56 protein-coding genes and 2 pseudogenes (1 of these 58 running past the window's edge) are annotated in these 57671 nt (G+C 40.0%); 49 read left to right on the top strand and 9 right to left on the bottom strand.

From position 1 onward, the window contains the following. The first annotated feature begins 40 nt into the window (after positions 1-40). The 15 genes from O3640_RS02960 (at position 41) to purH (ending at position 17439) form a co-directional block, all read left to right on the top strand. Positions 41-2020: a DHH family phosphoesterase gene (locus O3640_RS02960; RefSeq protein ID WP_371586626.1), complete on the top strand. Its 1980-nt coding sequence runs from the start codon at positions 41-43 to the stop codon at positions 2018-2020. Next, complete coding sequence (gene rplI, locus O3640_RS02955) at positions 2017-2469, top strand: 50S ribosomal protein L9 (protein WP_011999581.1); 453 nt, start codon at positions 2017-2019, stop codon at positions 2467-2469. The genes O3640_RS02960 and rplI overlap by 4 nt, the downstream gene beginning before the upstream one ends. Before the next feature lie 26 nt (positions 2470-2495). Further along, positions 2496-3851 carry a replicative DNA helicase gene (dnaB, locus tag O3640_RS02950; protein WP_045772601.1) on the top strand — a complete coding sequence of 452 codons (1356 nt, stop codon included), beginning with the start codon at positions 2496-2498 and terminating at the stop codon, positions 3849-3851. A gap of 1 nt (position 3852) precedes the next feature. Continuing rightward, complete coding sequence (locus tag O3640_RS02945; protein ID WP_011999582.1) at positions 3853-4143, top strand: Veg family protein; 291 nt, start codon at positions 3853-3855, stop codon at positions 4141-4143. A gap of 124 nt (positions 4144-4267) precedes the next feature. Beyond that, positions 4268-5455: a pyridoxal phosphate-dependent aminotransferase gene (locus O3640_RS02940; RefSeq protein WP_195321795.1), complete on the top strand. Its 1188-nt coding sequence runs from the start codon at positions 4268-4270 to the stop codon at positions 5453-5455. After that, entirely contained in the window at positions 5433-6215 is a 783-nt protein-coding gene (recO, locus tag O3640_RS02935; RefSeq protein WP_045772603.1) for a DNA repair protein RecO, read from the top strand. Before O3640_RS02940 ends, recO begins: the two co-directional genes overlap by 23 nt. Then, positions 6212-7213: a phosphate acyltransferase PlsX gene (gene plsX, locus O3640_RS02930; RefSeq protein WP_045772604.1), complete on the top strand. Its 1002-nt coding sequence runs from the start codon at positions 6212-6214 to the stop codon at positions 7211-7213. Before recO ends, plsX begins: the two co-directional genes overlap by 4 nt. Then, a complete protein-coding gene (locus O3640_RS02925) occupies positions 7210-7449 on the top strand; it encodes an acyl carrier protein (protein WP_008808067.1) in 240 nt (79 codons plus the stop codon). The genes plsX and O3640_RS02925 overlap by 4 nt, the downstream gene beginning before the upstream one ends. A 152-nt stretch (positions 7450-7601) precedes the next feature. Further along, positions 7602-8309 carry a phosphoribosylaminoimidazolesuccinocarboxamide synthase gene (gene purC, locus O3640_RS02920; protein WP_011999586.1) on the top strand — a complete coding sequence of 236 codons (708 nt, stop codon included), beginning with the start codon at positions 7602-7604 and terminating at the stop codon, positions 8307-8309. Positions 8310-8327: 18 nt separating this feature from the next. Beyond that, positions 8328-12071: a phosphoribosylformylglycinamidine synthase gene (locus O3640_RS02915; RefSeq protein WP_195321793.1), complete on the top strand. Its 3744-nt coding sequence runs from the start codon at positions 8328-8330 to the stop codon at positions 12069-12071. An 83-nt stretch (positions 12072-12154) separates the two neighbouring features. Further along, complete coding sequence (gene purF, locus O3640_RS02910) at positions 12155-13597, top strand: amidophosphoribosyltransferase (RefSeq protein WP_195321791.1); 1443 nt, start codon at positions 12155-12157, stop codon at positions 13595-13597. 42 nt (positions 13598-13639) lie between these two features. Further along, the gene (gene purM / locus O3640_RS02905) at positions 13640-14662 is read left to right on the top strand and encodes a phosphoribosylformylglycinamidine cyclo-ligase (RefSeq protein ID WP_195321789.1); all 1023 of its coding nucleotides are present in this window, start codon (positions 13640-13642) and stop codon (positions 14660-14662) included. Next, positions 14659-15210: a phosphoribosylglycinamide formyltransferase gene (gene purN / locus O3640_RS02900; protein WP_045772608.1), complete on the top strand. Its 552-nt coding sequence runs from the start codon at positions 14659-14661 to the stop codon at positions 15208-15210. Before purM ends, purN begins: the two co-directional genes overlap by 4 nt. Before the next feature lie 42 nt (positions 15211-15252). After that, a complete protein-coding gene (locus O3640_RS02895; RefSeq protein ID WP_045772609.1) occupies positions 15253-15873 on the top strand; it encodes a hypothetical protein in 621 nt (206 codons plus the stop codon). A gap of 18 nt (positions 15874-15891) precedes the next feature. Further along, on the top strand, positions 15892-17439 hold the full coding sequence (gene purH / locus O3640_RS02890) for a bifunctional phosphoribosylaminoimidazolecarboxamide formyltransferase/IMP cyclohydrolase (RefSeq protein ID WP_195321787.1): 1548 nt from the start codon (positions 15892-15894) through the stop codon (positions 17437-17439). 328 nt (positions 17440-17767) lie between these two features. Here the strand turns inward: purH and O3640_RS02885 are convergent, their stop codons facing one another. Beyond that, the gene (locus O3640_RS02885) at positions 17768-18484 is read right to left on the bottom strand and encodes a GntR family transcriptional regulator (protein WP_008808077.1); all 717 of its coding nucleotides are present in this window, start codon (positions 18482-18484) and stop codon (positions 17768-17770) included. 105 nt (positions 18485-18589) lie between these two features. Between O3640_RS02885 and O3640_RS02880 the strand changes: the two genes are divergently transcribed. The 7 genes and pseudogenes from O3640_RS02880 (at position 18590) to O3640_RS02850 (ending at position 25629) form a co-directional block, all read left to right on the top strand. Next, positions 18590-20416: a beta-galactosidase gene (locus tag O3640_RS02880; RefSeq protein WP_080983248.1), complete on the top strand. Its 1827-nt coding sequence runs from the start codon at positions 18590-18592 to the stop codon at positions 20414-20416. Then, the gene (locus tag O3640_RS02875; RefSeq protein WP_008808079.1) at positions 20413-20889 is read left to right on the top strand and encodes a PTS system mannose/fructose/N-acetylgalactosamine-transporter subunit IIB; all 477 of its coding nucleotides are present in this window, start codon (positions 20413-20415) and stop codon (positions 20887-20889) included. Before O3640_RS02880 ends, O3640_RS02875 begins: the two co-directional genes overlap by 4 nt. A gap of 26 nt (positions 20890-20915) precedes the next feature. Further along, on the top strand, positions 20916-21830 hold the full coding sequence (locus O3640_RS02870) for a PTS mannose/fructose/sorbose/N-acetylgalactosamine transporter subunit IIC (protein WP_008808080.1): 915 nt from the start codon (positions 20916-20918) through the stop codon (positions 21828-21830). Further along, positions 21817-22637: pseudogene (locus O3640_RS02865) on the top strand (PTS system mannose/fructose/sorbose family transporter subunit IID). Before O3640_RS02870 ends, O3640_RS02865 begins: the two are co-directional and overlap by 14 nt. Positions 22638-22648: 11 nt before the next feature. Beyond that, complete coding sequence (locus tag O3640_RS02860; RefSeq protein ID WP_045772611.1) at positions 22649-23056, top strand: PTS sugar transporter subunit IIA; 408 nt, start codon at positions 22649-22651, stop codon at positions 23054-23056. 150 nt (positions 23057-23206) lie between these two features. Next, entirely contained in the window at positions 23207-24370 is a 1164-nt protein-coding gene (locus O3640_RS02855; protein WP_045772612.1) for an SIS domain-containing protein, read from the top strand. A 224-nt stretch (positions 24371-24594) separates the two neighbouring features. Beyond that, positions 24595-25629 carry an aldose epimerase family protein gene (locus tag O3640_RS02850; RefSeq protein ID WP_195321785.1) on the top strand — a complete coding sequence of 345 codons (1035 nt, stop codon included), beginning with the start codon at positions 24595-24597 and terminating at the stop codon, positions 25627-25629. Positions 25630-25724: 95 nt separating this feature from the next. Here O3640_RS02850 and O3640_RS02845 read toward each other — a convergent pair whose 3' ends face one another. From O3640_RS02845 to O3640_RS02835, 3 genes are read right to left on the bottom strand one after another with little or no spacing between them, the layout of a single operon-like run. Beyond that, complete coding sequence (locus O3640_RS02845) at positions 25725-26738, bottom strand: DUF4097 family beta strand repeat-containing protein (protein WP_045772614.1); 1014 nt, start codon at positions 26736-26738, stop codon at positions 25725-25727. Continuing rightward, positions 26731-27315, bottom strand: coding sequence for a DUF1700 domain-containing protein (locus O3640_RS02840; RefSeq protein WP_045772615.1), 585 nt, complete (start codon positions 27313-27315; stop codon positions 26731-26733). Before O3640_RS02840 ends, O3640_RS02845 begins: the two co-directional genes overlap by 8 nt. Further along, a complete protein-coding gene (locus O3640_RS02835; protein ID WP_011999603.1) occupies positions 27302-27631 on the bottom strand; it encodes a PadR family transcriptional regulator in 330 nt (109 codons plus the stop codon). The genes O3640_RS02840 and O3640_RS02835 overlap by 14 nt, the downstream gene beginning before the upstream one ends. A 209-nt stretch (positions 27632-27840) precedes the next feature. On the opposite strand from O3640_RS02835, the gene O3640_RS02830 reads away from it, so the two are divergent. The 26 genes and pseudogenes from O3640_RS02830 to O3640_RS02705 all read left to right on the top strand — a co-directional run bounded on the left by O3640_RS02830 (position 27841) and on the right by O3640_RS02705 (position 52793). Then, positions 27841-27972 (top strand): teichoic acid D-Ala incorporation-associated protein DltX, encoded by a 132-nt coding sequence (locus O3640_RS02830; protein WP_011999604.1) that lies wholly within the window; start codon positions 27841-27843, stop codon positions 27970-27972. A gap of 45 nt (positions 27973-28017) precedes the next feature. Continuing rightward, the gene (dltA, locus tag O3640_RS02825) at positions 28018-29541 is read left to right on the top strand and encodes a D-alanine--poly(phosphoribitol) ligase subunit DltA (protein WP_229050015.1); all 1524 of its coding nucleotides are present in this window, start codon (positions 28018-28020) and stop codon (positions 29539-29541) included. Next, positions 29538-30785, top strand: coding sequence for a D-alanyl-lipoteichoic acid biosynthesis protein DltB (gene dltB / locus O3640_RS02820; RefSeq protein WP_227955460.1), 1248 nt, complete (start codon positions 29538-29540; stop codon positions 30783-30785). The genes dltA and dltB overlap by 4 nt, the downstream gene beginning before the upstream one ends. Before the next feature lie 20 nt (positions 30786-30805). Beyond that, positions 30806-31045 carry a D-alanine--poly(phosphoribitol) ligase subunit DltC gene (gene dltC, locus O3640_RS02815; RefSeq protein ID WP_005591431.1) on the top strand — a complete coding sequence of 80 codons (240 nt, stop codon included), beginning with the start codon at positions 30806-30808 and terminating at the stop codon, positions 31043-31045. Further along, complete coding sequence (gene dltD, locus O3640_RS02810; RefSeq protein ID WP_045772618.1) at positions 31038-32306, top strand: D-alanyl-lipoteichoic acid biosynthesis protein DltD; 1269 nt, start codon at positions 31038-31040, stop codon at positions 32304-32306. Before dltC ends, dltD begins: the two co-directional genes overlap by 8 nt. Before the next feature lie 109 nt (positions 32307-32415). Continuing rightward, positions 32416-32901: a GNAT family N-acetyltransferase gene (locus tag O3640_RS02805; RefSeq protein ID WP_045772619.1), complete on the top strand. Its 486-nt coding sequence runs from the start codon at positions 32416-32418 to the stop codon at positions 32899-32901. A gap of 632 nt (positions 32902-33533) precedes the next feature. Then, entirely contained in the window at positions 33534-33827 is a 294-nt protein-coding gene (locus tag O3640_RS02800; protein ID WP_008808099.1) for a WXG100 family type VII secretion target, read from the top strand. A gap of 69 nt (positions 33828-33896) precedes the next feature. Beyond that, a complete protein-coding gene (gene esaA / locus O3640_RS02795; RefSeq protein WP_371586615.1) occupies positions 33897-37262 on the top strand; it encodes a type VII secretion protein EsaA in 3366 nt (1121 codons plus the stop codon). A 9-nt stretch (positions 37263-37271) separates the two neighbouring features. Beyond that, entirely contained in the window at positions 37272-37769 is a 498-nt protein-coding gene (locus O3640_RS02790; protein WP_008808101.1) for a type VII secretion EssA family protein, read from the top strand. Beyond that, positions 37769-38023, top strand: coding sequence for an EsaB/YukD family protein (locus O3640_RS02785; protein WP_008808102.1), 255 nt, complete (start codon positions 37769-37771; stop codon positions 38021-38023). The genes O3640_RS02790 and O3640_RS02785 overlap by 1 nt, the downstream gene beginning before the upstream one ends. A 21-nt stretch (positions 38024-38044) precedes the next feature. Further along, complete coding sequence (gene essB, locus O3640_RS02780) at positions 38045-39205, top strand: type VII secretion protein EssB (protein WP_008808103.1); 1161 nt, start codon at positions 38045-38047, stop codon at positions 39203-39205. Continuing rightward, positions 39183-43649: a type VII secretion protein EssC gene (gene essC / locus O3640_RS02775; protein ID WP_195321752.1), complete on the top strand. Its 4467-nt coding sequence runs from the start codon at positions 39183-39185 to the stop codon at positions 43647-43649. The genes essB and essC overlap by 23 nt, the downstream gene beginning before the upstream one ends. 19 nt (positions 43650-43668) lie before the next feature. Beyond that, positions 43669-44088: a hypothetical protein gene (locus O3640_RS02770; protein ID WP_008808105.1), complete on the top strand. Its 420-nt coding sequence runs from the start codon at positions 43669-43671 to the stop codon at positions 44086-44088. A gap of 9 nt (positions 44089-44097) precedes the next feature. Further along, positions 44098-44394: a hypothetical protein gene (locus O3640_RS02765; RefSeq protein ID WP_061597396.1), complete on the top strand. Its 297-nt coding sequence runs from the start codon at positions 44098-44100 to the stop codon at positions 44392-44394. After that, entirely contained in the window at positions 44394-45134 is a 741-nt protein-coding gene (locus tag O3640_RS02760) for a DUF4176 domain-containing protein (RefSeq protein WP_008808107.1), read from the top strand. Before O3640_RS02765 ends, O3640_RS02760 begins: the two co-directional genes overlap by 1 nt. Next, positions 45134-47791 (top strand): T7SS effector LXG polymorphic toxin, encoded by a 2658-nt coding sequence (locus O3640_RS02755; RefSeq protein WP_268723050.1) that lies wholly within the window; start codon positions 45134-45136, stop codon positions 47789-47791. Before O3640_RS02760 ends, O3640_RS02755 begins: the two co-directional genes overlap by 1 nt. Positions 47792-47807: 16 nt before the next feature. After that, entirely contained in the window at positions 47808-48437 is a 630-nt protein-coding gene (locus O3640_RS02750) for a hypothetical protein (RefSeq protein WP_061597772.1), read from the top strand. Further along, entirely contained in the window at positions 48437-48751 is a 315-nt protein-coding gene (locus tag O3640_RS02745) for a DUF6572 domain-containing protein (protein WP_371586612.1), read from the top strand. Before O3640_RS02750 ends, O3640_RS02745 begins: the two co-directional genes overlap by 1 nt. A 227-nt stretch (positions 48752-48978) precedes the next feature. Then, a pseudogene (tnpA, locus tag O3640_RS02740) lies at positions 48979-49170 on the top strand (IS200/IS605 family transposase); the annotation flags it as partial. A 291-nt stretch (positions 49171-49461) separates the two neighbouring features. Further along, positions 49462-49821 (top strand): hypothetical protein, encoded by a 360-nt coding sequence (locus O3640_RS02735; protein ID WP_081105525.1) that lies wholly within the window; start codon positions 49462-49464, stop codon positions 49819-49821. 3 nt (positions 49822-49824) lie between these two features. Further along, positions 49825-50529: a hypothetical protein gene (locus O3640_RS02730; protein WP_061597770.1), complete on the top strand. Its 705-nt coding sequence runs from the start codon at positions 49825-49827 to the stop codon at positions 50527-50529. A gap of 83 nt (positions 50530-50612) precedes the next feature. Then, on the top strand, positions 50613-51020 hold the full coding sequence (locus tag O3640_RS02725; RefSeq protein ID WP_195321748.1) for a hypothetical protein: 408 nt from the start codon (positions 50613-50615) through the stop codon (positions 51018-51020). Positions 51021-51065: 45 nt separating this feature from the next. Then, complete coding sequence (locus O3640_RS02720; protein ID WP_227221609.1) at positions 51066-51323, top strand: hypothetical protein; 258 nt, start codon at positions 51066-51068, stop codon at positions 51321-51323. A 9-nt stretch (positions 51324-51332) separates the two neighbouring features. Further along, complete coding sequence (locus tag O3640_RS02715) at positions 51333-51575, top strand: hypothetical protein (RefSeq protein ID WP_227221608.1); 243 nt, start codon at positions 51333-51335, stop codon at positions 51573-51575. Next, entirely contained in the window at positions 51568-52173 is a 606-nt protein-coding gene (locus O3640_RS02710; protein ID WP_061597074.1) for a hypothetical protein, read from the top strand. The genes O3640_RS02715 and O3640_RS02710 overlap by 8 nt, the downstream gene beginning before the upstream one ends. Before the next feature lie 80 nt (positions 52174-52253). Beyond that, the gene (locus O3640_RS02705; protein WP_061597075.1) at positions 52254-52793 is read left to right on the top strand and encodes a T6SS immunity protein Tdi1 domain-containing protein; all 540 of its coding nucleotides are present in this window, start codon (positions 52254-52256) and stop codon (positions 52791-52793) included. 71 nt (positions 52794-52864) lie between these two features. Here O3640_RS02705 and O3640_RS02700 read toward each other — a convergent pair whose 3' ends face one another. The 5 genes from O3640_RS02700 to O3640_RS02680 form a co-directional block, all read right to left on the bottom strand. Further along, complete coding sequence (locus O3640_RS02700; protein WP_045634512.1) at positions 52865-53692, bottom strand: Cof-type HAD-IIB family hydrolase; 828 nt, start codon at positions 53690-53692, stop codon at positions 52865-52867. Positions 53693-53724: 32 nt separating this feature from the next. Further along, positions 53725-54471: a DeoR/GlpR family DNA-binding transcription regulator gene (locus O3640_RS02695; RefSeq protein WP_061597076.1), complete on the bottom strand. Its 747-nt coding sequence runs from the start codon at positions 54469-54471 to the stop codon at positions 53725-53727. 168 nt (positions 54472-54639) lie between these two features. After that, a complete protein-coding gene (locus O3640_RS02690) occupies positions 54640-55050 on the bottom strand; it encodes a hypothetical protein (RefSeq protein WP_061597077.1) in 411 nt (136 codons plus the stop codon). Between the two features lie 309 nt (positions 55051-55359). After that, positions 55360-56526, bottom strand: a complete 1167-nt coding sequence (locus tag O3640_RS02685) for an MFS transporter (RefSeq protein ID WP_195321746.1) — start codon at positions 56524-56526, stop codon at positions 55360-55362. Between the two features lie 47 nt (positions 56527-56573). Continuing rightward, the gene (locus O3640_RS02680; RefSeq protein WP_045772631.1) at positions 56574-57095 is read right to left on the bottom strand and encodes a TetR/AcrR family transcriptional regulator; all 522 of its coding nucleotides are present in this window, start codon (positions 57093-57095) and stop codon (positions 56574-56576) included. A 159-nt stretch (positions 57096-57254) separates the two neighbouring features. Between O3640_RS02680 and O3640_RS02675 the strand changes: the two genes are divergently transcribed. Continuing rightward, on the top strand, positions 57255-57671 hold the 5' portion of the coding sequence (locus tag O3640_RS02675; protein WP_371586603.1) for a cation diffusion facilitator family transporter. Its footprint extends 438 nt past the window's final position; the window shows 417 of its 855 coding nt (coding positions 1-417); its start codon is at positions 57255-57257; its stop codon lies beyond the right edge, outside the window.

Below are 57671 nucleotides of genomic sequence, written 5' to 3'. Positions count from 1 at the left end.
TTCTTGAATTTATGGTAAAATGGCGGATAAGAGGTTTGTGATGAAAAAATTTCATTTTGCCCCAATTCACTTTGTAATGCTGGGCGTTATTTCTTTTGGAATCTTAGCAGTTTTACTGCGAGCGTTTGGTGAAGGAACGCTTGTTTTGCTTGCTGCCTTCTTGGTGGTGGCCTTTTTGGTTTCCCTTCTAATTTATCAACAAAAGTTTTTTGAAACAGCAGAATTTGAACAAATTCAGTATGTCAATCACCATGCAGAAAATAGTTTAGCGTCTTTACTAGACAAAATGCCCGTTGGAGTTATTAAAATTAAAGAAGAAACTGGCGAAGTTGAGTGGTTTAATCCCTATGCTGAGTTGCTTTGTACAACAGAAGATGGGGATTTTGATACACAAATGCTGCAGCAGATGATGGAGACAGGTTTAGAAGGTTCTGGTCGCTACATGACAATTGGTGACAAGAAATATTCGATTTATCTGGATCGTTCCTCTAATGTTTTCTACTTTTTTGATGCTTCTAATGAGTATGATGCAACTGCAGAATTAGCAACTACACGACCTGTTATTGGTATTATATCTGTTGATAACTATGATGATTTAGAAGATGTTGTATCAGATTCCGATATCAGCCAGATTAATAGTTTTGTTGCCAATTACATTGCAGAATTCTCTGATCGCCATCGGATGTTTTATCGTCGTGTAGGTATGGACCGTTTTTATCTGTTTACAGATTTTACAGTACTAGATCAATTAATGCAGGATAAATTTTCAGTTATTGATCAATTTAGAATCGAGGCCAAGAATCGTGAAATTCCTCTGACTCTTAGTATGGGCTTTGCTTATGGGGATGGGGACCACGATCAAATCGGTAAAACGGCTTTGTTAAATCTAAACCTAGCTGAGGTTCGTGGAGGAGATCAGGCTGTTGTAAAAGAAAATGCTGATGGCAAGAATCCTATCTTCTTTGGAGGTGGCTCTGCTGCAGCTGTGAAACGTACACGTACACGTACTCGGGCCATGATGACAGCTATTTCGGATAAAATCCGTAGTGTTGATCAAGTTTTTGTTGTAGGTCATAAGAATTTGGATATGGATGCCTTGGGTTCGGCAGTTGGAATGCAACTTTTTGCAAGCAATTTAATTGATAAGACGTATGTTGTCTATGATCAGTATCAAATGGCTGCAGATATTGAGAGAGCTGTTACTAAACTCCAAGACGAAGGTCAGACTAATTTGGTAACTGTTGCAGAAGCTATGACGATGGTGACGGGAAACTCCTTACTCATTATGGTTGACCATTCTAAGCCCAGCTTGACCCTATCTAAGGATTTTTATAAACAGTTTTATCAGACTATTGTAATTGATCATCATCGACGGGATGATGACTTCCCAGAAAATGCTGTCATTACTTATATTGAAAGTGGAGCCAGCAGTGCTAGTGAGCTTGTGACGGAATTGCTTCAGTTCCAAAATTCTAAGAAAAATAGATTAAGTAAGATGCAAGCCAGTGTTTTGATGGCTGGAATGATGTTGGATACTAAGAATTTCACATCTCGCGTTACTAGTCGGACATTTGATGTGGCTAGTTATTTACGGACACGGGGCAGTGATAGTGTGACCATTCAAGATATTTCTGCAACTGATTTTGATGAATATCGGGCGGTCAACGAGCTGATCCTACGAGGAAATAAGATATTACCAAACGTCATTGTAGCTAGTGGACCAGAAGATAAGAGTTATCAGACGGTCGCAATCAGTAAGGCAGCGGACACCATGCTTGCTATGTCAGGTATTGAGGCAACCTTTGTTGTAAGTAAAAATACGCAAGGTTATGTTTCGATTTCAGCTCGAAGTCGAAGTAAGATTAATGTCCAACGTATTATGGAAAATATGGGTGGTGGTGGCCACTTTAATCTAGCAGCTGCTCAGATTAAAGATCTAACGGTTGCAGAGGTTACCCGGAAATTAAACCAAGAAATTATTGATGAAGTTATCAAAAAAGAAGAGGAGATAGTAGAATGAAAGTAATCTTTTTAGCAGATGTGAAAGGTAAGGGGAAAAAAGGGGAAGTAAAAGAAGTTCCTACAGGATATGCTCAAAACTTTTTGATTAAGAAAAACCTAGCAAAAGAAGCAACTGCTCAAGCTATTGGTGAGTTGCGGGGTAAACAGAAATCTGAAGAAAAAGCTCATGCTGAATTAGTGGCAGAAGCTCAAGCAATTCAGGCCAAATTAGCAGAAGAAGCGACTTTGGTTGAATTTACTGAAAAAGTTGGTCCGGACGGTCGGACATTTGGCTCTATTACCAGCAAAAAAATTGCCGAAGAGTTAGAAAAACAATTTGGTATTAAGTTGGACAAACGCAATATCAAAGTGGATTCACCGATTCGTTCAGTAGGTCTGATTGATGTTCCAGTGAAGATTTACCAAGATATCACAGGTGTCATCAATCTGCGTGTCAAGGAAGGATAAGTAAATAGGGGAGAGAGGAGTTCTTTATGGCAGAGATTGATGAATTACGAGCACAGCCTCAAGATATTTTAGCTGAGCAGTCTGTTCTGGGAGCTATTTTTCTTGATGAGAGCAAGCTCGTTTTCGTTCGTGAATATATCGAGCCAGCTGACTTCTTTAAGTATGCCAATCGTTTGATTTTCAAAGCCATGATTGATCTGGCTGATCGTGGTGATGCGATTGATGCGACGACTGTTCGCAATATTCTGGATAGCCAGGATGATTTACAAAACATTGGTGGACTCAGCTATTTGGTTGAAGTGATTAACTCAGTGCCAACCTCTGCCAATGCAGAATATTATGCTAAAATCGTAGCTGAAAAAGCTATTTTGCGTCGCTTAATTGCTCGGTTGACAGACTCTATCAATCAAGCTTACGATGGAGCCAGCCCAGCAGATGAAATTATTGCTGGGGCGGAGAAGGCGCTCATTGATGTCAGTGAGAATGCCAACCGTAGTGGTTTTAAAAATATTAAGGATATCCTAAATATCAACTTTGAAAATTTGGAAGTTCGTTCCCAGCAAACTTCTCATATTACGGGGATTGCGACCGGCTATCCTGAGTTGGATAAGATGACTACAGGTTTACATGAGGAAGAATTGATCATTTTGGCAGCACGTCCTGCGGTCGGAAAAACTGCTTTTGCCCTTAACATTGCTCAGAATATTGGGACCAAACTAGATAAGACTGTCGCTATTTTCTCTTTGGAAATGGGGGCAGAGAGCTTGGTAGACCGGATGTTGGCTTCTGAAGGAGTTATCAATTCTCATTCTATCCGTACAGGTCAACTAAGCGATGAAGAATGGCAGAAAGTAACCATCGCTCAAGCAAATCTGGCACAAGCCAGCATTTATATTGACGATACACCAGGGATTCGGATTACAGAAATTCGTTCACGGGCCAGAAAATTGGCCCAGGAAACAGGCAATTTAGGCCTAATTTTGATTGACTACCTGCAGTTAATCACAGGAACCGGACGCGAAAATCGTCAGCAAGAGGTATCAGAAATTTCTCGTCAGCTGAAGATTTTAGCAAAAGAGTTAAAAGTACCAGTAATCGCCTTGAGTCAGCTCTCTCGTGGAGTAGAGCAACGACAAGATAAACGGCCAGTACTGTCTGATATCCGGGAATCTGGATCTATCGAGCAGGATGCGGATATCGTAGCCTTTCTCTATCGGGATGATTATTATGATCGTGCTGGCGAGGAAGAAGAAGGTATTCCAAATAACAAGGTGGAAGTTATTATTGAGAAAAACCGGAGTGGCGCCCGTGGTACGGTAGAATTGATTTTCCAAAAAGAATACAACAAGTTCTCAAGTATTTCTAAAAGGGAGGAAGTATAAAATGAGTGATGCATTTACAGATGTAGCAAAAATGAAAAAAATTAAAGAAGACATCAAGGCACATGAGGGGCAGATTGTCGAGATGACTCTGGAAAATGGACGGAAGCGTCAAAAGGATAAAAAAGGACGTTTGATTGAGGTTTATCCTTCTTTATTTATAGTAGAATATACAAATGACAATGTTCCAGCTGGAGACTCTGCAAGTACTTATGTAGAATCTTATACTTACTCAGATATTTTGACAGAAAAGAACTTGATTCGCTATTTCGATGATGAAAGCGAAGAACAATAAAGAAAGGATACAAGATTGGGCTTGAGCTGCAATCTTTTTCCTTTTGTGTGATTACAGTCAGTTTTTGCGACGGTCTTTTATTTGTAGTATAATATTTGAAAAGATAAAGATATGGAGGCAATGTATGGATTTAACGAAACGTTTTAATAAGAATTTAGATAAAATTGAAGTATCGATGATTCGTCAGTTTGATCAGTCCATATCAAGTATTCCCGGGGTTTTACGCCTGACCTTGGGCGAGCCAGATTTTACAACTCCGAACCATGTAAAAGAAGCGGCTAAGGTTGCCATTGATGCCGATCAGAGTCATTATACCGGTATGAGTGGTTTGCTTGAGCTAAGACAGGCAGCGAGCGAGTTTGTCAAAGAAAAATATAATTTAGACTATAGACCAGAAAGCGAAGTGTTGGTGACTATTGGTGCAACAGAAGCTCTGTCTGCAACCTTGACAGCTATCTTAGAAGAAGATGATGTTGTTTTACTTCCTGCACCTGCTTATCCAGGATATGAGCCGATTGTTAATCTTGTAGGAGCAAAAATTGTCGAGATTGATACAACAGAAAATGATTTTGTCTTGACTCCTGAAATGCTAGAAAAGGCTATTTTGGAGCAAGGTGAAAAAGTCAAGGCTGTCATCCTGAACTATCCAGCCAATCCAACTGGTGTGACCTATTCTAGGGAGCAAATCCAGGAATTGGCAGCAGTGTTGAGTAAATATCCAGTCTTTGTGGTTTGCGATGAAGTTTATTCAGAGTTGACTTACAGAGAAGAGGCTCATGTTTCCATCGGTCAGTACCTACCTAAGCAAGCCATTGTTATCAATGGTCTTTCCAAATCTCATGCTATGACTGGTTGGCGATTAGGCTTTATCTTTGCGCCTGCTGAGTTTACCGCTCAGATCATCAAGAGCCACCAATATTTGGTAACAGCTGCAAATACTATGGCACAATTTGCAGGGGTAGAAGCCTTATCAGCTGGAAAAGACGATGCTCTTCCTATGAAGAAGGAATACATCATAAGGCGAGATTATATCTTAGAAAAGATGAGGGACTTGGGCTTTAAAATTATAAAACCGGACGGTGCTTTTTATATCTTTGCTAAGATTCCGGATGGATTTACGCAGGATTCATTTGCTTTTCTGAAAGATTTTGCTGAGAAAAAAGCAGTTGCTTTTATTCCAGGTGCAGCTTTTGGCCAGTATGGGGAAGGTTATATTCGGCTTTCTTATGCAGCTAGTATGGAGGTCATTCAAGAGGCTATGAAGCGACTCAAGGAGTACATGGAAGAATATGATGCAGTCCATCACGAGTAAAGCGCTGGTACTCTATAATCGAAACTTTCGTGAAGATGACAAATTAGTAAAAATATTTACAGAACAGGCTGGCAAGCGTATGTTTTTCGTGAAACATGCCACCAACTCTAAGCTGAGTCCTGTTATTCAGCCCCTTACCTTGGCAAATTTGCTTATGAAGGTGAATGATGATGGTCTGAGTTATATTCAAGATTACCAAGATGTCCAGCCTTTCACTCGGATTAATAGTGATTTGTTCATCATGGCCTATGCGACCTATGTCGCTGCCTTGGCAGACGCTAGTATTCCGGACAGTCAACCAGATGCTGCTCTTTTTGCCTTTCTGACAAAAACCTTGGAGCTAATGGAAGAAGGTTTAGACCATGAGATTTTGACAAATATTTTTGAAGTTCAGATTTTGTCCCGTTTTGGTGTCTCTCTGAATTTCCACGAATGTGTCTTTTGTCATCGAACTGGACTACCTTTTGATTTTTCCTTTAAATTCAGTGGTGTCCTTTGTCCTGATCACTATCATGAGGACGATCGTCGCTGTCATCTCCATCCCAATATCCCATTCTTACTTGATCAATTTCAGGCAGTAGAATATAGCACTCTGGAAACTATTTCACTAAAAGCAGAAATTAAACAACAACTACGCGAATTTATAGATCAAATTTACGACGATTATGTTGGAATTCATTTGAAATCAAAGAAATTCATTGATTCTCTAGGAGACTGGGGAAGTATTTTAAAAGATAAAGAAAATAAGGAGTCAATATGAAAAAAATTGCCATTGATGCTATGGGAGGCGATTTTGCCCCTCAGGCCTTGGTAGAAGGAGCTAATCAAGCTCTTCAAGAGTTTTCAGATATCGAGCTGATTTTATATGGAGATGAGGCCAAGATCAAGCAGTATCTGACTGCAAGTGAGCGAGTTAGCATTGTCCACACAGATGAAAAGATTAATTCTGATGATGAGCCAACCAAGGCCATTCGTCAAAAGAAGAACTCTAGTATGGTCTTAGCTGCTAAGGCTGTTAAAGCAGGAGAAGCAGATGCTGTTCTTTCTGCTGGGAATACAGGTGCACTTTTAGCGGCAGGCTTCTTTATTGTAGGCCGTATTAAAAACATTGATCGACCAGGTCTGTTGTCAACTCTACCAACCGTTGATGGTCAGGGATTTGATATGCTGGATTTAGGAGCAAATGCAGAAAATACCGCTCATCATTTGTATCAGTACGCCAAGTTAGGATCTTTTTATGCTGAGAGTGTGAGAGGAATTAAGAAACCACGTGTAGGTCTTTTGAACAACGGGACAGAAAGTAGCAAGGGTGATCCTTTACGTAAGGAGACCTATGAACTACTTGCTGCAGATTCCTCTCTTAATTTTATTGGAAATGTGGAAGCGCGTGAGTTGATGAATGGTGTAGCTGATGTTGTAGTGACAGATGGATTCACCGGAAACGCAGTCTTAAAGTCTATTGAGGGAACAGCGCTCAGCATTATGGGGCAGCTTAAGAAGAGTATTTTAGGTGGTGGTCTCAAGGCCAAGTTGGGTGCCTTACTTCTAAAAGATAGTCTGAAGGAACTAAAGTCTAGACTAGATTATTCTGATGCTGGAGGAGCCGTATTATTTGGTCTAAAAGCGCCAGTTGTTAAGACTCATGGCTCAAGTGATGCAAAAACAGTTTGCAGTACGATTCGTCAAATTCGAACAATGCTACACACAGATGTGGTTGGTAAATCAGTTACAGAATTCTCAAAGGAGGAAACACAATGACGCAGGAAACAATCTACCAAAAGATCGTATCTATCATTCAAGAACGCCAAGGTAAAAGTTTTGAGGTAACTCCGGAATTAAGCTTTAAGGATAACCTTGGGGCGGATTCTGTTGATATGATGGAGTTTATTCTGACCTTAGAAGACGAATTTGGAATTGATATTTTAGATGAAGATATTGATCGTCTATGCAGTGTTGCAGATGTAGTAGCATATATTGAGAAAAAAACAAAGTAGGCCTTGACCTACTTTTTTCTATATTTTGATAAGGAAGGTAGTTCAAATAAAAAAATCAATGGAAGTTAGATACAAAATACGGATACAGCTTGTAAATATCTAGTTCGTATGATAAAATGAAGGCATAAAAATTACGAAAGGCGAACATTAAAATGTCAAATAAATTGATATATTCGGGAAAAGCCAAAGATATTCTTGCTACAGATGATGAGGATGTGATTGTAGCACATTATAAGGATCAAGCTACCGCTTTTAATGGGGTTAAGAAAGAACAGATTGTTGGTAAGGGAGTACTCAATAATCAGATTTCATCATTTATTTTTGAAAAACTGAATGCTGCGGGTGTAGCCACGCATTTTATTGAAAAGATTTCAGATACAGATCAACTCAACAAAAAAGTAAAGATTATTCCATTAGAAGTAGTGCTTCGGAACTATACAGCAGGATCTTTCTCTAAGCGTTTTGGAGTCGAAGAAGGGATTGCACTTGAGACCCCGATTGTGGAATTTTACTACAAAAATGATGATTTGGACGATCCTTTCATCAATGATGAGCATGTAAAATTCTTGAAGATTGCTAACGACGAAGAAATTGCCTTTTTGAAAGAGGAGACTCGTCGGATCAATAAGCTTTTGTCAGATTGGTTCCACCAAATCGGACTGAAATTGATTGATTTCAAGTTAGAATTCGGCTTTGACAAAGAAGGAAAAATTATTCTAGCAGATGAATTTTCACCTGATAACTGCCGTCTCTGGGACGCAGAAGGACACCACATGGACAAGGATGTTTTCCGTCGTGGTCTTGGTGAATTGACGGATGTTTACCAAGTTGTTTGGGAGAAGTTGCAGGCGATTAAGTAAGGACGGGTGTGAAAAGTCATGGACAAGCGTATTTTTGTAGAGAAGAAAAATAACTTTGGTATCAAGTCACAGAGTTTAATGAAAGAGCTGATATATAATCTCCAGTTAAAAACATTATCAGATCTTCGTATAATTCAGGTTTACGATGTTTTTCATCTGGCAGAAGACTTGTATACTCGGGCTGAAAAACATATTTTTTCTGAGCAAGTAACAGATAGATTGCTGACAGAAGAGGAAGTAGAGGTTGCACTTGCAGAAACAGCGTTTTTTGCTATCGAAGCTCTGCCGGGTCAGTTTGACCAACGCTCAGCTAGCGCTCAGGAGGCTTTATTGCTCTTGGGCAGTGATAGCAATGTAATTGTGAACACAGCTCAACTTTATTTGGTCAACAAAAATATTGATGCCAATGAACTGGAGGCGATTAAGCGTTACCTTCTAAATCCAGTGGATTCCCGCTTTAAAGATATTCTACCAGGCCTCCGTCCTCAGGAATTTTCAAGCTCTGACAAGGAAATTCCAAATCTAGATTTCTTTGAAAACTATACAGCAGAAGATTTTTTGCTCTACAAGTCTGAACAAGGCTTAGCTATGGAAGTCGATGACCTCCTATTTATTCAGGATTATTTCAAATCCATTGGGCGCGTGCCAACAGAGACGGAATTAAAGGTCCTAGATACTTACTGGTCTGACCATTGTCGCCATACAACATTTGAGACTGAGTTAAAAACAATTGACTTTTCAGCTTCTAAGTTTGAAAAACAATTGCAGGCTACTTATGATAAATACTTGGCTATGCGCGATGAGTTGGGACGTGGGGAAAAACCGCAGACTCTCATGGATATGGCGACTATTTTTAGTCGTTACGAAAGAGCCAATGGGCGTCTAGATGATATGGAAGTGTCTGACGAAATTAATGCTTGCTCAGTTGAGATTGAAGTGGATGTGGATGGAGTTAAAGAGCCTTGGTTGCTGATGTTTAAAAATGAAACCCACAACCATCCAACAGAAATTGAGCCTTTTGGTGGCGCTGCGACTTGTATTGGTGGAGCTATTCGTGATCCACTCTCTGGTCGTTCTTATGTTTATCAAGCAATGCGGATTTCTGGTGCGGGCGATATTACCCAGTCAATTGCTGAAACGCGAGCTGGAAAGCTTCCTCAGCAGATCATTTCTAAAACAGCAGCGCATGGCTATTCTTCTTACGGTAATCAAATTGGTTTGGCAACAACTTATGTTCGTGAGTACTTCCACCCAGGTTTTGTAGCTAAGAGGATGGAGCTTGGAGCAGTTGTCGGAGCGGCTCCTAAAGAAAATGTTGTTCGTGAAAAACCAGTAGCGGGTGATGTGGTCATCTTATTAGGTGGAAAGACAGGGCGCGACGGAGTTGGTGGGGCAACAGGCTCTTCAAAGGTGCAAACTGTCGAATCTGTAGAGACAGCAGGAGCAGAAGTTCAAAAAGGGAATGCCATTGAAGAACGCAAGATTCAACGCCTTTTCCGTAATGGAAATGTAACTCGACTTATTAAGAAATCAAATGACTTTGGAGCAGGTGGTGTCTGTGTAGCTATCGGTGAATTAGCAGATGGTCTTGAAATCAATCTTGATAAGGTACCTCTTAAATACCAAGGGCTCAATGGAACAGAAATCGCTATTTCTGAGTCTCAGGAACGAATGGCTGTTGTTGTTCGTCCTGAGGATGTAGATGCCTTTATTTCGGAATGTAACAAAGAAAATATTGACGCTGTTGTCGTTGCGACAGTGACTGAAAAACCAAATCTGGTTATGCACTGGAATGGTGAAACAATTGTCGACTTGGAGCGTTCTTTCCTTGATACAAATGGCGTTCGTGTTGTAGTTGACGCCAAGGTGGTTGACAAGGATGTCAAGCTACCTGAAGAAAGGGCAACATCAGCTGAAAGTCTTGAAACAGACCTGTTAGCTCTTCTATCTGATCTGAATCATGCTAGCCAAAAAGGTTTACAAACGATTTTTGACAGTTCTGTAGGACGTTCAACCGTAAATCATCCACTGGGGGGCCGTTATCAAATAACTCCAACAGAAGCTTCTGTTCAAAAATTACCTGTTCAGTCTGGTTTTACGAATACTGCATCTGTGATAGCTCAGGGCTTCCATCCGTATTTGGCTGAGTGGTCACCTTACCATGGGGCAGCATATGCAGTGATCGAAGCAACTGCTCGATTGGTTGCCGCTGGTGGAGAGTGGTCTAAGGCTCGTTTCTCATACCAAGAGTACTTTGAGCGAATGGATAAGAAAGCTGATCGTTTTGGTCAGCCTGTATCTGCCCTTCTAGGTTCTATTGAAGCACAGATTCAGCTAGGACTCCCATCTATTGGTGGTAAGGACTCTATGTCAGGTACCTTCGAAGACTTGACAGTGCCTCCAACTCTTGTTGCATTTGGTGTAACAACTGCAGATAGTCGAAAAGTCCTGTCTCCAGAATTTAAAGCAGTGGGAGAATGGATTTACTATATCCCAGGACAAGCTTTATCTCAAGAAATTGATTTCGAGACTGTAAAGGCAAACTTTACACAGTTTGCAAGTCTTCAAAAAGAACATAAAATTAGTGCGGCATCAGCAGTTAAATATGGTGGAGTACTTGAAAGCATAGCTCTTATGAGTCTGGGGAATCGTATTGGGGCAAAAGTAAACTTAACAGACCTGTCAACTTGTTTAACTGGTCAGCTAGGTGGTTTTATCTTTACATCTACAGAGGAGATTCCAAATGTAGCTAAGATTGGACAAACAACCCAATTGTTTACATTGACCGTAAACGATATTGACATAAATGGTTTAAATCTGCTCAATGCTTTTGAAGGAAAATTAGAAGCAGTTTATCCAACTGAATTTGAACAATCTAAAGTTTTAGATGATGTTCCGGCTCTTGTCTCTGATACAGTGATAAAAGCCAAGGATACAGTAGCTGAGCCACTGGTTTACATACCAGTCTTTCCTGGAACCAACTCAGAATATGACTCAGCTAAAGCCTTTGAAGCAGCTGGGGCAAAGGTCAATCTAGTTCCCTTTGTTACTTTGGACGAAGTGGCCATTGTCAAGTCTGTTGACACAATGGTTGACAACATTGACAAGGCAAATATCATCTTCTTTGCAGGTGGCTTCTCTGCTGCAGATGAGCCAGATGGGTCAGCTAAGTTTATCGTCAACATCCTGCTCAACGAGAAGGTCAAGAAAGCCATTGATGCTTTCATCAGTCGTGGTGGCCTCATCATTGGTATCTGTAATGGATTCCAGGCTTTAGTAAAATCCGGTCTTCTTCCTTACGGAAACTTTGAAGATGCAGGTGCTAGTAGCCCAACTCTCTTTTACAATGATGCTAATCAACACGTGGCTAAGATGGTTGAAACCCGCATTGCCAATACTAACTCGCCTTGGCTGACTGGTGTGCAAGTGGGAGATATCCATGCTATTCCGGTTTCACATGGTGAAGGGAAATTTGTTGTAACGGCTGAGGAATTTGCTGAGTTGCGTGACAATGGTCAGATTTGGAGTCAGTACGTAGACTTTGAAGGTCAGCCAAGCATGGACAGCAAGTATAATCCAAACGGCTCTCTCTACGCTATCGAAGGGATTACAAGCAAGAACGGCCAAATCATCGGGAAGATGGGCCACTCAGAACGTTATGAAGATGGTCTTTTCCAAAATGTTCCAGGCCAGAAAGACCAGAAATTGTTTGAAAGTGCCGTTCGTTATTTCCAAGCGGGTCAAGATAACACTGGCTTGTAATAGAAAGTAATCAAAAAGGAGTCTACTTGGTCTGAAAGGTCAGGTTTTCTCCCTTTCCAGGATAAAAGAATTTAGGTAAAAAAATGACATACGAAGTAAAGTCACTTAATGAAGAATGTGGTGTTTTCGGTATTTGGGGACATCCGGATGCGGCTAAATTGACCTATTTTGGGCTCCATAGTCTTCAGCACCGCGGTCAGGAAGGGGCAGGAATCCTCTCCAATGACCAGGGACAACTAAAGCGCCATCGTGATATGGGACTTCTATCAGAAGTGTTCAGAAATCCAGCTAATTTGGATAAACTGACTGGAACGAGTTCGATTGGGCACGTTCGTTATGCGACTGCAGGAGAAGCTTCTGCGGATAATATCCAGCCTTTCATTTTTCGCTTTCATGATATGCAGTTTGGACTTGCTCATAATGGGAACCTAACTAATGCAGAATCTCTAAAGAAAGAATTGGAACAAAGAGGTGCTATTTTCAGCTCAACCTCTGATTCTGAAATCTTGGCTCACTTGATTCGTCGTAGTCACAATCCTAGTCTAATGGGTAAAATTAAAGAAGCACTCAGTCTTGTCAAAGGTGGGTTTGCTTATATTCTACTTTTTGAAGACAAGTTGATTGCGGCGCTTGACCCAAATGGATTCCGTCCGCTTTCTATCGGGAAGATGTCCAACGGAGCGGTGGTCGTTTCTTCTGAAACTTGTGCCTTTGAAGTCATCGGTGCTGAGTGGATTCGCGATGTGAAGCCAGGAGAGATTGTTATCATTGATGACAGTGGCATCCAGTATGATAGTTATACGAATGATACCCAGCTGGCGATCTGCTCTATGGAGTATATCTACTTTGCTCGTCCTGACTCCAATATTCATGGTGTTAACGTCCATACAGCCCGCAAGAGAATGGGGGCTCAATTAGCGCGTGAATTCAAACACGAGGCGGATATCGTAGTCGGTGTTCCGAATTCTTCACTAAGCGCAGCCATGGGCTTTGCGGAAGAATCTGGTCTGCCAAACGAAATGGGTCTGATCAAAAACCAATATACACAACGCACCTTTATCCAACCGACTCAAGAATTACGTGAGCAAGGGGTGCGGATGAAATTGTCAGCTGTTTCAGGCGTTGTCAAAGGCAAACGTGTGGTTATGATTGATGATTCCATTGTTCGGGGGACAACTTCTCGTCGCATCGTTCAGCTTTTGAAAGAAGCGGGGGCGTCTGAGGTTCACGTTGCTATTGGAAGTCCTGCGCTAGCTTATCCATGTTTCTATGGGATTGATATCCAGACTCGTCAGGAACTAATCGCTGCCAATCATACAGTTGAAGAAACCTGCCAAATTATTGGTGCGGATAGCCTGACCTATCTTTCGATTGATGGCTTGATTAACTCTATCGGGATTGAAACAGATGCACCGAATGGTGGTCTCTGTGTCGCTTACTTTGACGGTGACTACCCAACTCCTCTCTACGACTATGAAGAAGACTATCGTAGAAGCTTAGGGGATAAGACAAGTTTTTACAAATAGACAGATGAAATTCTCCATGAAAGAAAAGGAAGAGGAGACAAAATGACAAATAAGAATGCATACGCTCAATCTGGTGTAGATGTTGAAGCAGGTTATGAAGTTGTTGAACGGATTAAAAAGCACGTAGCTCGTACGGAGCGTGCGGGTGTCATGGGAGCTCTTGGTGGCTTTGGTGGCATGTTTGATCTTTCAAAAACAGATGTTAAAGAGCCTGTCTTGATCTCAGGAACGGACGGTGTCGGCACCAAGCTCATGCTGGCTATCAAGTATGACAAGCATGATACGATTGGGCAGGACTGTGTAGCCATGTGTGTCAATGATATCATTGCTGCAGGTGCGGAGCCCCTCTATTTCCTTGACTACGTCGCGACAGGGAAGAATGAACCAGCTAAACTAGAACAAGTGGTTGCTGGTGTAGCAGAAGGTTGTGTGCAGGCAGGCGCAGCTCTCATCGGTGGGGAAACAGCTGAAATGCCAGGTATGTATGGTGAAGATGACTATGACTTGGCTGGTTTTGCGGTTGGCGTGGCAGAAAAATCTCAAATCATAGACGGTTCAAAAGTAGCTGAAGGTGATGTCCTTCTCGGGCTTGCTTCAAGTGGGATCCACTCAAATGGTTACTCACTTGTTCGTCGTGTCTTTGCCGACTATACAGGTGAGGAAGTCTTGCCAGAATTGGAAGACAAGAAACTCAAGGAGGTCCTTCTTGAGCCAACTCGTATCTATGTCAAGGCTGTATTACCACTCATCAAGGAAGGGTTGGTCAACGGCATTGCCCACATCACAGGTGGGGGCTTTATCGAGAATGTCCCTCGTATGTTTGCAGATAACTTGGCGGCAGAGATTGAGGAAAGCAAAGTTCCAGTGCTTCCGATTTTCAAAGCTCTTGAAAAATACGGTGAAATCAAGCACGAAGAAATGTTTGAAATCTTCAATATGGGTGTGGGACTCATGCTGGCAGTTAGCCCTGAAAATGTGGATCGTGTCAAGGAATTGTTGGATGAACCAGTCTATGAAATTGGTCGCATCGTCAAGAAAGAAAACGAAAGTGTCATCATCAAATGAAAAAAATAGCGGTTTTTGCCTCTGGTAATGGCTCAAATTTTCAGGTGATTGCCGAAGAATTTCCGGTGGAGTTTGTCTTTTCAGACCATCGTGACGCCTATGTGCTAGAGAGGGCAGAAAAGCTCGGCGTCCTGTCCTATGCTTTTGAACTCAAGGAGTTTGAGAACAAGGCAGACTATGAGGCAGCACTCGTGGAACTCTTGCAAGAACACCAGATTGACTTGGTTTGCCTCGCCGGCTACATGAAAATCGTTGGGCCTACCTTACTTGGAACCTACGAGGGGCGTATTATCAATATCCATCCAGCCTACCTGCCCGAATTTCCGGGAGCTCATGGGATTGAGGATGCTTGGAATGCTGGTGTTGCTGAGAGTGGCGTCACCATTCACTGGGTGGACTCTGGTGTGGATACTGGAAAGGTCATCAAACAAGTGCGTGTGCCACGGCTAGCTGATGATACCATCGAAAGCTTTGAAGCTCGCATTCATGAAGCAGAGTACAAGTTGTATCCAGAAGTGTTGGATAGTTTGGGAGTGGAGAGAGGGTAGTAAAACCTTAGATTTACTGAATAAAGGAAAATAGAGAAAAACATGACAAATAATAGCAGTTTTAATGGAGGACATAATATTGGTTCAGGAAATTCAGCAGGTGGCAATCAAACAATTAATATTATTAATCCTCAAGACGAACAAGTAGTTGCTGAATACAATATTGAACCTATTTGGAGAAGTCCAATTACAATGGCAGTATTGAGTTGGATTGGTTTCTTCACTTCAATAGGAAGTTTATTACCACTTTACAATTTTTTTGAACCGTTTGTAAAATGGGCTAAAAATTCTTTTAATGGGAATATTCCTAATGTTCAAGGGAAGCAAATTTATTTGTTTATTTTTTTAGGTTTGTTTATTTTTTCAGGTATCATTTTTTCTTTGCGAAAAATTACTAAGAATCAAACTCGTTATCCTCTTAAATTTAATTATGCTATTAGTGGTGAGAAAAAGAGATTGAATATTGAAAAATTGCATATCGAATCGTGTCCAAAATGTGGTGGAAAATTGAAATATTATAATAAACCATATGAGTGGCTTGATTATTATGATGAAAATGGAAACTTTAAAAAAAGAAAGATTACCAAGAGAGTACCAGCTTTAGAATGTAAAAGAAATAGTGAGCATTTTTGGTATGTAGATCCAGCTGGAACAAAAATTTGATAAATGAAAGGAAAGAAAATGACTAAACGCGCCTTAATCAGCGTCTCAGACAAAGCAGGCATTGTTGAATTTGCCCAAGAACTCAAAAAACTCGGTTGGGAGATCATCTCGACAGGTGGAACAAAGGTTGCCCTCGATAGTGCTGGGGTAGAGACCATTGCTATTGACGACGTGACTGGCTTCCCAGAAATGATGGGTGGTCGTGTCAAGACCCTGCACCCGAATATCCACGGTGGGCTCCTCGCTCGTCGTGATCTCGATAGCCATTTAGAGGCGGCTAAAGATAATAATATTGAGCTTATTGACCTTGTGGTGGTCAATCTCTATCCTTTCAAGGAAACAATTCTCAAACCAGATGTGACATACGCTGATGCGGTGGAGAATATCGATATCGGCGGGCCGTCTATGCTTCGTTCAGCAGCTAAAAACCATGCCAGTGTAACAGTTGTGGTAGACCCTGCTGATTATGCTGTAGTTCTTGAAGAATTGTCAGCCAATGGCGAAACTACTTACGAAACTCGCCAACGTTTAGCAGCAAAAGTTTTCCGCCACACAGCGGCTTATGACGCCTTGATTGCAGAGTATTTTACTACTCAAGTCGGAGAAAGCAAGCCTGAAAAATTGACCTTGACTTATGATCTCAAGCAAGTTATGCGTTATGGTGAAAACCCTCAACAGGATGCGGACTTCTACCAAAAAGCCTTGCCGACAGACTACTCAATTGCTTCAGCGAAACAGCTCAACGGTAAGGAATTGTCCTTTAACAATATCCGCGATGCGGATGCAGCTATCCGTATCATTCGTGATTTCAAAGACCGTCCAACCGTTGTGGCTTTGAAACACATGAATCCATGTGGTATCGGTCAAGCAGATGACATCGAGACTGCTTGGGATTATGCTTATGAGTCTGATCCTGTCTCAATCTTTGGTGGGATTGTCGTCCTTAACCGTGAGGTGGATGCTGCGACAGCTGAGAAGATGCATGGCGTCTTCCTTGAAATCATCATTGCACCGAGCTATACGGATGAAGCGCTAGCCATTTTGACCAACAAAAAGAAAAACTTGCGTATCCTTGTCTTGCCATTTGATGCTCAAGATGCCAGTGAAGTGGAAGCAGAATACACAGGTGTTGTCGGTGGACTTCTTGTGCAAAACCAAGACGTGGTGAAAGAGAGCCCAGCTGAATGGCAAGTGGTGACCAAACGCCAGCCAACCGAGACAGAAGCGACAGCTCTTGAGTTCGCATGGAAGGCTATCAAGTACGTCAAATCAAACGGAATCATCGTGACCAACGACCACATGACACTTGGTGTTGGCCCAGGTCAGACTAACCGTGTGGCTTCAGTCCGTATTGCCATTGACCAAGCCAAAGATCGTCTTGATGGTGCTGTACTTGCTTCCGACGCCTTTTTCCCATTTGCCGATAACGTGGAAGAAATCGCCAAAGCCGGTATCAAGGCCATCATCCAACCAGGTGGCTCCGTCCGCGACCAAGAATCCATCGAAGCAGCGGACAAATATGGCTTGACCATGGTCTTCACAGGCGTGAGACATTTTAGACATTGATAACCGACCTGTCCATTTTCTGTATATTTTTCCTTTTAAAGACTCCGGGTAAAGGAAGAAATGGCTTAGTTAGTCAGAAAATTTGTTTGTTTGACTAAAGTGAGTCAACATACTTTCCATAAAACAAAAACCAAAAAAGCTATCGATTCAGTTAATCGATAGCTTTTTGTTTAAATAAGTGTTCATATTATATATTTTAGCAAACAAATTAAAGGTATCTAACAAAATAACTTTTCATTTTAGGTAAAACACGATATAATATAAACATCAATGAAAGCGCTTTTATAAAAGGGTGTAAATGCTTGATAAAGCTCGTTTTTTACTACTATTAACGACTTTTATCAGAGGCAATAAACTTGATTTTATAAAAGTCTCCGCGTTTGTAACTCTCAACATATTCTAGGATTTGTCCAGTACTTTCAAGTTGAGTAGTTTTCACTTGATGTACAGAAGGAAATTGAGGATCGATTCCTAGTTTTTCAGCTACATGCTTAGGTGTTGGGAAAACAATTTCGTTGATTTCTTCAAAGGGTTCATCGTTCATATGAATATGATAATCTGCTTTGAAGCGACCATAAATAGAACTATAGTACTCTAAGTTTGGATAGTTCGCATTTACATATTGTTCTGGGATATAGGATTGCTGATAGATATAGGTCACACCATTGGTTTCTCTGACCCGTTCGATCCTATAATAGAATTGGTTGCTCTTTAGACCGAGTTTGTCTAGAATGGCTCCATCGTTTCCACGCTCAATGGATAAGACAGTGACATGGTCACTTTGGGATGGAAAAACCTCTACATCAGAAAATTCGACTAGTTTATGCTTACGGGCTCTAGATACGAAGGTGCCTTTTCCTTGCTGGCGGATAATATATCCATCATTGGCAAGATCGTTTAGTGCTCTGACGACAGTGATAGAACTAACATCATACATCTGTATCAATTCAGCCTCAGTGTAAAACTTATCACCATTTTCAAATTGACCAGAAATGATTTTTTGTTTTAGTTCATCTTTTATGTATTGGTATTTAGGGATTGCCATTATTTTTTCACCTCACTTCTATTCCCTCTTACTAGAATTTTACCATATTTTCTAAAAAATAGTTCAAAACTATTGACTTTTTTCAAAATATTATTATATTAATTAATGAAAGAGTTTTCTTTGAAAGAGGGTGAGCGTTTGGCAAGGTTTGAAGTGTCTAATAATTTTCTACTAGATCAGAAGCCATTTAAGGTGTTATCAGGTGCAATCCACTACTTCCGAGTGCATCCAGATGACTGGTATCACTCGCTTTACAACTTAAAGGCTTTAGGATTTAATACGGTTGAGACTTATGTTCCTTGGAATGTACATGAGCCTGAGAAGGGACGGTTCAATTTTCAAGGACAGTTGGATTTAGAAAAGTTCTTGCAGATAGCTCAAGACTTAGGACTTTATGCTATTGTTCGACCATCGCCTTTTATCTGTGCAGAGTGGGAGTTTGGTGGCTTACCAGCTTGGCTCTTGACAGAAGACATAAGGATTCGTTCATCTGATCCCAGATTTATTGAGGCTGTGGCAACTTACTATGATGAACTGCTTCCTCGCTTAACACCTAGATTATTGGATCGGGGTGGCAATATTCTCATGATGCAGGTTGAAAATGAGTATGGTTCCTATGGTGAGGATAAAGCTTATCTCAGAGCTGTCAGAGACCTAATGATAGAACGAGGCATAACATGTCCACTCTTTACATCAGATGGCCCCTGGCGAGCAACTTTAGAAGCAGGTACACTGATTGATGAGGATTTGTTGGTTACTGGAAACTTTGGCTCTCGAGCAGATGAAAATTTTGCTTCGATGAAAAATTTTTTCCAAGAGCACGACAAGAAGTGGCCACTCATGTGTATGGAATTTTGGGACGGCTGGTTTAATCGTTGGAAGGAACCTATTATTACAAGGGATCCTGAAGAGTTGGCAGAAGCCGTTCATGAGGTTCTCAAGCAAGGTTCGATCAATCTTTATATGTTTCATGGGGGAACCAACCTTGGTTTCATGAATGGTTGTTCAGCGCGTGGAACAATTGATCTCCCGCAAGTCACTTCCTATGACTACGATGCCTTGCTAAATGAAGCTGGAAATCCAACACCTAAGTATTTTGCAGTTCAAAAGATGTTAAAGACTTATTACCCAGAATTCCCACAAATGGAACCTCTGGTGAAAGGCAGCTTTGAACAAAAAAATATTTCCTTGAGCGACAAGGTTAGTTTGTTTGAAACTTTGGCGGATTTGGCAGAACCTGTTCAAAGTCTCTATCCTAAAAAGATGGAGGAACTAGGACAGAACTACGGTTATCTACTCTATCATACAGAAGCTGACTGGGATGCAGATCAAGAAAAGATTCGTATTATTGACGGTCGCGATCGGATGCAACTTTTTGTAGACCAAGAACATATTGCTACCCAATATCAAACTGAAATTGGTGCAGATATCTTTGTCGATAGACAGGTCAAAACGAAGCATAGTATTGACATCCTCGTAGAAAATATGGGTCGAGTCAACTACGGCCATAAACTCTTGGCAGATACTCAGAGAAAAGGTATCCGAACAGGAATCTGCAAGGACTTACACTTCATGCTAGATTGGCAACATTACTGCCTTACTTTAGATCAACCTGAAAAGATTGACTTTTCAAAAGAATGGTACCCGGGGCATCCAGCTTTCTATGCCTTTGATTTTAACCTAGAAATGAAAGCGCTTAAAGACACCTATCTTGATTTGACAGACTTTGGGAAAGGCGTCGCTTTTATCAATGGAGTCAATATTGGGCGTTTCTGGAATGTCGGGCCAACCTTATCTCTTTATATTCCTCATGGCCTTCTAAAGGAAGGAGCAAACCGTATCATTATTTTTGAGACGGAAGGGGAATTTAAAGATTCTATTCATCTTGTTAACCAACCTACATTTAAAAATATAAAGGGGGAAAATTTATGACAATCGTAGGGAATCGAATCGACGGACGTCTGATTCATGGACAAGTAGCCAATCTTTGGACTACTAAGCTTAATGTGACACGCATCATGGTAATTGATGACGAAGTGGCACAAAATGATATTGAAAAGAGCGGGCTCAAGTTGGCAACACCGCCAGGAGTGAAGCTCAGCATTCTGCCAATCGCTAAAGCAGCAGAAAATATCTTGGCTGGAAAATATGACTCACAACGACTCTTTATCGTTGCTCGTAAACCAGACCGTTTCCTTCGTTTGGTAGAGGCTGGTGTGCCACTAGAAACACTTAATGTCGGAAATATGTCTCAGTCAGACGAAACTCGTCCAATCACTCGCTCCATCAATGTGGTTGATGCGGATGTGGAAGCTTTCCACAAACTGCATGAAAAAGGCGTGAAGCTGACAGCTCAGATGGTTCCAAATGATCCGGTTGCGGATTTTATGAATTTGTTAAAATAAGGAAAAATGTTTAGGAGGTCTTTGTCATGATACAATGGTGGCAAATTTTACTACTCACTCTGTACTCAGCTTATCAAATCTGCGATGAGTTGACGATCGTTTCATCAGCAGGCTCACCAGTCTTTGCTGGTTTCATTACAGGACTTGTCATGGGAGATTTAGGGACAGGTCTCGTTATCGGAGCTTCTCTTCAATTGACAGTACTCGGTGTTGGTACTTTCGGTGGAGCTTCTCGTATTGACGCGACTTCTGGTGCCGTTCTTGCAACTGCCTTCTCAGTAGCACAAGGTATCAAACCAGAAATTGCGATTTCAACTATTGCCGTTCCAGTAGCAGGTCTTTTGACTTATGCGGATATCCTTGGTCGGATGAGTACAACTGCCTTTGCACACCGTATTGATGCTGCAATCGAACGCTTTGACTATAAAGGAATTGAACGCAACTATCTCCTTGGTGCTCTTCCTTGGGCTCTCTCTCGTGCCCTTCCAGTCTTCTTAGCTCTTGCTTTTGGTGGTGCTTTTGTTCAATCTATTGTAGACTTTGTTGAACAATATAAATGGATTGCGAATGGTTTGACCCTTGCAGGACGTATGCTTCCAGGTCTTGGATTCGCCATCTTGCTTCACTACTTGCCTGTGAAACGTCACCTTCACTATCTTGCTCTTGGTTTTGGCTTGACAGCAATGTTAACAGTGCTCTACAGCAACGTTCAAAGTGTTGGTACTGCCGTTTCAGCAATGCTTGGAACAGATGCTTTTGCAAAACTTCCAAAAGAACAAATGGTTGCCTTCACAAACAACTTCAAATCTGTATCTATGATCGGGGTTGCCATCATTGGTATCTTCCTTGCAGTGCAACACTTTAAAAACAACCAACGTACGGTTGTAGCTGCTCCAGCAAGCAATGTAGAAAGCGGGGAAATTGAAGATGACGAATTCTAAGAACTACAAACTCACTAAAGAGGATTTCAAACAAATCAACAAACGTAGCCTTTTCACCTTCCAATTGGGTTGGAACTACGAACGGATGCAGGCTTCTGGTTACCTTTATATGCTCTTGCCTCAGTTACGTAAAATGTACGGTGATGGCACTCCAGAATTGAAAGTATTGAAGAATTGCATACGCAATTCTTCAATACTTCACCATTCTTCCACACCATTATCACTGGTTTTGATTTGGCCTTGGAAGAAAAAGACGGTGTCAACTCTAAAGATGCAGTTAACGGGATCAAGACAGGTCTCATGGGACCATTTGCCCCTCTTGGAGACTCTATCTTTGGATCTTTGGTTCCAGCTATTATGGGATCTATCGCAGCAACAATCGCGTCACAAGGTCAACCATGGGGTATTTTCCTTTGGATCGCGGTAGCAGTAGCCTATGATATCTTCCGTTGGAAACAGTTGGAATTTGCTTATAAAGAAGGTACCAACTTAATCAACAACATGCAAAGTACCTTGACAGCTTTGATCGAAGCTGCTTCTGTACTTGGTATCTTCATGGTCGGTGCCTTGATCGCGTCTATGATCAATGTCGATGTATCATGGATGCCACACATCGGGGACAAAGCTATCGATATCCAAGACATGCTTAACTTGATCTTCCCACGTTTGGTTCCAGCTATCATCACAGGTGTAATCTATTGGTTGCTTGGACGTAAGGGTATGAACTCTACAAAAGCTATCTTGCTCATCATTCTTGCAGCAGTTGCTTTCTCAGCATTCGGTCATTTCTTCTTTGGAATGGCGTAATGGAGTAATTTATGAGTAAGCGATTAGTATTAATTAGCCACGGTCGTTTCTGTGAAGAGTTAAAACACAGTACAGAGATGATAATGGGCCCACAAGAGTCCATCCATAGTGTTGCCTTGCTTCCAGAAGAAGGACCAGATGATTTTTTGGCAAAATTTTTAGATACTATCAAAGATTTTGATGACTATCTGGTATTTGCAGATCTCTTGGGAGGCACACCATGTAATGTTGTTAGTCGCTTGATTATGGAAGGTAAAGAAATTGAACTCTATGCTGGTATGAATTTACCAATGGTCATTGAGTTTATCAATTCTTCCTTGATCGGCGCCGACAGCAACTATCAAGAAAAAGCGGCCGAAAGCATTGTTAAAGTCAACGACCTCTTAGCAGGATTTGCTGACGATGATGAAGACGAGTAGGCAGGTGTCGAAAAAAGTCTTGTAGACACCAGTCACTATTTAGGGATTTATAGACTACAAATGAGGGGAGAGGGAGCTTTTCCTCTCCTCTTTTTTAAAAATAAATGTTTGAAAACATTCGAATAAAATAGAAAGGAAACAAAAAAGAAAATGCTTAATTATTCAAGAGAGCAATTAGTAGACTTAGGAGCTGAAATCACCACGCGCGAAATCCACCAACAACCACAAGTTTGGCAGACAGCCTTCGATGCTTATAAAGCTCACCAAACCGAAATTGAGGCATTCTTAGACTCGATTGATGGTAAGCATGACTATATCAAGGTTATCTTTACTGGGGCGGGTACTTCAGCCTATGTGGGGGATACTTTGATTCCCTATCTCAGAAGTATTTACGATGAGCGAAAATGGAATTTCAACTCGGTTGCGACAACGGATATTGTAGCCAATCCTTTGACTCATTTGCGTAAGCATGTTCCGACAGTCTTGGTTTCCTTTGCTCGTAGTGGTAATTCTCCTGAGAGTGTAGCAACAGTCGATTTAGCTAAACAGTTGGTAGATGAGCTTTATCAGGTAACAATTACCTGTGCAGCAGAAGGGAAATTAGCCCAGCAGGCTCATGGAGACGAGAGAAACCTGCTCTTGCTCCAACCATCTCCATCCAACGATGCTGGTTTTGCTATGACATCGAGCTTTACTTCTATGATGCTAACGGCTTTACTAGTCTTTGATAAATCCGAACTTGCAGTAAAAGAGGAAAAAGTTGCGTCTTTGATTGCTTTAAGCCAGCAAACTTTAGACCGAGTAGATGAGATTCAAAATTTGGTAAACTTAGACTTTAATCGTGTAATCTATCTTGGAGCAGGCTCCTTCTTTGGTCTAGCCCATGAAGCTCAATTGAAGATTCTAGAATTGACGGCCGGCCAAGTGGCAACAATGTATGAAAGTCCAGTTGGCTTCCGACATGGACCAAAATCCTTGGTCAACGAGCAGACAATTGTCCTGATCTTTGGATCAAAAGATCCATATACCAAGCAATACGACCTAGATTTAGTCAGGGAAGTTGCTGGAGATGAGATTGCCCGCAAGGTTATTTTGCTGACAGACAAGGCAGAAGGATTGGCAAAAGTAGAAGAAGTAGAAATGGCAAGTGAATTACTGGATGATGTCTATCGGACCTTCCCTTATATCATTTATGGCCAGCTTTTTGCTTTGCTTACTTCTTTGAAAGTTAAAAATCGACCAGATACACCTTCGCCAACTGGTACAGTTAACCGTGTTGTGCAGGGAGTTGTTATTCATCCCTTTGCCAAATAGGAAAAAGAGGATTAATTGCAGTGCTTGGCTTTACTCAATAGGATTTGAGTTAACAAGATTCTTTCCAAAAGTGCCCACAGCTGGTTTGATAAAGTAGAAAAAACTCTTTAAAAAGTAGGTATTTTTAAGACGGGTACTGTGTTATAGTAAAAGAAGTATGGGATAGGAATTTCTAAAAAAGATTCTGAGTTCCCTCTTTTACATTTTCATCACAAGGAGTTATTATGAAATCGTATCAAAAAACTATATTTGGAGAGTTTCAAGGGCAAAACATTTTTCGCTTCACCTTTGAAAACGATCTGGGCTATCGTCTCAGTGTTATGAACTATGGAGCGACGATACTGGAATACCAAACACCAGATAAAAAAGGCCAGTTTGCTAATGTTATTTTAGGATTTGATCAATTTAAAGATTATATTGGCAATAGCCCTAAACATGGAGCTAGTATTGGACCTGTAGCTGGTCGTATTGCCGGGGCAAGTTTTGAATTGGGTGGAGAAACCTATCATCTAGAAGCCAATAATGGTCAAAATTGCAATCACAGTGGATCGACTGGTTGGGACAGTGCTGTTTTTCAAGTGGAAGAAGTCACTGACGAAGGCCTAGTTCTTTTTACAGAAAGAGCAGATGGGACTGGAGGTTTTCCAGGTCATCTCAAGGTTTGGATTTCTTATACACTTTCTGAAAAAGGGGAGCTGGAAATTTCTTATCAGGTACAAACTGACCGAGATACTCTTATCAATCCAACCAACCATAGCTATTTTAATCTTTCAGCTGATTTTGCTCAGACCATTGATGACCATGTCTTTCAGGTGGATAGCCTGGGGGTTTATCCAATTGCGGCGGATGGAGTACCAGCTAAAGAGACAGAAACAAGTGATTTTGTAAAGCATCTGCAGCAAGCTATGCTCCTGAAGGACCTCTTTGCTGAAAAGGATGAGCAAGTTCGATTGGTGTCAGGCCTAGATCATCCTTTTGCACTAAAACCAGGACATGAAACGGCAGGCTTCCTCTATCATCAGGAATCTGGGCGTTTTTTGACCTTTAAGACAGAAGCACCATGTTTGGTAGTTTATACCGCAAATTGTGTTGATGAAGCAATCCGCTTTGGTGGTCAAACAATGAAACAGTACAATGGAGTAGCTCTTGAAATGCAGGCTCTTCCTGATGCTATACATAGCCATCAGAAAGACCAGGTCATTGTTAGGGCTGGTCAGGAGTTTACCAGCACAACCACTTATCATGCAATTGCTAAATAAAAAATAGGCTGGGATATCTATCCTTGCCTATTTTTTTATGTATTCATATCCATCCACAGACGGATGCAGTTTTTGGTGGAAGTGTTAAAATAATTTTACTCAGCAACAGACAGCTCGATACTTCCGGCGCTATCTCTTACAAAAACTTTTCCGCTACTCTTATCCAGTTGGCGTTTCAGTTTAGAACCAACCTCGTCATTTTCACCTGTGATAGATTGAAAATTGTGGGGGACAGTGATGCTACCCATGCTTGTTTCTATATCAAATGAAAGAGTTTCAAGGCTTTCTTTGACTAAGTTTAGCTCAATGTCACCTAAGCTATTGTCAATATTGATATCGCCTGACAGAGTGAGTTGCTGAGAGTTAATGCTACCTGATGAAAGCTTAATTGTGCTATCTGATAGTTTACTTTTATTTAGGTTGATATCCCCTAGAGAATTTGTTAAATACCCTTTTTCAACAGTAGTGTTATCGATAGTCACACTGCCTGATGAGAGCTTAAGATCCAATTTTTGGATGGTCAGATCAGATAAAGAGACATCTCCAAGAGAATTCGATAAGTCTCCCGTGGAAATCGTACTGTTTTTGACGGTTAGGCTACCTGCTGAAAGACTGAGGTCTAATTTTTGAACGGTCAAGCCAGATAGGGAAACGTCACCTAGACTGCTGTTGCCTTTAAGGGTTGAAAGTTTTGTTCCCTTAGGTAGGCTGAGGGTAACTGTTGAACGTCCTCCTTCGTTGTCAAAAAGGTTCAAGATAGAACGGATGCCACTGCTCCAGCCGAAAGTTATCAGGGGCCTTGGTTGCTGAATTTTTAGGGTTCCTTGATTGGCTGAGGTAACAATTCGCTCAGAAGCTTCCTTGCCTTGATAATAGGTCAAATGAGTTTTATCATCTTCTGATTCTTCAATGACTAGGTTTCGATTTCCGAGATCGATATCCAGAGCAGAAATATCGGAGAAGTCCTCGCTCTTTTTACTGTATTTGGTATGATTGGCTTGCAATAAGTGGTTTATACCACCGGTTGCAGTTCCTGTAGCAATCAAAGCACCTCCTAGTAGGCATGATGAGATTCCGACAGTTAGTAATGTTTTTTTCCAGTTAGGCATGGCGTGCTCCTTTCTTTGAAAGTCGTTTCGCTAGCTTGATAAAGTTGTTTTTGGTGAACTGTATGAGCGGTGAAACACCTAAAGCGCAGAAAGCGGATAGTCCAAAACCTAGAAGGCTGATTCCAATAGTAAGTAGGAAGCTAGGAATCGAAACTCCTAGTGAGATGGTCAGGCTGTCCCAGATCGAGCTGATACCAAAGACAAAAAAGGCGAATGAGCCGATAGCTAGGACAAAAGCAAAGACTCCGATCAAGAAGAAGAAGACGAAGACTAAAATAGCGACAACCAGAGCTAGCGGAATAGCTAGAGGTGCTGCTAGAATAGATAGGATAGCAATTTGAATAACATTCTTAGTATTCTTTGGCTCGTCTTCTTCTATGATCTTATCTAAGAGGTTGACCATGATTTCATGTGCAGCTTCACGAGGACTACCAAGTTCGGCTATGACTTGGGCTTCGTTTTCAGGGCCTGCTTCATCAAAATATTCAATAAAGTAGTCCATAGCTTCTTGATAATCGTGTCTGGGGAGTTTCTTCAGATATTTATCTAACTGAGCGAGATATTCAGTTCTTGTCATGATGGATGTTCCCTTCTATAATATTGTTGATTGTACTAATATACTGATTCCATTCTTCTCTGAGCTTGTTGAGCTGGTCGAGCCCTGCACCTGTGAGAGAATAATATTTTCTTTTACGACCTTGAAACTCTTGTGAGTAGGTGGTTAGGTAGCTATTCTTTTCTAATTTTTTCAGAATTGGGTAAAGAGTGGACTCTTTGATATTGGCTAATAGTTTAATGGTCTGACTGATTTCATAACCATAGGAATCTTCTTTTTCTACGAGGGCCAAAATGAGAAACTCAATTAGGGCTGATGAGGTTGGGAAGTAATACACATTTTTTCCTCCTTTATCAATATAAAAAATATTTATATATAATTATTTTATATATAAATTATATACATAATAAAATGACTTGTCAAGAAAATATATAAAAATTTTATATATAAATTTTTTCACTTAGAAACAAAATAGATTTAGGATTGAAAACTGAGTGAATAAAATGGTAAAATAGAGTATATTTATTGAATGATTTGGAATGACGAATGAAAAAACATCAAACAATTTACACTTTTTTGTGGAGAACCCTGCTTTATTTTGTTATCTTTTTAGCACTTCTCTATTTCTTTAGTTACCTGGGCCAAGGCCAGGGTGGCTTTATTTACAATGAATTTTAAGATTAAAAGAGGTATCCTTTCGTGACGAATACGACCATTAACGATATGATCGAAACAATTGAGCACTATGCTCAGACACAACCAGACTTCCCTGTATACAATGTATTGGGGGAGGTTCATACATACGCTGACTTGAAGGCTGATTCAGATTCGCTAGCAGCTAAGATTGACAGTCTAGGTCTACCTGCTAAATCTCCTGTCGTGGTCTATGGGGGCCAAGAGTATGAGATGCTTGCGACCTTTGTAGCCTTGACCAAGTCAGGTCATGCTTATATTCCGATTGATAGTCATTCAGCTTTGGAGCGCGTGGCAGCAATTGTAGAAGTTGCTGAGCCAAGCTTGATCATTGCAATTGCAGACTTTCCTATGGAAGTAACTGTTCCAAGCCTGAGTTTAACAGAATTACAGGCAAGCTTTGCGCAAAAAACAGCTTATGAAATCACTCATTCTGTCAAGGGAGATGATAATTACTACATCATCTTTACCTCTGGAACAACAGGAAAACCCAAAGGTGTTCAAATTTCCCATGACAATTTGCTGAGCTTTACCAACTGGATGATTACGGATAAAGAGTTCGCAACGCCTGCGCAACCGCAAATGTTGGCTCAGCCACCTTACTCTTTTGACTTGTCTGTGATGTACTGGGCACCGACTCTGGCTTTGGGAGGAACGCTGTTCGCCCTTCCAAGTGCTATTACGCAAGACTTTAAGCAACTCTTTGAAACTATTTTGAGCTTGCCGATTGCTATCTGGACCTCAACACCATCTTTTGCAGATATGGCCATGCTCTCAGATGATTTCAATAGTCAAAAGATGCCGGGTCTGACTCATTTCTACTTTGATGGAGAAGAGTTGACAGTCAAGACAGCTCAAAAACTGCGTGACCGTTTCCCAAATGCTCGTATCATCAATGCCTATGGACCGACAGAAGCGACTGTGGCTTTATCAGCTATGGCTGTTACAGATGAAATGCTAGCTACCATGAAACGTCTGCCAATCGGCTATACTAAGGAAGATTCTCCGACCTTTATCATTGATGAAAACGGCAAGAAGCTTCCAAATGGTGAGCAAGGAGAAATCATCGTATCTGGTCCAGCAGTTTCTAAAGGCTATATGAACAATCCAGAAAAAACAGCAGAGGCTTTCTTTGAATTTGAAGGCTTGCCTGCTTATCATACTGGAGATGTGGGTTCCATGACTGATGAAGGACTCTTGCTTTACGGCGGTCGGATGGATTTCCAAATTAAGTTTAATGGCTACCGCATCGAGCTGGAGGATGTTTCACAAAATCTTAATAAATCAAAATACATTGATTCGGCAGTGGCTGTGCCTCGCTATAACAAGGACCACAAAGTACAAAATCTTTTGGCCTATGTTATCTTAAAAGATGGGGTGGCAGAACAGTTTGAGCGTGAGATTGATATTACAAAAGCTATTAAGGAAGACTTGGAAGATATCATGATGTCTTATATGATGCCATCTAAATTCCTTTATCGTGAATCTTTACCTCTGACACCTAATGGTAAGATCGATATCAAGGGCTTAATCAGCGAGGTCAATAACCGATGATGGAAATTTTAAAACAACTTCCTCACCTAGAACCTTACGGCGACCCCCAATATTTTGTATATATTATCTTAGCAGTTCTACCTATCTTCATCGGGCTCTTCTTTAAAAAAAGATTTCCGCTTTATGAAGTCTTGGTAAGCCTAGCCTTCATCATCTTTATGTTGGTAGGACCCGACCTGACTCAGTTTCTTGCCTTTATCTTTTACGTAGTTTGGCAGACCTTTTGGCTCTTTCTTTACAAGTTTTATCGCAAAAGATGGGATAATAAGTGGGTCTTCTATCTGCACGTTTTCTTGGCAATCTTGCCCTTAACGATTGTGAAAGTCACACCAGCTATTCAAGATCACCATCAGTCCTTGCTAGGTTTTCTGGGGATTTCCTATCTGACCTTCCGATCTGTTGGTATGATGATGGAGCTACGAGATGGGGCTCTGACAGACTTTAGTCTTTGGGAGTTTTTGCGCTTCATGCTCTTTATGCCCACCTTCTCTAGTGGGCCGATTGATCGCTTTAAACGTTTCAATGAAGATTATGTTCAGATTCCTGATCGAGAAGAACTTCTTAATATGCTTGAGAAAGCCGTGCACTATATCATGCTAGGTTTCATGTATAAGTTTGTCCTGGCTCATATCTTTGGACATTTGCTTTTGGGACATGTCAAGACCTATGCACTTTATACAGGCGGTTTCTTCAACTTAGGAACACTGGGTGTTATGTATGTCTTTGGTTTGGATCTCTTTTTCGACTTTGCAGGCTATTCTATGTTTGCGGTGGCCATTTCCTATCTAATGGGGATTAAGAGTCCGATTAACTTTGACAAACCCTTTCTCTCTCGGGATTTAAAGGAATTTTGGAATCGTTGGCACATGAGTCTGTCCTTCTGGTTCCGTGACTTCATCTTTATGCGAATAGTCATGGTCCTGATGCGCAATAAGGTCTTTAAAAACCGAAACGTTACCTCGGGAGTGGCTTATTTGATCAACATGACCATCATGGGCTTTTGGCATGGTGTAACCTGGTATTATGTGGCTTATGGAGTTTTCCATGGCTTTGGTCTGATTATTAATGATGCTTGGATTCGCAAGAAAAAGACCATCAATAAAGAACGAAAGACCAAGGGCTTAGCACCTTTACCGGATAACAAATGGACTCAAGCTCTTGGTATGGTTATTACCTTCCATGTTGTTATGCTGTCATTCTTAATCTTCTCAGGATTTTTGAATGATCTTTGGTTTAAAAAATAAAAATAAATGAGGAAAATACAATGGATGTAAAAGCAGAAGTAATCGAAATTATCGATGAATTATTTATGGAAGATGTCTCTGACATGATGGATGAAGATTTGTTCGATGCAGGTGTCCTAGATAGCATGGGAACAGTTGAATTGATTGTAGAATTGGAAAATCGTTTTGATATTCGTGTACCTGTTTCTGAATTTGGTCGCGATGACTGGAATACGGCCAATAAAATCGTTGAAGGTGTAACGGAGCTTCGTAATGCTTAAACGATTATGGCTGATTTTGGGGCCAGTTTTTTGCGCGCTACTGATGGTAGTTGCCTTGCTATTTTTCTATCCTATTAACTACAATCATAATTATGAGAGTGAAAAGCGTTCAGCCGTCACTTTAACGGCAGAAAATTTCAAAAATCGAACCCAAAAGAGTAAGGCTTTGACAGATGAGGAACATCGTTTTGTCCCTTTCTTTGGTTCGAGTGAATGGCTACGCTTTGACAGTCTGCACCCGGCTGTTTTAGCAGAAAAATATGACCGTTCTTACCGACCTTATTTCCTAGGTCAGCGTGGCGCGGCCTCTCTCAATCAGTACTTTGGTATGCAGCAGATTCTGCCACAACTGGAAAATAAAACAGCTGTCTATGTGGTATCGCCCCAGTGGTTTACCAAGAAGGGATATGATGCTTCGGCTTTCCAGCAATACTTTAATAGTGATCAGCTGACCAGCTTTTTGAGGCAACAGAGCGGGGATCGTGCCGCCCAATACGCGGCGCAGCGTCTCTTGCAACTATATCCTAACATTGCTATGAAAGATAATGTTCAAAAATTGGCTAATCGGCAAAAATTGACGAGCTTTGATCGTTCTTTTATCCGTTTTATGGCACGGATCAATCGGCGAGAAGATGCCTTTTTCAGCAATTTTGTCGCAGCTAATAACGACAATTATGAAAAATTTGTATTGTCTAAGCTGAAGAATCTGCCAGACAAATTTTCTTATGATGCCTTGGAAGAGGTCGGAACAGAAGAAGCTAAGAAAAACACTAGTAGCAATGATCTTGGAATTGAAAACAAATTCTATAAGAATCGTCTAAAAAAAGCCTTGAAACGCCTCAAGGGTTCTCAGCGGAATCTATCCTATGTGCAATCTCCTGAATACAATGATTTGCAATTGGCTTTGGATCAGTTTGCTAAATCTAAGACCAATGTTCTCTTTGTTATTCCTCCAGTCAATGCCAAATGGATGGAATATACGGGGCTGAGTCCAGAAAAGTATCAGCAGGCTGTTGAGAAAATCAAATATCAGCTGACCGAACAAGGTTTTAATAACATTGCTGATTTTTCGAAGGATGGCGACAAGTCTTACTTTATGCAGGACACCATACATATGGGCTGGCTAGGTTGGCTTGCTTTTGATAAGGTCGTGGACCCATTTGTGGCAAATCCACAGCCTGCGCCGGCTTACAAGCTCAATGACCGTTTCTTTAGCCAGGAATGGGCCCAATATACTGGTGAACCAGAAGAATTTAAATAGTATTCTTTCAAGATGGGGACTGGGACAAGAATGTTTCAGTCTCCTTTCTTATAATGTAATGATTGGAAAGGCTCAAGAAACTAGCCATCATTCGGTAAGGGAGGAAAAGATGAAGATACGCCTATCCAAAGAAGAAGATCTAAAAGTCATCATGGAGATCTATGCTCTAGCTCGTAAGTTTATGAGAGAGCAAGGAAATCCGACTCAGTGGGGAGAGGATTATCCCAGCAAACTATTGATAGAGGCAGACATAAGCTCTCATCAGTCCTTCGTTGTAGAGGAGGATGGAAAGATAGTAGGGACGTTCGCTTTTATCATAGGAGAGGATCCAACTTATCAAGTCATTGAAAAGGGAGCCTGGCGTTCGACAGAGCCTTATGGAACGATCCATCGTATCGCTTCAAACGGCCAAGTCAAAGGTCTGGCACGTCAGGTTTTTGATTTTTGCTATCAGGAGATTCCCCATCTACGGATCGATACTCATGCAGATAATAAGCCCATGCAAGCAGCTATCTTGTCTTATGGCTTTACTGAGTGTGGCATCATTTATGTTGCAGACGGAAGTCCTCGGTTAGCTTATGATTACTATCGGTAAATGAAGGCATCTGCTGAGGAGCAGATGTTTTTTTCAAGAAAAGGACTTGGCGATATTACTAGCTTTCTGTCTCTCAAATTTTTTCATACCGGTTTTCGGGTGCTCTTTTGTCTTACCTATTTTAAAAAATTTGCCGATTTATTTGAAGATAGGGTGAGAAAATGATGTTATTTTAAGAAAAAAAATAGGATAAAAGGGAGAGAAAAATCGGAAATAATACGGATGAAAAGTAAAAGGAATCAAACTAAAAAATGTACTAGAATGTCTTTTTTGTAAATGCTTATAAAAAATATTGATTTAAAAGTGGGATTTAATATCGTTTGTCATTAAAAAAATTAGTGTGGCAAACACGATAAAATAGCTAAATTAAAAGTTTGTTTTTTTAATAGTAGATAAAATAAAACAGATGTTATTTTACAGTTTTGTTACGTTTGCGCAATAGCTTAAAAAGCCTTAAAAACAAGGGTTATGGCATTAGAAAATAAATAGAAGTATAGAGAATCAGAATTATTGTTGCAGAATTGCAATATAATACATATATTTGTAATTGACGTGAAGTGTATTTTAGTATAACATAGGTACAAATATACTGTTTAAGTGTATTAGTCTTTAAAAAACAAAGGAGAAAAGATATGGCAGGAGCTATTTCACTTACCCCAGAAGAACTACGTTCACAAGCGAACGTTTATACCTCAGCTGCAAGCAGCATTGAAGCAGAGATTCAAAAAGTGTCAAGCACTAATGATACAATTGCATCAACATGGCAAGGTCAAGCATTTAACGCATATCTTGAACAGTTTGAACAATTGAGAGCAAACGTGAAGCAAATGGAAGAACTCCTTGTGAGTGTAAACCAACAACTTGTTGCTTATGCTAATACTGTAGAAGAGCGTGATGCAGCTGATAAAGCATCATTCGGTTTTTAAAAGAAACTAATCATTGCCAGTGCTCTATGTTGAGTGCTGGCTATTTTAATAAAATTTTTAGGAGTGAAAATGTCCCGTTTGAGTGAAAAACATAGAAAAATAATCTCAATTTCTGTTGTATTAATTACTTTAATAGTGATGGCAGGAAGCTTTATTTACATAGCTTTTAAAGACCCTTCTGTGACTCAAGTTGTAGGGAAGGAATCTTCAGAAGCGCGATATGTTTTGGTAAATGAAGATGACGGCTGGGAATTTGAGAATAAAAATTACCAACTAGGGCGTGATTTTGTCACTTTTATTTCTCAGGATGAACAGAATAAGTGGGCGACATCAAATCGTAGTCAAGCCAAAGCAGGCATTGAGAGTGGAGAATACGATGCAATGATTGTTATTCCTAAAAATTTTTCTCAAACAGTGCTGTCTCTCCAAAGTATCGATCCACAAAAGGCTAATATAGAATATCGGATTAGGAATGGACAAAACCAAGTAACTCAGCAAGTTATTGAAAAAAATATCAATAGCATTTTATACAACTTTAATACAAGAATTGTACAAATGTACTTTTCAAGTATCGTTGCTAGTCTTTCAGACGCACAACAAAATGTCACTGGCATAGTGGAGATAGAATCTCAGCATTCAAATTATTTGAAGTCGAAAATCCAGACACCATTTCAGACTTTACCACAATCTATCAGTAGTGCATCAGCTTTAGCTAATTCCTTACAATCAAGTAGTACAGCTGTAGAATCTGAACAGAAAGGTTTTGTATCTTCAGTTACATCGCTGGTAAATGGAAACGCTGAGGAAGTTGGGGGAATTGCTGACTCAATTCAACCTGAAGATAAAGGAGCAAACTCGAATTCGAACAAGGATAATTATCAATTGAATGGTTTAGATAATTATTATTCTAAAATGACAAAACAGTTCGCAACACTAGGAGGGAGAGAGTTATCAGAGTTAGATCAAGATAAAGCCAAAGATTCCTCTCCTAAAATTCAGGGGCCTTTATTGCCTCAAGATCCAGAAAACGAAAGAACTCCAAACGCCAGTATCTATGAACGTTTTTTGGAAATTTCGAAACAATACGAAAAAGCTCAGGCGGTAGCTCGAACATCAGTAGAAGCCAATATTAAAAAATTAGAGGGTCAAATTACGGATCTTCAAAATTTACAACAGGTAATTGCTTCAAAATATTATGGAGATAGCAAATTAACTCCTGATACAGCAAGTATTGACAATGTAAAAGAAGCAATCGCTGCTTTAATGAATCCAGATAAGGGATCTAAGCTAGATAAGGACTATTTAGCAAAACTTAATGCAGAAGTAAGTGCTACTCCAGCATCTTCACTATCTTCGTTGATAGATGCTCTTGTCTCTAAAAATGTAATTAGTGAAGACCAAGCAAACCTCTATAAAACAGAATTGACTCTAGTCAATCGTTATTCAACTGATTTTGGTGTAGGGACAGGCACGACCACTTCATATAATTTTATGAACCGTGGAGAAGCTACTCAATCTGATGTGTTCCAAACAACTGCTACCTTTAATATTGCAACTAGCGGGGATACCATTTCTTTAGGCGGTGAAGGAGTTACAATTTCAAACGGTGGAGCTGTTGCGTCTCAAATTCAAGCAAGTTTAAATCAGCAACTCGCACCATTTGGTAAAGAGGCTGTTGTTTCAGGATCTTCTAATGGTTTTGCTGTTTCGATTCATAATACAGCAGTTGTAAACACTGCTGTTGAAGACAAGCCAGCAAACCAAGGGTCAGATAAACAAACTGAGGATACTCAGGACAAAGATTCTAACCGTGATGATAAAGTGCAGAACCAAGAGGTGAAGGAACCTGTAGTTCCAAGTTCTTTGCCAGTTACGGTAACTGTAGGTCTATCTTGGTCGCCACAACAAACAGAGAAGCGTTCTTATCAGGAAGTCGATTATCAATGGGCGAATAGTAATGGCAGCGTTGCTTCTGGGAAGTTAGCAGTATTCGATGCTAAAAATGATACACTTGTTCAAGACTTACCAGTAATTCTTAATAACTTCTCATCTTTAGATAAGGCTGCTCAACAAATTACAACAATTTTTTCGGATCCCTCAGATTCGATTGCGACCTTTGCACAACGTGTTCAAAATAGCAATGTTTCATTAGGAGATTTGGCTAGTCCAAATTCAATCTATTACCGCTACAATAATATTGATAAAAAAGACTTGGCTAAATCTGTTTCGGATGAATTTGCTGAAGCTTATAAAAAAGACGGAGATTATTTATATTCTGAATTAAACAAGAGGATATCAGATATTTCTACTGTTCTAGGATCTCCTGACTCAACAGAAGATTCCGAGAAAGAATTGAGTTTGTATGGTTTATTGAAATCTATTCCAGATAAAAATGAGTATTATGATTTAGTTTTAGAATTAGGAAAATGGTATGATACTGCGAAGGAAACGTTAGATGACTTTTATAAGTCAGATACAACTTCTAGAGCTGAACAAGAGATTGCTAACACTTCCAAGTTGGAAGGAATTGCTACACAACTGAGAAATATCCAAAAATCAGCAAAAGATATCTCGAAACAAACAGAGGCTACTGCAGATGGTCTACCTAAAATGGATGACCTTGTGAAGAGTTTTACAACTGATGCAAATCAATTAGAGCAAGAAGTTAATGGCGTATTGGAAAATGTCAATAAGTATGCATCTAATACGGATTCTAGTTTGTCTGATAATCAAAAATATGCTGAGGCTTTCAATAAGGTGCTAGCTAATACTAAGAACGGTGGAGGAGATAATGCAAAAGTCTTTAATTTCCTATCTTCTCCGATTGAGGTAAGTGCAATTCGGGGATCAACAGCAAAAGTTTCCATCATCCCTTACTATATGACTATTGTGAGTGCTTTACTTACTATCTCAATCAGTTTCTTTACGATTTATTTGATGAGACCTCGTAGCATTAGTGAAGGAGACAAACTACAGACCCCGTCACGCATCTGGTACAACCTACCTAATACGGCTAAGATTGCATCCATTGCTGTAGTATCATCTTTAGCCTTTGCTTTGATAACATCATCTATGCTTCGTTCTGTATCAAAATTAGTATGGGTTCTTTATACCTTCTTACTATTATTCATCTTGATTAATCTATTTGTATTTCTGTTACGCAAATTTGAGAGAACAATAACTTTATATTGTTTTACTTTCTTATTAGGAATTTATTTACTATTGATGCCAATCATAGGTTCATCGACAAAACCTGGAACATTTGTTTCATTGCTTTATCGTTTTTCACTGTTTCAAAATATTGAAAATGGATATGTTGCATTGATGAATGGCCTAGGAATTGGATTCTTTACAATTTTCATTTTATTCTTATCGGCCGTTGCTGTAATACTATTAAATTTATTTATCAAGCCGAATAAGGTGGAATCAGTTTAGGAGTTAACAGTGTCTAGAAATAAAATTACAATAACTTTCTATACTCTCTTAGTTATAATAGGACTAGCAATTACTATTGAGTCTGCTTTTGCAGATGATAAATCATCTCTTGAAATTCATAATGATGTAATTTATGGTGGCGATCAAGAACAAAAACAGTATGAATACTATGGAAACCAGGCTGATTTGTTTCTTGGGAAAAAGGAAGAACAAAACAAGGCCTTCAAAAAGGAAGAAAAGCGTCAATTTAATGAATTGACTGATAAGATGTTTCGGGAGGAGTGGAACCAAAATAAAAGTGATGCTCCATCAAAAGATCAATTATTTCAGGAAAATTATTCTTTTCCAGAGTTTATAACAAATGATTCTGAAGCTACATCGGATTCATTGATAAAAGCTTTGTATACTAGCTTACTTTTGCTAGGATCAACCTTGATAGTATTCATTGGTTGGAAGCTAGGGAGCGTATTCTCTAATTTTCAGTTACAAAATAAGGAGCAATCTTGATGAATCCCCCAACAATTACAGTAGAACTTGAATATAGAAATCAAACTTATGATGTGATGGTTCCAATGGCAGTGACAACTAATCGTTTAAAAGACTTACTTAGAGAGGCGTTAGTTTTGAAGAAAGTCGTTTTGCCAGAGCAATTTGATTTAGTTTTAAAGAATAAACCATTTTTATTAGCTCCTTCAGCTGTTTTGTCTGAATATCCCGTTGGGAATGGTGACCAACTTGAAGTTGTTACACGCGTAGAATAGAGAGGTAGACCTGTGGCGCAGATGAAAGAATATTATCCTGAGTTAGATATAAATGTTGAGGATGACAGACTGGACGTCCGTTTGAAGGCCAATCAATTTAAAATAAATGAATTGCCACAATATCAAACATTCTTAGAGAAAGATGTACACTTTTTAGCGGGAGAGGTGTCGGAGGTGACCGAAGAGGAACTTCGGGTTACGTATGAGATTGAAACTTCTTCTATTCCACTAGTTACCGCTCTGGAAAAGCTGTCTTTAATTGATAGATTAGTCTTAGCTCAAAAGATGCAATTTTTATCTCGTTATTCACAGACTTTGACGGTGCCATACATTCATCCGAATAACTTTTTTGTTTTAGGTGAATATGTTAAAGTTGCTCATAGAGGCTTCTCTACAGCTGTGATGCCCTTTGTAGAAAATGAGGACTATTTTAAATCATATCGAGCCCTCATTCTTTACATTATCAATCCGAGATTGGATTTCTACGATTTAATTAATGGCTCGAGTGCTCTTAAGAATCCATTTTCTCAAGAGATTCAACAAGCACAGAATTTTACTGAATTAAATGAATCGTTGAATCAACAAGTTGCAATACAGGTTCAAAAAAGATTAGAAGAGAATATCTACACGCCTAAAAATGAATTTAAGATATATAAATGGGGAATGATCTCGTTTGGAATTTTGTTCTTAGTTCTTGCTGTGGTATCTGGCTTTTATCTAGTAAACACAATTCCTTATAAAGATAGAATCATTTCAAGTGAGATTTATTATACAAATCATGAATATTCTAAGGCTTTAGAAACTTTAGAAAAAGATAATCCAAAGAACTTTCCTAAAGGGACACAGTATGCTTTAGCTGTTAGTGCCATTAAAGAAGATAATCTTAGTAGTGATCAGAAGGAAAATATCTTAAAAAATATTTCTATGAAGACTAATGAAACTATTCTTCTGTATTGGATTTATATTGGATTTGGAGACTATGAAAAAACGCTAGATGCTGCTCAAAATATAGGAGATAATCAATTGATTTTATACGCCTATAGAAAATTGTACAGTCATGTTAGTGGAGATTCTAAAATGAAAGGATCTGAAAAACAAGAAAAACTGAAAGAATATAAGGAACAAATTAAAAATTACGAAGAACTTTTGGAAGGAAAGGATGCTCATGAAGAACAAAAATAATTCCAACCAAATTTTTGATAGCAATAGAAGAACCCATTCAGAAGTTTTTTATGACGTATTTTTATTTGGGAATCAGTTTAAACACCTTGAGATTTCAGAAAACCTTCGCCAGATTCAAACAGAGAACGGCCTTATTTGCTTAGATGAAAACAATCAGCTGTTATTTAATGGGCAAGTATGGTCAGGAGAATTATTACAGCATTGCATAGCCTATCCTAAAGGTAAGTTGGATATTGTGTATACCAATATCCCACGAAATGAGTTTATTATTTCGGACTTAGCTTCTTCAGCTATTAAATTTAATACGACTGTTTTGGCTCGCTTCAAACCAGAAGCAAAAAACTACCATCATTTACAAGTCTTTTCTAATGGGGCCAAAGTATACATTAATGGAGAAAAAGTAGCCGATTTTGATGGTCATTTCAAAATAGGAGATAGGCTTGTAATAGATGGCGTAGTAATAGAAAGACGTCCAGATCAGTTCAAGATGATTGGACTGTTACAAGAATTTTATTTAAATTCGAAGCTATTTATTGAAGAAGCTTTACTAGAGGAGTATCCTGTTGATTTTCCCGATTATAGACGTAGTCCACGGATTTTCTTAAGACCTTCTGAGGATAGAGTTAGGCTCAACTCACCTAAAGGGAGGAAAGAGAAAAAACGTGGAGAAATACTTAGAACAATTGTTCCGCCTCTAGGAATGTTAGTGATGACGGGTGCAGTTACCATTATCAGTCGACGAAATCCAATTATGCTTTTAAGTATGGGAGGAGCCAGTCTTCTAACAGCAGCTTTTTCTGTGTCTAGTTATTGGACGTCTAAGAAAGAAACTGAAAAAGAAAATAAAATACAGGAAGAAAACTATCAAAACTATTTGGTAGAAAAAGAATCCGAGTTAGCAAAGCTGGCCGGGAAACAGAAAGAAGCACTGGAGTATAATTATCCTTCAGTGGCAGATTTGATTTCCCTACTTTGTTCTTATCGTTCTAGAATCTATGAGAAAATGCCTAGTCATGAAGATTTTTTAAATATTCGATTGGGGATTGGAGATGTAAAAAGTAGTTTTAGTGTAGATTTTTCAGAGCGAGAGCAGACAGACGAATGGGAACAATTTGTAAAAAAAGAGATAGTAGAGAAGTATAAACACATTGCTCAATCTCCTATCATTATTTCTTTACGTGACCAAACCTTAGGTTTAGCGGGTTCGCTAGTTTATCTCAATACTGCAATCCAAACGATTCTCTTTCAAATAGCTGCAATGCATTCTTATCATGATGTTCAGTTTGTCTCTTTACTATCTGATGAGGATTATAAGAAATCCTGGGAGGCTTGGAGGTGGTTGCCACACTTCCAGCTCCATAATCTGAATTTAAGAGGTTTAATCCACAATGAACAGACAAGAGATGTTGTTTTAAATTCTTTTTATCAGATTATTGTAAAAAGACGCCAGATGGTTAGAGAAAATGCCTCTAAATCTGCAGCGTTAAAGTTTAGCCCTCATTATGTGCTGACGATTTTGGATGATTCATATTTGCTTGGTCACGGTCTTAATGAGTTTTTAGCAGAAGACATGACTCAATATGGGGTGACAGTCATTTGGGGGAAAGAAAATCTATCAATGCTCCCTGAGACGGCTACAGCAGTTATTGAATACCAAAACAACGAAACGGCTACATTAGTGAATGATAACCGAGAATACGTGAACCAAGTGTTTGTTCCAAATAAATGGGACGATAGAATCAATGACGCCATTCATAAACTAGCCAATCTAAATCACGTTGAGGTTGAAAAAAATTCCATTCCTGAGGCAATTAGCTTTTTAGGATTGTATAATGTAAAAACAGTCGACGATCTTAATATTCCTAGCCGCTGGTCTGTAGCAGATACTTCAAAAACTCTAGCAGTCCCACTTGGATTACGTGGAAAAGACGATATTGTCTACCTGAATTTACATGAAAGAGCTCATGGCCCTCATGGTCTGGTAGCAGGTACGACAGGTTCAGGGAAATCTGAAATCTTACAAAGTTATATTTTGAGTTTAGCTGTTAACTTTGCACCTGAAGATGTCGGATTTTTACCGATTGACTTTAAAGGTGGGGGGATGGCGAATCTTTTTGCTAAATTACCTCACTTGATGGGAGCCATCACGAATCTGGACGGAGCGGCATCTGCGCGTGCTCTGAAGAGTATTCGTGCGGAACTTCAAAAGCGTCAACGGGAGTTTGGTCGCTTTGGGGTCAATCATATCAATGCTTATACAAAACTGTATAAAGAAGGCAAGAGATTGTCAGGGACACAAGAAGCGAAAGATTATCCTCAAAAGCCTATTCCTCATCTGTTCTTGATTTCAGATGAATTTGCTGAATTGAAACAAAATGAACCAGAATTCATGGCAGAATTAGTATCGACTGCTCGTATCGGTCGATCACTTGGGGTTCATTTAATCTTGGCTACACAGAAGCCCAGCGGGGTAGTAGACGATCAGATTTGGTCCAACTCTCGCTTTAAACTAGCTCTTAAAGTAGCCGATGAGTCAGATTCAAAAGAAATCATTAAGACACCAGATGCTGCAAGTATCATTCAGCCGGGACGTGCTTATCTACAAGTTGGTAATAACGAAATTTACGAATTATTCCAATCTGCTTGGAGTGGTGCAAATTACCAACCAAATAGCTCGAATGAAAAGAAAATAGATGAACGGATTTGGCTTATCAATGATTTAGGACAAGCGGAGCTATTAAGTTCTGACCTGTCTGCTGGGGAAGACTATCAAGAGACTTCAGACGATGAGCGTACAGAATTGACTGCAGTAATCGATGAAATTTCTGATTTTGCTACTGGGAATGACGTGATTCTTCCAGATAAGCCATGGTTGCCGCCACTTGCTACAGAGATACTGACGCCAAGCATAGATTATCAGCTTCAATGGAAAGAGCCTCGTAAACTATCCGTTCCTTTTGCTCTTTTAGATATACCAGAAAAGCAAGAACAGGTTGTCTTTGATTTTGACTTAGAAGAATATAGCCATTTTGCTATTTTGGGTTCAGCTGGCTTCGGTAAGTCTACGGCTTTGCAAACATTTGTTTTAAATATGGCTCGGATGAATTCTCCAGAGCAAGTCCATTTCTATCTATTTGATTTTGGAACAAATGGTCTGCTTCCTTTAAGAGACTTACCACACGTGGCTGATATCGTAACTTTGCAAGAAGAAGAAAAACTTGTGAAGTTTATAAAGAAAATTAGACAAGAGATTCAAACTCGAAAAGATTTATTGTCAGAACATGGTGTGGCCAGTTTGGCACAGTATGAAGCGAAATCAGGCAATTCCTTACCTGTCATTTCGATTATTCTAGACTCCTTTGATTCGATTCAAGAAAGCAACTTAACAGAGTCTATCGAGTCTATTGTTTCTCAAGTGTTACGTGAAGGTGCTAGTCTGGGAATCTATCTAGCGATGACTGCTCTTAGAGCGAATAGTTTCAAGCTGGCAATTAACAGTAACCTGCCGACCAGAATGGCCCTATTTTTAGTAGAAGATAATGGTGTTCGTGAGGTAGTGGGTCGAGAAGCCTTAATTGCGCAAGAAGTCATTGGCCGTGGACAAATCAAGACTGAAGAAGGTGTCCATGAGTTCCAAATTTATCTTCCAAGTTCAGGAAGCAATGATATTGAGCGTTTGACTGCAATGGAAGAAGAAATTAAAGCTATGGCTGAAGAATGGGATGGAGAAGTACCATCTGCTATTCCAATGCTTCCAAATGTTGTAGAATTATCAGCGTTTTACCAAAAGAAGGGAGTTCAAGCTATGCTTCATAAATTAGAACTTCCTCTAGCTTTAGACAAAGAAACAACGAATGTAGTTGGTTTTATACCTAAAAAGCATGGTTATTTCTTGATTGCAGAAGATACTGTTCAACAGTCAGAGAGTTTGACACGTACTGTTTTAGAAGGATTTAAATATTTAGGTGATCGAGTAAATAAATATATCTTTAATGCAGGTGGCAGATTTACGCAATATGAAAAAGACTATGGTGAATTGATAGATGAATCAGAATATGTAAGCTTTTTGACGGAATTATCTACAGAAATAGATGAGCGTCAAGAACATGGTTGGGACATTGCCACATTCGTTTACATACCAGAAGCGCATTTGCTTAATAATCATATTTTAACGGCTCTTGAACTATTTAAGAAGGTACTGGGACAGGGGGCACGTAATGGTATTTATATCATATTCCAAGGTGTCCAGCGTTCTATAGAATCTGGCTTTGATGAGTTTAATAAGCGTCTTCGGAGCAACATTCCAGCTGGTATATTTGGAACGCGTGTTACTGACCAAAACTTAGTCAATGTTAAAATTCGCATTGGAGAGCCAATTGTAGCTCTTGATGAAGCTTATTATTTTGAAATTCGAGATATTAAGCATATTAAGCTTAATCAATAAAGAATAAAGGAGGATAGATATGGCTAACGATAAGGCTAAAAATAATGCTTACAATCGTGCACAAGGGCAAAAATATCAAGCGCAAGCTCGAGAATATGAAGCTAAGCATGCTGCAAATGAAGAAAAACTTAGACGTTTGCGAGAAGCTAAAAAGAAATTAGAGACTGCTATTACAGATTATGATACTTTTAAGAAGAATACTGAGAAAATAGAGTCTGATATTTCTGAGTCAGATTTTAAAGGAGATATTCGAAATAAATTTAAAACGTCTGTTAAAACAGTTACAAAAGATATTAATTCGGATATTAATAAACACCAAGCAAATTTATCAAGCCTTTCTGGGAAAATTGCCGGATTAGAGCTTGAGCAAGGAAACCTTCTTAGTTGGGCTGCTAATGCGTGGGATACAGCAGCAAACTTTTTCAAATCATTGGTCTAGGAGGAAATTATGGGAAGAATCGGAGTATCTCCTGATGAATGGAACAGCGCAGTGACAACTGCTGCTAATAATGTATCGAGCGTCTCAGGCGTGACTGTTCAAGAGTTAGGAAAGACAACTTTAGCACGCTTTAAGGCCTTGATTGAAATGGAGAAAAAAATTGAAACCACTTTGACGAATTATAAGACAACTTATGCAGTGACCAGCACCAATAAGATGAAAGAAGTGGCCCAAAAAATTGTTGAAGAAGATGCACAGTTTGGTGCAGATTTTGATAAGAAGACAGCGAATTTGAGGTTTAAATAATGGAACAAGAAGTAGATAAAAGTAAAATCTTATATAGCATCTTTCACAATGACTCTCAAATTTCTTTTGAGGTAACCGACGAGGTTCTGCTTATTGCAAATTTCTTAGGAAATCATCCTCAAATTCTGCGTTCAATTTACAAAGCTTATCGGAAGCTGGATTCGGAGTTTACATATAAGCCTAAGATTGGAGCAACTATTCATGTGGAGTTTGACTATGGGAAAGAACGCTCAGTCACTTTTTCACGTCAACAGATTAAGCTTCGTTTTTTGGAAGCTGATTTTCTGATTTTTATGGCCAAAATCGATGCTATTTATACAGAGATTTTGCCTGTTGGTTCAATTGTTGAGCTAGATGAGGAAATGTTGCCGGCAGCCATTAAAAATCAGTTGGAGTATTCAGGAGTAAGTGAACTAGTGGTTATTACTGGACGAAAACTTCCTTTGCAGGCTCCTTTTGACAAGTATATTGTTGACTATTACGCCTATGTCTGGCCTATAGGTCAACTTCCGGCTACTCGGCCAATGTTCATTTCTAATATGATGATTAAGAGAGTTGTACATCAAGGCTTGAGTCATCCATTGGACGAGACGTTTTCACTTGATGTTCTTCGAGCAACGCAATTGGCCAAAGAACAGATTTCGACAGCCTATATGCCTTCTAAGGATGGCTTAGCCTATTATAAACATTATGCAAAAGACTTGTTTGGCATTGATCTTTTAGAGAAAGAGGTGAAGTAATGGGATTCCACGTAGATGTAGCTGAGCTTATTAAGCTCCGTGATGCTTATCTAGAGTCTGCTGAAAAAGTAGAAGGTGAGTTAGACACGGCCAAAAACGGGATGAATGGTATTATTACGAGTAATTCCATGTATGGAGAAGTCGGCAAGGCGATCAACAATGAGATCAACAACAGTCATAATCCGATTATTGTAGGACTAAAAAATAGCTATACCTTGATGGGAGTAGACTTTCAAAAGACTCTAAGTGATTTTCAATCAACTGTTGGTGAAAATTCTGAAAGTGCTATTTTGGATGAAGAAGTTCTTACTCAAACTAAAACTAAAATGACCAATGCGGATACCAAGCATACAGAATACGAGACAAAGATTGGCAAGATTTATTCGGATATTAATGATTTAATCAGCTTGAGTTGCCCTAGCAGTTCAGTTTCAAGCTCTATTACATCAGCTAATAAAATCCTCCAGGATGCTATAAATAATGTAAATAAGTTTGATACTGCAGATGCGCCTTTACAAACAGATAATATCGTGACAGCACTTGGTAAGCAGATAGAAGTGGGTAATCAAGCGCAGGCACTGTCCTACACAGATCCACGCTTTGTAGATTTTGCTGCCTTTACTCAATTGGGTGATGGTATTCAGCAATTGGATACTAAGATCACAGAGGCTAAAGAACAGGCTAAGAAAGAAGCTGAAGAAGCAGCCAAGAAAGCCAAGGAAGAGTGGGAGAAAAATCACCCAGTCACAGCTTGGTTGAAGAATACAAGTGAGGGAATAGGAAACTGGTGGAATGGAGTCAAGCAAGGGACAAAAGACTTGGACATTCCTGTCTTACGTGAAGTCTTACTCTTCGGGGAAGGTGTTCTCGGGGCAGCTGGCTCTTTGGTAAGCTCTGTTGCAATTATGGCCAGTGAACTTAATGATCTCATGGCTTCCTTAACATTTGTAGCAATTGAGGGTATTACTGGTGTAGATATCGCTCCTAAGTGGATGGAAGATGATGTCAATGGTGCCTGGGAAACTGTCAAAGGCGCTGGTGATTATGCTGTTCGCTTTGCGACAGATGAGAAAACTCGGGCAGAAGCTTGGGAAGGAGTTAAGAATGGTGCAGTCAAGATGTGGGATGACTTTTGGTCAGATCCATGGTATAATGCAGGTGGTGTAGCATTTGAGGTTGCTTCTTGGTTTATCGGTGTAGGTGAAGTAAAAGCTGGTTTGACGGCAGCCAAAGGAGCTGAAACATTCTTGCAAGGGATTCGAGCCTTTGGTAGTACGGTTGGGAAGGCAGCACTACACAATGCGGACGATATGGCTAGAAGTATCGGACGCCTGGCAACCAAAGGTGACGATGCTATGCGTGGCGCAGCTCGTGGAATGATGAATCTGATTGATGACCCAGCTGCTACAATGGCCCGTTGGGGTGATAATGTTTGGGATGCGGCTGGCAAATTTGGTGATAATATGGCCGAGCGTTTCCCGACTTTTGATAAATTACGTCAGCGTTTAATGAGTAGTGGTGATGAATTGGCCACTGCTACAGCACATTATGGTGACGACTTCGCAGAACATGGGGCTAGAGTTTACAATGTGGGGAATGAAACAGCTGAAGGCTTTGCTAAGTCAGGAGCTGGTCGAACAGCAGCCAGTGAGTTTACCCAAGAGACTAGTGAACAACTGGCTAAGCATGGAGATGATGTAGCTCGTCACGGTGATGATCTTGCTCGAGAACTTGATTCAGCAGATGCAGGCGAACGTCTGGCTCAGGAAGCAGAAGACTATCTGAAAACCCATGATATGGCAGTTAGAGAAAATCTGAGCATTAAGCCTGAGTTAGAAGAAGCTTTTGCGCGTCAAGCAGAGAATGCAGCTAATCTAGAACGGGAGTTGGTAGGAGCAGGAGCTCGTGCCAGTGCCGAGTCTGGTCAAGCCTTTGCTCAGCATGGAGATGATGTAGCGAGAGGTTTAGAAGCAGCTAGTGGTGGCGCAGCCAGTCGTGTGAGCCGGGAGTTCAGTTCACAGGCTGGCGAGAGCCTTGCTAAACATGGTGATGATGTCTCCCGTGGTTTGAGACACACAGGTGGCGGAGGTCGAGCCGGCTCAGAATTTGCGTCTGAGGCGGGAGAAGAGTTCGCACGCCATGGTGATGATGTAGCCAAAGGTAGTAAGGTGACAGAAGAATTTGTGGACGGTAAATTCACAGATCCAGAAGTCCAAGCTCGCTATGAGAAATATCTTGAACGAAAAGCGAAAGCAGGAGAAGTACCGCGAGATCCCATGGATTGGAAGGAGGCTTCTGAGCATATGGCCAAAATTCGTGAGCAGGGGTATAAATTTGAAGTTGAAAAACTAGATGACTTCAAAAAGGTTGCGGATAATGTGGAGGATCAGATAACCATTAAAGTAACAACTCCTGATGGGGAAGAAGTTAAGATTCGTGTTGATGCAATGGGCTATGATAAAGAAACTGGAGCTTTAAGAATTCAAGAATATAAATCATCTGAGACAGCACCGTTTACTCAAAATCAGAATTTAGCATACCCTCATTTTGAGCAAACAGGTGGAGTAGTTGTAGGTGAAGGGAAGGGAATCTTCAAGGGTGGGTTTGAAATACCGCCTGGTACAAAAATTGAAGTGATCAGACCGAGTATAGAATGAAAGGAAATGAACAGTAATGGCTACAACACAAGCTCAAAAAAAGGAAGTCAAACAGTTGATAAAACAGTTATCGAAACAGTTGGGCTTAAAAAGTAGATCAGAAACCTATTTTTCAAAGTATAGAGATTATTTTATTTACTATGTTCCTACATTTGGTTTTCCTGACAATGAATTTAGTTTTTCTGTGATTGCTTATATCAAACCTTTTGTAATAGATGATGTTTTTTGGGACGTTTTTGATATGAAAGGGAATTCGCAAGAACCCATTAGTCTGCGTGCTGTAGGTTCCTTTAAAGTTATTGGAGCCCCTGTTATTTTTTCATCTGAACGAGAACAGTTAGAGGGGCTTGATATTGCAGGATATATATTGACTCGTTGGAAAAAAGTCCATGAAGAAGTATTAGAAATCATTGATAACTTAGCTTCCTTTGAAGATTTTTTGAAGAATGTCAAGGAATTGGATAATCGCTATATGTATAGTCATGATTTAATGACGATGCTTCTTTTGATCCATAACAAACACTACAAAAAAGCCAAAGAAATAGCTGAAGAACTGTTGTCTAAAAAAGAGATGGGTCGCTACCAAAACAAAGGTAAGTGGATTAATGAATATATTTTGGACTATTGTAATGAAAGGATGGCCTAATGAGTATATTTGAGGCAGAAGTAGTTGACTCTATAGGAGTTGTGGAGGGGAATTTGGAGTTATTAGTGATTGATACTCTGGATTGGAAATATGAGAACGAACATTTAGAAATGTTGCAAGATAAAATCAATAATTATCTGACATTCTTAGAAAGTAAGCAATATGTGGAGAAATATGGGGATGATTTTGTTAAAAAAATTATTTCTATTCATTTTAGGTATACTTTAACCGCGAATGCTATACAGTTTTTAAATGCAGTTTCTAACCAGTTAGCTCCAACAGAATATACGTTGCATATTCATCTACCGGAATAGCTAAATTTACAATGAATTGTCTTAGTGTATTACCTGAACAAAAGCACTTGAAATATACTCTCAAGTGCTTTTTCTAGTTCTGTGACTTTCAGTCCGTCTCGCTCCGTAAGGTGCGAGACAAATAAACTACCCGCAATGCGGGGGCGCATCGAAGGTTATATCCAAAAAACTCCAAAAGCGATACAATAAACGTGTTCAAGCCAATTGTAAAGAGAAAGGAGAAAAACATGGCACAAAAGACACATAGTTTATCACACACAAAGTGGCACTGTGGGTATCATATTGTGTTCACCCCTAAGCATAGACGAAAAGTTATCTATAATCAGTATCGAGGTAGTTTAGGCGAAGTATTTCAACGTTTGTGTAGTTATAAAGGAGTTGAAATAATCGAGGGTCACTTGATGCCAGATCATGTACATGGGTAAGAGACCGCCTCAATGGTGGTCTTTTGTGGTTTGATAAACTCTGGTCCATAGGTTTTGTGGTATACTGGGATTGTAGAGCCAGCAAACTTTAGTGACAACTTTACAAAGAGTGGTGCTCGTGTCTACAATATGTCTGATGATGCCACTCGAGGCGCGAAAGAGACTGGCAAAGGTCTTAATAAGCTAGAGCTAGCTGAAACTAAGCTTAGATTCGGTGAAAGAAAAATCTCTCAAGAAGAATATAATGGTTGACGATCAGAGACTCCTACTCAGGAAATAAGGGATATGGTAAATGATGGCGTTACATTGCCAATGAATGACCCTGTAATACCTGGAAATGAGATTACAAAACGTCTAGAAGCTGACCATATTGTATCTATGGATAGAATTACGAGAATGAATAGATTTGAGAAACTAACTAGAGAGCAACAACTTGAAGTGTTGAATTATGAGGATAACTTTGTTGGTCTTAGTAAGTCAGCCAATGCTTCAAAGGGCGCCAAAACTTATGAGGATTGGACGTTATACAAGAAAACAGGAGTGCCTATTGATCCAGCATTCAGAGCTGAGATGATGAAAGAAAAGAAACTTGAACGACTTTTTCAAGGTATGATAGATAATTTTGTCAAATATAATGGAGGGTAATAGATGACTCAATCTGAAAAAATTACTTTTTTAAATAAATATACCCTGTCGTCTAAAAATAAAGTAGAATTTATAACTGATAAATCAACAATTGTAAATGCACCGATTCCAGAATATTGGAAAGCAGCATTTCTAGCCGATACTTTGGAAGATAGAAAATCAATTGTTTTAGGAGAATGGCAGAAATATCTTGCAAGGGAATTGAGCAATACTATTCTTTATCTACAAACATATCTGACTGACATTGAGTTGATGAGAATTGGAGAAGAATATTCTATTTTGTATACCATTCTTAGTTACAAGACTCAAAAGACAGCTTTCTACGAAGGGAAAAACCCACTATCTGAATCAAATTTTGGTGAAAAATTTAATTGTCCAGTTGAAAATATAGATAAAACAATTGTAGACTTTTACACAAAAGTTCATAATGGTTTTTATTACTATCCGAGTAAAACAATGGGCTTGGATAGCACTGAAAATATCGATTCTATGGCTGATTTTGAATGGGAATATGAAGACCAGCTAGAGATGGATTTGACCTCTTGCTACAACTTTTTCAGTAACGGTATGGGGACCTATATCGTTCTGGATTTGACGCAGAATATAGAAACTGGAGCTTATCTTTGGTCTAGTAGAGAAGTACCAAAAAGTGGTCTAAATTTTTGGGACTTCATTGATGAATGGATAATCATTGGTTTGGATTTTTAAGTTTTTGAATTAAAATTGAATTACCAAACGAAGCAACCTGACTATCTTTGTTAGGTTGTTTTTGAAAACTCTGAAGGTTTGGCTTGGCCAAGATCGGAGTTAGTCAGAGGGCAGCCAGTAAGTTTACCCAAGAGACTAGTGAACAACTGGCTAAGCATGGAGATGATGTAGCTCGTCACGGTGATGATCTTGCTCGAGAACTTGATTCAGCAGAGGCAGGCGAACGTCTGGCTCAGGAAGCAGAAGACTATCTGAAAACTCATGATATGGCAGTTAGAGAAAATCTGAGCATTAAGCCTGAGTTAGAAGAAGCTTTTGCGCGTCAAGCAGAGAATGCAGCTAATCTGGAACGGGAGTTGGTAGGAGCAGGAGCTCGTGCCAGTGCCGAGTCTGGTCAAGCCTTTGCTCAGCATGGAGATGATGTAGCGAGAGGTTTAGAAGCAGTTAGTGGTGGCGCAGCCAGTCGTGTGAGCCGGGAGTTCAGTTCATAGGCTAGTGAGAGCCTTGCCAAACATGGGGATGATGTTTCCCGTGGTTTGAGACACACAGGTGGCGGAGGTCGAGCAGGCTCAGAGTTTGCGTCTGAGGCGGGAGAAGCAGCCACTAAGCATGGGGATGATGTAGCGAGTACTTCTAAAGGGATTTCAAAAGAAGAATATAAATCTCTTCGCAAGAAAACACCAAGTCAAGAGATACGCGATCATGTCAATAATATTGATGGAGAAAAATTTGATCCAATTTATGGTTATCCAGTTGAAACTCTCGAAGCAGACCATATTGTCTCTATGAAATAAATTACCGAAATGGATGGATTTTCTTCTTTATCTGATGTTGATAAAGTAGAGGTTTTGAATCTTGAGGATAATTTTATGGGATTAGGTAAACCTACCAATAGTTCCAAAGGGGCTAAAACTTGGAGTGAGTGGCAGGGGCATTCTAAATTAGGAGATATTCCGGCTGAGATAAGAGAAAAAATGATAGCTTTGGAGCGTGAAGCTAGAACGAAGCTACAAAATGAAATTTTCAGGAGGATGAAAAATGACTGAAGTGCTTGATACAAAAGTAGAGAAGAATGGTTTGGCTTTTTATGGGAAATTCTCTGAAGGTCTTTTTGAGGAATGGCTCAAAGTTGTGAATGTACTGCCCTCAAAAGAACGAATACAAGATGACATGCTATTACAAATCGGTTTTAACATATATAAACTTGTTCAATTGAATATGGGCCAATTTAGGATACTATCAGTCAACTATGAAACAAATCCTTTTAAAGAGTTTACTGATGATTTGACATTGGCTCTTTGGAATCAGTCTGAACAAAGTACACTAGCTAAAGAGCTTAAGATTGAAGCTTCTGAAATCAGATTTGATGAGAAAATAGTGTTAGCTAAAGGCGTCTTTGAGAGTGAACATTATTATTTGCAGAGACAAGTCACTGATCGAAAAGGTGATTCGGGCTGGTTTGTTGGCTATCAAAATCAAGATACAGATGATTTTGTTGCCATATATGCTTTTGAAATATTAAAAAAGAATCCAAAACTAATAAGAGCTTTGATTCTACCTGCGGACTACCTAGTAGTAGTTAATGGTGGAGATATCCAGGCGATTCTGAATGAACAAGATGAAGAAATTTTTTCTGCTTCGTAGAGTTACTCGACTTGCTAGGGGATGATCAAGAGCCTGATTTATCTAATTTTCTTGTCTATAAACTGAAAAAAGAGGATACGATGTTAGACAACTTTATAAAAGAGGCGGATATGGCCCAAGAAGTTATTGAAAAATACAAGGATCAAGTTCCAGCTGAGTTGGTTCAAATTTGGCAGGAAGATGGTCTAGGAACTTTTCTTGATGGTTATCTAAAAGTTATCAATCCAGATGACTATCTTGAACTTCTCCAAGATAGTTATTTCAGAGGAGATGACGCTATTCCTATGTTCGTAACAGCATTTGGAGATATTATTACTTGGGAAAAGAATACCTATGTGGGAATTGTCCAATATAATATTCAGGATTTAGATATTATTTGTAAGGGTCTGGATTTATTCATTAGATTCTTAGATAATTCATATGTGACTGATAACTTTGAACTTGATTTATATAGACAAGCTGTGTTAAAACATGGAGCCCTGTCTTATAACCAATGTTTCGGTTTTGTCCCTTTACTAGCCTTGGGAGGCGTAAAAGATGTGGATCATATGGATAAAGTAAAAGTCTTGGAGCACATTTACCTCATGTACCAACTCACAGGTGGAGTAATGGACGATTGATAGAAACAAACCACCTTTTGGGGTGGTTTTTTACTTGAATGTAGTTTTCCAATTTTCACCATTTCGCAAACTCAGCCGAGGACATATTCTTTGATGGCTTCTGCGACTCCGTGCTCATTGTTGCTTTTGGTGACGGCTTTGGCCTCGGTTTTGACTGTTTCAGGGGCATTGCCCATAGCGACGCCGAGTCCTGCCAGTCGCAACATAGGAAGGTCATTGAAGTTGTCTCCGACTGTCATGATCTCTTCTAGTGGCACTTGGTAGTGATGGGCAATTTCGTGCAAGGCTTGCTCCTTGGAGACATGCTTGGCCGTGACTTCCATGTAGTTGTCCTTAGAGAGATAGAAGGCTGTCTTGGGAAAGTCTAAGGTCTGTAGGTAGTCATGGAGTTTCTGGATGACAGGCGCTTCGTCGATAAGAAGTAGCTTATGGATAGGGATTAGCACATCCAGTACTGGCAGAAGAACATTCTGAATGACTGGCTGCTCACCTGTAATAGCTGCCTCTATCTGTACCCACTTATCCAGACGGTCAGCAATCCAATCCTTGCCAGAGTAGAGATTGATGGACACACTAGGAAATTCAGCTTTGACCAGTTCTAGAAAAGTGCGGATCTCTTTCTTGTCTAGAGGGTGCTCGATAATGGTCTCGTAAGCTTGCGGGTCACCCTTGATGACCAGAGCACCGTTGTAGCAGGCCAGCGGATTATCTCCCAGCCCCAGCTCACGGGCAATGGGCTCCATACCCAGAGGTGAGCGGGCAGAAGCCAGTACGAAAGGGATTTGTTCTTGGTTTAGCAGGGGAATGATGTCTTTGAGGTCAGGATCTACTTGGTGCTGGTTGTCTAAAATGGTACCGTCAATGTCGCTGATAATCAGGCGAATCGGTTGGCTTGTCATGGCTCGTCCTCCTTTGTAACGAATGAACTGATTTAATAAATGATCTGAACCTTGTCTCCTAGCTTATCTTGGACTTCAGGACTAGGCTCTTGGTCCGTGATCCAGTAGTCAAAGTCGCTAACAGGCCCTAGGATGTACTTAGACTCTTTCTGCCACTTGTCTTGTTCAGCCAGCAGAATTTTAGTCTTGGCATGCTTCATAGCCAGTCTTTTCAGGTGGGCATCAGCTTCGTCTTCAAAGCTGACTAGGCCATCAGAGACACTGGCTGCCCCGATAAAAGCAATGTCAAAGGAAATCTGCTCCAACAGCTCTGCTTCATTGAGCGCGTAGTAGAATCGGTTTTTGGGATAAAATTTCCCGCCTAAGAGGTGAAAGTCCACTTTCTCCTGAGTGCTCAGCATGATTGCATTATCCAGAGAATGGGAATAGATTGTCATAGGCTCCTTGATGCGCTGAGCCAGATGGAGAACGATGGTTGAGACATCAAAGAAGGCAATCTGTCCCGGCTTGAGAAAGTCATACGCTTTTTGAGCTATAGCCTTTTTTTCTTGGCTCAGCTGCTTGAGACGATCGTTAAAGGAGGGGATTTGCCGGTTAGTGTCCAGTGGGATAATACCTCCGTGAGTGCGCTGCACAAGCTTACGCTCGCTCAAAATCGAAAAATCTCTTCGGATGGTATCTTTAGAAACCTGAAAATGCTCAATCATATCCTTGGCTGATAACTGTTTTTTCTCAGCCAAGAGCTCTAAGATTTCAGCTAAGCGTTGTTCTTGGTACATACTAGTCCCTCCCTGTTTGTCTAAAAAGAGTATAGCATAGAAATTAAGTGTTTTCAAGTTTTTTTAATGCTTTGTAAGTATTTTGGCTCGGAGTATAAAATGAACAATCAAAAAAACCAAGCAGTGCTTGGCTTTTTTGATATTATAATGTTCGAAATAGCTTTATGATTATGGAGTTTGGACGTTAACTGTTCCGTCGCTTCCAACTTTAACGTCGACACCGCCACCTTGTACATGAACGCCGTCTTCGTTTACGTTAACATTTCCATTGCTATTAGCATTTTCATTGCCAGCTTCAACAGTAGCTGAGCCATCGCCGTCAGCTTCTACTTTAGCGTCATCAGTTTCTACGTTAACGCTGCCACCGTTTTGGCCTCCGTTAACCTTAACTTTAGCTTTGCCGCTTTCAGAGGATGCTGAGCTTTCTTCTTTGCTTGAAGAGCTGGCCTTAGATGAAGAAGATACGCTTGAGCTTGAGCTTTCTTTTGTATCCTTGTCTGCAGAATTTCCGCAGGCAACCAAAAAGAAGAGTGAAACTAGTGTAATTAGAGATAAATAAATTGTTGATTTTTTCATCATATCCCTCCTTCTACTTACATAGTATATGATTCAAGCTTTTGACGCAATAAAAAAATGGATACGACATTGAATTATCATACCCGCTTAATAGTTTCGTTACATAAAATACAGAGAAAAAACAGAGAAAAGACAGCGCTATCAAGAGTTTGGCTTGTTTGCTCTTTGTTTGTCTATGTAATATTCTTGTATCAGATATAAATAATTATCAAGATGAAAAAAAGTTGTTTGGAGCGTTGAGAGATAAGTGTTAGCGGGCAGTTTAGTCTAGAAATTGTAAAACCGCCTAGGTTAACTAAGCGGTTTTAGATGTTACAAAATCTTATCGAATTTCTCAATATAGAAAAGAGAAGCAGTCATAATCAACGTTAGAATCAAAAGACCGATAATGGCAGGTGTCCAAGACTGGAAGAGGTCAAAGCTGAAACCAAAAAGGCTAGGTCCTAATGCTGCAAGGATATAACCACCTGTTTGAGCCAAACCAGATAATTGAGCTGTTTGTTCAGGAGTGCTGGTCTTAAGAGAGAAGGTTACCATAAGGTAAGGGAATAGGGCGCTGACTGCAGCTCCAAGAAGGAGATTGAGGATCAACCAGTAAAAGAAATTGCTGGTCGGAATTAGGAGCATAGAGACACCAATGAGTCCAGAAGCTGCAACGCAAGATATCATGATGAGGCGTCCACGAGCGGATAAACGAGCTGTGAGGCTTGGTATTGTCATAGAAAATGGCAGGCTAATCAAAGAGAAGATCGAAGCGAGAATACCCGTTGCATCTTTTGATAGACCAGCTTGCAAGGCCAAGGTTGGTAACCAGGTCACTGCTGTGTAAAAGAGTAGGGATTGCAAGCCACAAAATACGATGAGGGCTAAGACCTTTTTATTTTGCAGCAGGGCGCCGATTGGATGATTTTTGCCTTTTCTTTCTAGGAAGTGATTGTGTTTAGTATTAGGGAGCCATACCAAGAGTGCCAAGAGACAAATGGCACTTAAAGCTAAAATTAATCCTTGCCAAGAGGTGGCACTAACGATAGGAACAACCAGAGCAGAAGCTACTGTAATCGATAGGCTCATAGCGGAGATGTAAAAGGTCGTTAAAAGACCGATGCGTTCGGGCTGATTGGCTTGAATGATGCTGGGCAGCAGAACGTTTAGTAAAGCAATGGCTGCTCCTAGGATAATAGTTCCTAAATAAAGGAAGGGGAGATTAATGATCCGGATAAGAGATCCGATTGTCAAGATGATTAGGACCATTGTAAAGAGTTTTTCAAGCCCAAATTTTTGTGCCAAGCGAGGAGAGAAAGAGGAACAAAGGGCAAACATGACTAGAGGTAAACTGGTCAAGAGCCCGAGTGAGCTGAGTGAAACGTGGAGGCCATCAGCGATATCCGATAGGACAATCGGCAAAACGGCAAAAGGTGTCCGTAAAACAAGCCCAACCATGATAATGCCTGGGACAAAAAATGCAGAATGTTTTTTCATAAAATTCTCCTCAAACGATAGTTTTCTAAGTGTTTAATACAAAGTTTTTACTTCATCAAGTCTAAAAAATATTGGCTGATGGTGGCCTCATCGATGAGATTTCTTTGTTGCAGCCACCAGGATACAGTTTCAACAAAGGTAGCTGTTACGTGATTTTTCAAAAAATCTTGTGGCAGACGGGTTTTGTTCATCAAGCCTTTTTCCTGAATGAGAGGGAAGAGGTAATGTTCCAGCTCAATTTTCAGACGATTGATAAAGTAGGTGTTTTTTGCTAAAAGTAGTGTAGCGATACGATCCTGATTTTTCCGAAAATGATAGAAAATATGGGCAGTCGCTTCAAATAGGTCTTTTCCATCAGGACGCTCAAGAAAGGTGTGCTGGAAGAGCTCTTGACAGAGCTCCTCTAGCAGGGCTTCTTTGGTCTCAAAATGAGCATAAAAAGTCGACCGTCCCACATCGGCCAGGTCGATAATTTCTTGAACAGTGATGGCTTCATAGCTCTTACGATGCAAGAGGCTGAGAAAGGCTTGGTAAATGGCTGCACGTGATTTTTTTACTCGTCTGTCCATAGTATTTCCGAACAAAATCAGTCTTTTGTCTCTTATCTGACAAAGCTCGTGATTTGCTTCTTGTTTCCTTTTCTAAAAAGATGGATAATAGAATCGAACAAAGTGTTTGCTTTTGAATATATTATACTATAAAAATGTCAGATGTCACAGGGGGTTGCCATGAAATCAAGTCAAAAAATGATGATTGCTTTTCTTTTGAATTTGTCTTTCGCCATTATTGAAGTTATTTTCGGTTTGGCCTTCAATTCCAGTGCTGTCTTGGCTGACGCCGTCCATGATACAGGGGATGCATTGGCAATTGGCCTGTCAACGCTTTTAGAAAAGATTTCCAATAAAAAAGAAGACAGCCGTTATACATTGGGCTATAAGCGTTACAGTTTGCTGGGTGCCATTTTGACTTCCATTATTTTGATTACAGGTTCGCTCTTGGTCCTCTGGGAAAATGTTCCCAAGGTCTTCGCCCCAGAACCTGTCGATTATAATGGGATGCTGGTCCTAGGAATTGTGGCTATTTTGGTCAACTTGGCAGCCAGCAAGGTGGTCAGCCACGGCCATAGTCACAATGAGTCTATTCTC

The sequence above is a fragment of the Streptococcus sp. 27098_8_75 genome, assembly GCF_041432475.1.
Classification (GTDB): domain Bacteria; phylum Bacillota; class Bacilli; order Lactobacillales; family Streptococcaceae; genus Streptococcus; species Streptococcus gordonii.
Note: the sequence above shows the minus strand (reverse complement) of the source record. Positions and strands in the feature narration are given on the sequence as shown.

Excerpts from the sequence above, each read along its gene's own strand:
- purF (WP_195321791.1), top strand. The coding sequence starts at position 12,155 with ATGACATACGAAGTAAAGTCACTTAATGAAGAATGTGGTGTTTTCGGT.
- O3640_RS02700 (WP_045634512.1), bottom strand. The coding sequence starts at position 53,692 with ATGACAAGCCAACCGATTCGCCTGATTATCAGCGACATTGACGGTACC.
- plsX (WP_045772604.1), top strand. The coding sequence starts at position 6,212 with ATGAAAAAAATTGCCATTGATGCTATGGGAGGCGATTTTGCCCCTCAG.
- O3640_RS02695 (WP_061597076.1), bottom strand. The coding sequence starts at position 54,471 with ATGTACCAAGAACAACGCTTAGCTGAAATCTTAGAGCTCTTGGCTGAG.
- O3640_RS02735 (WP_081105525.1), top strand. The coding sequence starts at position 49,462 with ATGGTAAATGATGGCGTTACATTGCCAATGAATGACCCTGTAATACCT.
- O3640_RS02680 (WP_045772631.1), bottom strand. The coding sequence starts at position 57,095 with ATGGACAGACGAGTAAAAAAATCACGTGCAGCCATTTACCAAGCCTTT.
- O3640_RS02715 (WP_227221608.1), top strand. The coding sequence starts at position 51,333 with ATGGATGGATTTTCTTCTTTATCTGATGTTGATAAAGTAGAGGTTTTG.
- purC (WP_011999586.1), top strand. The coding sequence starts at position 7,602 with ATGTCAAATAAATTGATATATTCGGGAAAAGCCAAAGATATTCTTGCT.
- O3640_RS02880 (WP_080983248.1), top strand. The coding sequence starts at position 18,590 with ATGAAAGAGTTTTCTTTGAAAGAGGGTGAGCGTTTGGCAAGGTTTGAA.
- O3640_RS02710 (WP_061597074.1), top strand. The coding sequence starts at position 51,568 with ATGACTGAAGTGCTTGATACAAAAGTAGAGAAGAATGGTTTGGCTTTT.
- O3640_RS02925 (WP_008808067.1), top strand. The coding sequence starts at position 7,210 with ATGACGCAGGAAACAATCTACCAAAAGATCGTATCTATCATTCAAGAA.
- O3640_RS02850 (WP_195321785.1), top strand. The coding sequence starts at position 24,595 with ATGAAATCGTATCAAAAAACTATATTTGGAGAGTTTCAAGGGCAAAAC.
- purM (WP_195321789.1), top strand. The coding sequence starts at position 13,640 with ATGACAAATAAGAATGCATACGCTCAATCTGGTGTAGATGTTGAAGCA.
- O3640_RS02840 (WP_045772615.1), bottom strand. The coding sequence starts at position 27,315 with ATGACAAGAACTGAATATCTCGCTCAGTTAGATAAATATCTGAAGAAA.
- essC (WP_195321752.1), top strand. The coding sequence starts at position 39,183 with ATGCTCATGAAGAACAAAAATAATTCCAACCAAATTTTTGATAGCAAT.
- O3640_RS02915 (WP_195321793.1), top strand. The coding sequence starts at position 8,328 with ATGGACAAGCGTATTTTTGTAGAGAAGAAAAATAACTTTGGTATCAAG.
- O3640_RS02885 (WP_008808077.1), bottom strand. The coding sequence starts at position 18,484 with ATGGCAATCCCTAAATACCAATACATAAAAGATGAACTAAAACAAAAA.
- O3640_RS02940 (WP_195321795.1), top strand. The coding sequence starts at position 4,268 with ATGGATTTAACGAAACGTTTTAATAAGAATTTAGATAAAATTGAAGTA.
- O3640_RS02845 (WP_045772614.1), bottom strand. The coding sequence starts at position 26,738 with ATGCCTAACTGGAAAAAAACATTACTAACTGTCGGAATCTCATCATGC.
- O3640_RS02800 (WP_008808099.1), top strand. The coding sequence starts at position 33,534 with ATGGCAGGAGCTATTTCACTTACCCCAGAAGAACTACGTTCACAAGCG.
- O3640_RS02805 (WP_045772619.1), top strand. The coding sequence starts at position 32,416 with ATGAAGATACGCCTATCCAAAGAAGAAGATCTAAAAGTCATCATGGAG.
- O3640_RS02895 (WP_045772609.1), top strand. The coding sequence starts at position 15,253 with ATGACAAATAATAGCAGTTTTAATGGAGGACATAATATTGGTTCAGGA.
- rplI (WP_011999581.1), top strand. The coding sequence starts at position 2,017 with ATGAAAGTAATCTTTTTAGCAGATGTGAAAGGTAAGGGGAAAAAAGGG.
- O3640_RS02750 (WP_061597772.1), top strand. The coding sequence starts at position 47,808 with ATGGCTACAACACAAGCTCAAAAAAAGGAAGTCAAACAGTTGATAAAA.
- O3640_RS02855 (WP_045772612.1), top strand. The coding sequence starts at position 23,207 with ATGCTTAATTATTCAAGAGAGCAATTAGTAGACTTAGGAGCTGAAATC.
- O3640_RS02860 (WP_045772611.1), top strand. The coding sequence starts at position 22,649 with ATGAGTAAGCGATTAGTATTAATTAGCCACGGTCGTTTCTGTGAAGAG.
- O3640_RS02685 (WP_195321746.1), bottom strand. The coding sequence starts at position 56,526 with ATGAAAAAACATTCTGCATTTTTTGTCCCAGGCATTATCATGGTTGGG.
- O3640_RS02945 (WP_011999582.1), top strand. The coding sequence starts at position 3,853 with ATGAGTGATGCATTTACAGATGTAGCAAAAATGAAAAAAATTAAAGAA.
- O3640_RS02755 (WP_268723050.1), top strand. The coding sequence starts at position 45,134 with ATGGGATTCCACGTAGATGTAGCTGAGCTTATTAAGCTCCGTGATGCT.
- O3640_RS02960 (WP_371586626.1), top strand. The coding sequence starts at position 41 with ATGAAAAAATTTCATTTTGCCCCAATTCACTTTGTAATGCTGGGCGTT.
- O3640_RS02770 (WP_008808105.1), top strand. The coding sequence starts at position 43,669 with ATGGCTAACGATAAGGCTAAAAATAATGCTTACAATCGTGCACAAGGG.
- O3640_RS02875 (WP_008808079.1), top strand. The coding sequence starts at position 20,413 with ATGACAATCGTAGGGAATCGAATCGACGGACGTCTGATTCATGGACAA.
- esaA (WP_371586615.1), top strand. The coding sequence starts at position 33,897 with ATGTCCCGTTTGAGTGAAAAACATAGAAAAATAATCTCAATTTCTGTT.
- O3640_RS02690 (WP_061597077.1), bottom strand. The coding sequence starts at position 55,050 with ATGATGAAAAAATCAACAATTTATTTATCTCTAATTACACTAGTTTCA.
- O3640_RS02760 (WP_008808107.1), top strand. The coding sequence starts at position 44,394 with ATGGAACAAGAAGTAGATAAAAGTAAAATCTTATATAGCATCTTTCAC.
- purN (WP_045772608.1), top strand. The coding sequence starts at position 14,659 with ATGAAAAAAATAGCGGTTTTTGCCTCTGGTAATGGCTCAAATTTTCAG.
- purH (WP_195321787.1), top strand. The coding sequence starts at position 15,892 with ATGACTAAACGCGCCTTAATCAGCGTCTCAGACAAAGCAGGCATTGTT.
- essB (WP_008808103.1), top strand. The coding sequence starts at position 38,045 with ATGAAAGAATATTATCCTGAGTTAGATATAAATGTTGAGGATGACAGA.
- dltC (WP_005591431.1), top strand. The coding sequence starts at position 30,806 with ATGGATGTAAAAGCAGAAGTAATCGAAATTATCGATGAATTATTTATG.
- O3640_RS02745 (WP_371586612.1), top strand. The coding sequence starts at position 48,437 with ATGAGTATATTTGAGGCAGAAGTAGTTGACTCTATAGGAGTTGTGGAG.
- dltB (WP_227955460.1), top strand. The coding sequence starts at position 29,538 with ATGATGGAAATTTTAAAACAACTTCCTCACCTAGAACCTTACGGCGAC.
- O3640_RS02730 (WP_061597770.1), top strand. The coding sequence starts at position 49,825 with ATGACTCAATCTGAAAAAATTACTTTTTTAAATAAATATACCCTGTCG.
- dltD (WP_045772618.1), top strand. The coding sequence starts at position 31,038 with ATGCTTAAACGATTATGGCTGATTTTGGGGCCAGTTTTTTGCGCGCTA.
- O3640_RS02830 (WP_011999604.1), top strand. The coding sequence starts at position 27,841 with ATGAAAAAACATCAAACAATTTACACTTTTTTGTGGAGAACCCTGCTT.
- O3640_RS02870 (WP_008808080.1), top strand. The coding sequence starts at position 20,916 with ATGATACAATGGTGGCAAATTTTACTACTCACTCTGTACTCAGCTTAT.
- dltA (WP_229050015.1), top strand. The coding sequence starts at position 28,018 with ATGATCGAAACAATTGAGCACTATGCTCAGACACAACCAGACTTCCCT.
- O3640_RS02785 (WP_008808102.1), top strand. The coding sequence starts at position 37,769 with ATGAATCCCCCAACAATTACAGTAGAACTTGAATATAGAAATCAAACT.
- dnaB (WP_045772601.1), top strand. The coding sequence starts at position 2,496 with ATGGCAGAGATTGATGAATTACGAGCACAGCCTCAAGATATTTTAGCT.
- O3640_RS02765 (WP_061597396.1), top strand. The coding sequence starts at position 44,098 with ATGGGAAGAATCGGAGTATCTCCTGATGAATGGAACAGCGCAGTGACA.
- O3640_RS02705 (WP_061597075.1), top strand. The coding sequence starts at position 52,254 with ATGTTAGACAACTTTATAAAAGAGGCGGATATGGCCCAAGAAGTTATT.
- recO (WP_045772603.1), top strand. The coding sequence starts at position 5,433 with ATGATGCAGTCCATCACGAGTAAAGCGCTGGTACTCTATAATCGAAAC.